Raw genomic sequence first — 57,671 nt, 5'->3', positions numbered from 1 at the left:
GTGGCGGACGTTACAACCCCTGCCAATATGTTCCATTTGTTGCGAAGACAAATGAAGGCTGGGTTTAGAAAGCCCTTGGTGGTTTTTACTCCCAAAAGTTTGTTGAGACATCCTAAGGTTTTATCCACCAAGGAAGAGATGGCCAAGGGAAGTTTCCAGCCTTTGATTGATGATGAACAAGCATCTGCGTCCAAGGTGAAAACCCTGGTTTTCTGTACAGGGAAATTCTACTATGATTTGCTGGACAAAAAGGAAGAGTTGCAGCGAGAGGATGTGGCCTTGGTCCGACTGGAACAATTATTCCCGCTTCCTTCCAGGGAGATGCGAAGCATTATCAAAAAATATAAAAATGCCAATGATATCGTCTGGGCTCAGGAAGAACCGAGAAATATGGGGGCTTGGGGGCATTTGTTGATGCATTTTGAGGAAGCCAAAACCTTTAGGGTGGCTTCGCGAAGATTCTATGGAGCTCCGGCAGCAGGTAGCGCAGTACGGTCCCAAAGAAGACATGCGCAAGTTATAGAATATGTCTTTGACAAAAGCAAGGACAACATGGTAAGAAGATAAATTACAAAAGCGTAAAACTAGAATAACATGGTTTTAGAAATGAAAGTTCCCTCGCCAGGGGAATCCATAACCGAGGTAGAAATAGCAGAGTGGTTGGTGCAAGATGGGGATTATGTGGAAAAGGATCAGGCCATTGCCGAGGTCGATTCAGATAAAGCTACTTTGGAACTTCCGGCGGAAGAAAGTGGAATCATAACCTTAAAAGCTGAAGAAGGAGATGCCGTTGCGGTAGGTGAAGTGGTATGTTTGATTGATACAAGTGCCGCCAAACCTGAAGGAGATGCAGCTCCTGCGTCGGAAGCTAAATCAGAACAGAAAGAAGAGCCTGCCAAAGTGGAAGCTCCAAAAGCAGTTGAAGCGAAAAAGGAAACGTATGCTTCAGGAACCCCTTCTCCCGCAGCTAAGAAAATTTTGGATGAGAAAGGCATTGAGGCAGCCTCAGTTTCTGGAACAGGAAGAGATGGACGAATCACCAAGGATGATGCGGTAAAGGCAGTTCCATCCATGGGAACTCCAACAGGTGGAAACAGAGGAGAATCCCGTTCCAAGCTGTCAATGCTTCGAAGAAAAGTGGCCGAACGTTTGGTTGCTGCCAAGAATGAAACGGCCATGTTGACTACCTTCAATGAAGTGGACATGTCTCCCATTTTTGCGCTACGAAAAGAATACAAAGAAACTTTTAAAGAAAAACACGGAGTTAGCCTTGGGTTCATGTCTTTCTTCACAAAAGCCGTAGTCCGTGCTTTGGAAATGTATCCGGCCGTAAACTCCATGATTGACGGAAAAGAAATGTTGTCCTTTGATTTTTGTGATATCAGCATAGCGGTATCAGGCCCTAAAGGACTTATGGTGCCCGTAATTAGAAATGCGGAGAACCTTACTTTCCGAGGCGTAGAATCTGAGGTAAAACGATTGGCAATCCGAGCAAGGGAAGGGGAAATTACCGTTGACGAAATGACCGGCGGCACCTTTACCATTACCAATGGTGGAGTATTTGGTTCCATGTTGTCAACACCAATCATCAATCCTCCCCAAAGTGCGATTTTGGGGATGCACAATATTGTGGAGCGCCCCATTGCCAAGGATGGACAGGTAGTCATAGCGCCTATTATGTATGTGGCGTTGTCCTATGATCATAGAATCATTGATGGAAAGGAATCCGTTGGATTCTTGGTTGCCGTGAAGGAAGCATTGGAAAGTCCTGAAGAATTGCTGATGGACGGCAATGTGAAAAAAGCTCTTGAGTTATAGGATAGGTTAGGTTCGATTTTGTTTCGGACGTACTTTTTTGGATAGGTAACTTTCTAGGGTCTATCACAAGCTATAAATGTGAAAATGCTTGAATTTGAAAATGGGAAAATTCCACTAATTCTCCCATCTTTTCTCCATTTTTTATGTTTAACCAATAACCAATAACCAATAACCAATAAAGGTGAAGGTTTTCAGTTAATTGTTCACGGCGTTTTTAAAAACAAGCACCTTTTATCGTAGTCGATAACAGCCTTTCCTTTTTTAAGGAGATCCGCTCCAATAATACCATCAACAGGTAGGGAATTATGTGAGGTCAAGGCTTGGTTGACATGAACCAAATCAAACAACACAATTTTCTGTTTTTTCTTGGACCAAGATCCGATCTGAATTTTATTTTTTGCGGAGACCAAGGTTTCCATTTCGGTCGCGCCTGCCCCAGCTGCCTTAATATCCGATACCTCAGAAACCATCTTGAAATAGTCTATTTTATCCATGCCCACACAGGTATTGGAAGCTCCCGTGTCCAGAATAAATCGACCTGAAACCCCATTGATCATAGCTGAAATTTCAAAATGATTGGTGGCGGTCAGCACCAAGGGTATCCGCACGTAATTTTTGGATTTCAAGAATTTTTTGAGCGCTTTCATCTACGATTTTTATTAAAGATAAACCTATTTTTGCTTTATGGTTATAACCGATACACATACCCATTTGTATAGCGAAGCCTTTGATGAAGATCGTGCCCAAATCATACAATCTGCGATGAATTTGGGCGTGGAACGATTCTTCATTCCCGCAATTGATTCCACCTATACCCAATCCATGTTGGATTTGGAATCTGACTTTCCCAACAACGTTTTTTTGATGATGGGATTGCATCCTACCCATGTGAAAGAAAACTTCAGGGAAGAACTGCAACATGTGGAGGAGATGCTTGCCAAACGCAAGTTCTATGCGGTGGGTGAAATCGGTATCGATTTGTACTGGGATAAATCCTTTTTGAAGCAACAACAGGAAGCTTTCGTATATCAGATCCGGTTGGCCAAGAAATACCAACTTCCCATTGTGATTCATTCCAGGGAATCCTTTGATGAGATATTTGAAGTATTGGAACAGGAAAAAAGTGAAGACCTGTACGGCATATTCCATTGCTTTACCGGAACATTGGAGCAGGCGCATCGTGCTATATCGTTCAATATGAAATTGGGAATTGGAGGGGTGGCAACTTTCAAAAATGGAAAAATAGATCAGTTCTTACATGAAGTGGACTTGGAGCATATTGTTCTTGAAACGGACTCCCCTTATTTGGCGCCGGTGCCCTTTAGAGGAAAACGAAATGAGAGTTCCTATATAATTAAGGTATTGGAAAAGTTATCTGAGATCTACGGTATGAGCCAAGAAGAGATTGCCAGCATAACGACAGAGAATTCAAAACAGGTTTTTGGAATTTAATCAGAAGAAATGAAGACAAACATTTTGTTGATCTATACTGGAGGTACTATTGGAATGGTCAAGGATTATGAGACTGGGGCTCTAAAAGCGTTCAATTTTGAAGAGCTGGTCAACAATATTCCTGAACTGAACCAGCTGGATTGCGAAATTCAAGGGCTTTCATTGGAGGATCCCATTGATTCTTCGAACATGAATCCAACATACTGGGCAACCATCGCTACCATGATTGAGGAAAATTATAAGGCCTATGATGGTTTTGTGGTATTGCATGGGAGTGATACCATGAGCTATTCGGCTTCGGCCCTAAGTTTTATGTTGGAGAATTTGGCTAAACCTGTCATCTTTACGGGGTCTCAGTTGCCTATAGGTGACTTACGCACGGATGCCAAGGAAAACTTGATTACCTCCATTCAGATTGCTGCTCTACAGAGCAAAGGTAAACCTGTAATACAAGAGGTGGGGCTGTACTTTGAGTATAAGTTGTACCGGGCCAATAGGACAACCAAGATCAATGCAGAGCATTTTGAGGCATTTGCTTCGCTTAACCATCCGCCTTTGGTAGAATCTGGGGTGCACCTTAATGTGCATCATTCCTATCTATTGAAACGACCTTCAAAATCGAAACCCTTACAAGTGCACAAGAATTTGGATGACAATGTCATGGTGCTTAAACTTTTCCCGGGATTGAACCATGAAGTTCTAAAATCAGCTTTGCAAGTAACGGGATTAAAAGTCTTGATTCTGGAAACCTATGGTGCTGGAAATGCTCCAATGGATGATTGGTTTTTGTCTGAAATTGGGAATGCAGTAGATAAAGGGTTGCATATAATTAATGTAACCCAGTGTTCTGGAGGAAGTGTTGCCATGGGGCTTTATGAGTCTAGTGAAAGGCTCAAGCAAATGCAATTGATTAACGGAAAGGATATTACGACGGAAGCAGCCATTACCAAGGCAATGTACCTGCTGGGGACCAAAGTTTCGCGTAGGCTTTTTAAAACGATTTTCGAAACTTCTTTACGGGGCGAAATGCTCTAAAATTAACGGCTTAAATTTCATTTAATAATTATTTTTTCGTTTATTGCTCGGCCTATACTGAGATTAATTAGAGAGGTGGCCGAGTGGTCGAAGGCGCACGCCTGGAAAGTGTGTATACACCAAAAGTGTATCGAGGGTTCGAATCCCTTCCTCTCTGCTAGGTATAAAAATTTTTTGGTATTAAAATTTTTATATCTTTAACATTATTAACTAACTAAATTTAAGTTTTAGAAAAATGAAAAAATTATCCTTTACTCTGGCTGCTGCCGGAATGTTTGTTATGGGAACTACATCTGCTTCTGCAGCTATGTTTCAAGATGAAGCCGCGGCCGAAGCCAGCAAAGGTTTCACCCAGGTTTTGAAAGAACAATTTATCCAAGGGGGTCCTGCTTTCATGGGAATCGTACTTTTATGTTTAATCTTGGGATTGGCGGTTGCCATTGAGAGAATAATTTATTTGAATTTGGCCAGCACCAATTCTGCCAAACTTAAGCAACAAGTGGAAGATGCTTTGGCTTCCGGTGGTGTAGAAGCCGCTAAGGAAGTGTGCAGAAACACCAAAGGGCCTGTTGCCTCCATTTTCTACCAAGGTTTGGATAGAGCCGGTGAAGGTTTGGAATCCGCTGAAAAAGCTGTTGTGGCTTATGGTGGGGTTCAAATGGGGCAATTGGAGAAAAACGTTTCTTGGCTATCATTGTTTATCGCTATTGCACCCATGCTTGGGTTCATGGGTACGGTAATTGGTATGATTGCGGCCTTCCAGAAAATTGCAGCTGTGGGTAACTTGAGTGCCTCTTTGATCGCTGGTGATATTCAGGTGGCGTTATTGACAACCGTATTCGGTTTGATCACGGCGATTATCCTTCAAATTTTCTACAACTATATCATTGCAAAAATCGATAGTATCGTAAATGACATGGAAGACTCCTCCATATCTTTAATAGATATGTTGGCAGCACATAAAAAGTAATTACGAAATTTAAAACTATCGAGAATCATGAATAAAATAATTAAAATAGTATTGATTGTCATCGGGTTGGTTGCGGCCGTACTCTGGTTCTCTTTACCATCTGCTGATGACCCGGATGCCATTAATAGTGGATCAATGAACTTCATGTTCGTTATCATGTACATATTATTGGCAATAGCTGTTGTTGCCTCCTTGTTTTTTGGATTGAAAAAATTACTCTCTACACCGGGAAGCCTTAAGAAGACCTTGTTTGCGCTTGGAGGTTTGGCCATTGTGGTCGCGATTTCGTACGGGCTTTCTTCTTCGGAAGAAGCTAAAGCGGTAGCGGATTCATTTGCTAACAATCCAAACATTGTCGCAACGGAAGGAACGGTAAAAAACATAGGCATGGGATTGAATGTTTTCTTTATCCTAACTGCCGTAGCCGTAGCTCTAATGGTTTTTCCAGGGTTGAAAAAAATGTTTGTTAAGTAAAAACTCAAAGTTATGCCTAGAAGAAAAGGAGCACCAGAAGTGAATGCCGGTTCTATGGCAGACATCGCTTTCCTATTGCTTATCTTTTTCCTGGTTACCACGACCATTGAAACAGATGCAGGATTGGATCGTATGTTGCCACCAATGGAACCGCCAGAGGAGGATGTGGTAATCAAGCAAAAGAACATTTTTACGGTTAACATCAATAAAAATGGTCAATTGTTGGTTGAGGATGAGTTGATGGACTTAAAAGGTTTGAGAAAAGCCGCTATGGACTTTCTTGAAAATGGAGCGGATGGTACCTGCAATTATTGCAAGGGACGAAAAGATCCAGCTTCCTCGGATAACCCATCCAAAGCGATTATCTCTCTGAAGAATGATAGGGAAACCAAATACAGTACCTATATCACCGTTCAGAATGAGTTGGTAGGAGCTTACAACGACCTTAGAAATAGAGAAGCCCAAAGAATCTTTGGAAGATCGTTTGTTGAAATGGAAGGGGAGTATCTCGATCCAAAAAACAAAGATTTATTTACAGCATCACAATTGGAAAAATTGAAGGATGATGTAAAGAGGATTCAAGATATGTTTCCACAGAAACTATCGGAAGCTGAAACAACAAGTAACTAAAGTAATTAACGTATGGCAAAGTTTGCAAAAAAGAAAGATGGCGATTTGCCTGCGGTTTCAACCGCATCGTTGCCAGACATCGTATTTATGCTACTGTTCTTTTTTATGACAGTAACTACGATGAAAGATAGTTCTTTGTTGGTGGAAAATACGCTTCCAAATGCAACTGAAATCAAGAAGTTGGAGAAAAAAGACCGAGTTGTCTATATTTATGTAGGAAAGCCTACGCAAGAATATCAAAAGGTTTTTGGTACTGAACCAAAAATCCAATTGAATGATAAGTTTGCGAATGTAGATGAGGTAGGATCTTATATTTTGGCAGAGCGTGCCAAAAAACCACAAGAATTACAAAATGTATTGACTACCGCATTAAAGGTGGATAAGAATGCCAATATGGGCCTTATTGCCGATATTAAGCAGCAATTGAGAGAAGTAAATGCCCTTAAGGTCAACTATACGACTTATGAAGGTAATGCTTTCAACAATCTGCAGTAGACAATAACTTAGATTTAGTGGAAAACGCTCCAAGTTTTAGATTTGGAGCGTTTTTTTATGCACTTTTATGAAATCTTCCCGATAGTTTTGGTCTCCAGTGTTTTGGAATAATTGTTGTGATGGTTTGGATAGCCCGACTGGGTTATTTAATCAATATGTCCAACTAAATATTTTCATTATGGCTAGAAACAACGAAATTCCGGAAGTGAATGCCGGATCCATGGCAGATATTGCCTTTCTGTTACTTATCTTTTTCTTGGTCACGGCAACCATCCAAACCGATATGGGATTGGATAGAAAATTACCTTCAAAGGAACCTACGCCACCAATTACGTTCAATGAGCGAAACGTGTTCAGGATCGTTCTCAACAAGAATGATGAACTCATGGTGGAAAGCGAAATAATGCAGCTCAAAGACCTTCGAAATGCAGCTATAGCATTTCTGGATAATGGTGGGGAGAGCCAAGGAGATAATGACGATTGCAGCTATTGCCTAGGAGCCCGAAATCCTAATTCATCAGACCATCCCAAGGAAGCTATTATTTCTTTGAATAGTGATAGGGAGGCTACCTATGGCACTTATGTCACTGTGCAAAATGAATTGACAGCGGCATACAACGAATTAAGAAATAGGGAGTCCCAACGTTTGTTCAATATGGATTTTGTGGAAATGGAGCAACGTTATTTTGATGCTGAGACGCCATCGGAAATCAAAAAGGTGCTGAAGGAGAATATTATGGCAATTAGAGACTTGTTTCCCATGCAGTTGTCTGAGGCACAAACCAATCAAATTAAATAAGAAAGATCATGGGAAATTTTAAAAAAAGCAAAAAAGGAATGCCGGCAATTTCAACCGCGTCCTTACCGGATATTGTATTTATGCTCCTATTCTTTTTTATGACGGTGACTACCATCAAGGATTATCCTATGCTGGTGGATAACGAACTTCCAATGGCGGATCAAGTCAAAAAATTGGAAAAGAAGGATAGGGTCATCGAGATATATGTAGGGAAACCCGCCGAGGATTTGGTAAAGGTTTTGGGGGCAGAACCCAAAATCCAATTGGACAAAAGACTGGCCAATGTGAATGAGGTTGCCCCTTATGTGCTTTCAGAGCTCGCCAAGAAACCAGAAGCCATTAGAAATTTGGTGACGGTTTCATTAAAAGTGGATAAAAAAGTGGGCATGGGCATCGTTTCCGATATCAAGGAAGAATTGCGAAAAGTGAATTTGTTAAAGGTAAATTATACCACTTACGAGGGTAACAGTCTTTCCGGACAATAAGCCTGATATTTTTGGCTAAAAAACAATCCAAATGTGTATTTTGGATTGTTTTTAGAGCGTTTACCTATGAGGAACTGGACTTCTTTAATGACATTGCTTTTGGGCTGGTTTACCATCTTCGGAATATCGGCCCAAACTCCGCAGTCAGTGGATGACCGATACTTGGAAGACCAGTTCTATGTTGGTTTGGGATTTAATTTTTTGTTGGATAGGCCAACGGATGTGGTTCAAAGAAGTCTTTCCTACAATCTACAGACGGGATTTATAAAGGATATTCCACTATCACGCAGAAGAAATGTTGGATTGGGGCTTGGATTGGGTTATGCCGTCAATTCTTACTATACCAATATTAAAGCCACTCAAGTTGGGGATGCCATCACTTATGAAGTGGTGAGTACGGACGACATTGTTCGAAGCAAATTGGAAACCCATACCGTTGAAGTTCCCTTGGAAATTAGATGGCGTACATCAACTCCAGAAGAATATAAGTTTTGGAGAATTTATGCCGGAGGTAAGTTGGGTTATGTCTTTTCCGGAAGATCAAGGTTGGTGATGGATGAAACTGGAGCTGAGGGATTTTCGAATAGTGATATCCAGAAATTGCAATACGGATTGACCTTGAGTTTTGGCTACAACACCTGGAATATTCATGCCTATTATGCCCTAAATCCCTTGCTGGAAGATGGAACCCAAATTGAAGACGGGGTACCTATAGATATGCGCGTGTTGCGCATCGGGTTGATTTTTTACATTTTATAGCCAGTACTTTAATATGAGCAGTTGGGAGCCTACCCCGACCACAAATCCTATTAACAATTCAGCTTTACTGTGGGCTTTAAGATATAATCTGGAAGTTGCCACAAGTCCGGTCAATAGGGTAAACAAACTTATACCAAGGGTGATGTTTTGTTCAAAATGGATACTAAGTCCAATCATGAACATTAGCAAGCTTCCCATACCCAGTAAATGCATGCTGGTCTTGAATTTGAGAAAAAGCAATATCAAGGCAGCTCCTGTTGCGGTCAATAAACCAGTGAAAAAGAAGAAAAGCTCATTCACGTAGTTGTTGGGGATTACCTTGTACAAAATCATTAGCAGTAGTATGCAGCTGATATATAAGGGATATTTGCGTTCTTGGAGGGTGGGTAGGAAAATGGATTTGATGACTCCAAGGTTTTTCAGGATAAGAAAGAAAATTATCGGGATAATTACCGTAAGAATGAAAATGGGAAGAATATTACCGCTTTGCACCTCTAAGGTACTGTACGGGGTTAACCTGAAGAAGAGCAATGTTCCTCCAATGGGGATAAACAAGGGGTGAAAAATGTAGGAGATAATGTTGAGGAAATGATGCATTAGATTTGCTTTCTTAACCTCGCCACAGGTATTCCTAGCTGCTCTCGGTATTTGGCGACAGTTCTCCTTGCTATGGGATACCCTCTTTCCTTTAATATTTTAGCTAATTTATCGTCAGTTAAAGGTTTTTTCTTTTCTTCCTCCCCAATGACAGTTTCCAATATTTTTTTGATTTCCTTGGTTGAGACATCTTCTCCCTGCTCATTTTTCATGGACTCTGAGAAATACTCCTTAATCAGTTTGGTACCATAAGGAGTGTCCACATATTTACTGTTTGCAACCCTTGATACCGTGGAAACATCCATGCCAATTTGATCCGCAATATCTTTGAGAATCATGGGGCGTAACTTGCGCTCATCCCCAGTTAAGAAATAATCCCGTTGGTAATTCATAATGGAGCTCATGGTCACATACAGGGTTTGCTGCCGTTGTTTGATCGCGTCAATAAACCATTTAGCCGCATCCAATTTTTGCTTGATAAAAAGAACCGTGTCTTTCTGGGCCTTGGACTTTTCCTTGGAATTTTTGTAACCTTCCAACATATTGCTATAATCACGGCTTACGTGCAATTCCGGAGCGTTTCTTCCATTCAGGGTCAGCTCCAATTCCCCTTCAACAATTTTGATGGAGAAATCAGGAACAATATGTTCAATGATACGAGTACTCCCAGCATAAGAGCCGCCAGGTTTTGGATTCAATTTCTCAATTTCCGAAATGGCTTCTTTGAGCTCTTCCTCACTGATATGATGTTTTTGCAGTAGTTTGGAATAGTGCTTCTTTGTAAATTGATCAAAAGATTTTTCCAAAATGGTTATGGCCAATTCCACTGCCGGGGTTTTTTCCTTTCTTTTGAGCTGGATAATCAAGCACTCTCCCAATGATCTTGCTCCGACACCAGGGGGGTCCAATTCCTGAACTGTTCTCAGAACTGCTTCAATGTCCGTTTCCTCCACGTAAATATTCTGGGTAAAGGCCAAATCGTCCATAATGTCTGAGAGGGGTCTACGGATATAGCCACTTTCATCCACACTTCCCACTAAAAACTCGGCAATGGCCCATTCCTGGTCATCCAGATAAATGGTGTTGAGCTGGTTGATCAAATATTGGTTAAACGAAATACCGGAGGCATAAGGGATGCTCTTTTCGTCATCATCTGCACTGTAGTTGCTGGTCTGCGTCCGATAGTCAGGAATCTCATCATCACTAAGGTAGTCGTCTATATTAATTTCCTCAGCAGATATGGTTTCGCTGTCAGTTGAATCGTCATAGGCGTCCTCATATGCGTCATCCAAGCCTTCCTTTTCCTCTTTTCCACTCTCCAAGGCAGGGTTTTCCTCCAATTCTTGCTTTAACCGTTGTTCAAAGGCCTGAGTAGGCAATTGAATCAACTTCATAAGCTGAATCTGCTGCGGGGACAGTTTCTGGGAAAGCTTGAATTGAAGATGTTGTTTTAGCATAAAAAACTACCGTATTGCTTTCTTATAAAATTACGCAATCCTATTAAAATTCCGCATTTTGTGGGAACCTAGGGTAGGGGATGACATCGCGGATATTTCCCATTCCCGTGGCAAATTGGACCATCCTTTCAAATCCAAGGCCAAATCCACTGTGAACGGCGGTTCCAAAACGTCTAAGATCTAGATACCACCACAACTCCTTCTCATCAATATCAAGAGCTTTGATTTTTTGTTGGAGTACTTCCAAGCGTTCCTCTCTTTGCGAACCTCCCACAATTTCTCCAATCCCGGGAAACAAAACATCCATGGCCCGAACGGTTTTACCATCCTCGTTCAATCGCATATAGAACGCTTTGATATTGGCCGGATAATCAAACAGGATTACGGGACACTTAAAGTGCTTTTCCACCAAGAAACGCTCATGTTCGCTTTGAAGGTCTGCGCCCCATTCGTTAATAGGGAACTGGAATTTCTTTTTCTTGTTGGGTTTGCTGTTTCTTAAAATGTCTATAGCTTCCGTGTAGCTTACACGCTTAAAGTTGTTGTCCACAATAAACTTAAGCTTTTCGATAAGCGCCATCTCTGATCTTTCGTTTTGGGGCTTGGATTTTTCTTCATCCAAAAGACGCTTTTCCAAAAATTCCAGGTCATCCTTGCAGTTCTCCAATACATATGTAAGAATGGATTGAATAAAATCCTCTGCCAAATCCATGTTGGCGTCCAGGTCATAGAAAGCCATTTCCGGTTCTATCATCCAGAACTCCGCCAAGTGTCTGGAAGTATTGGAATTTTCTGCCCTAAACGTGGGGCCGAAGGTGTACACTTTGCCCAATCCCATGGCATAAGTTTCTGCTTCCAATTGCCCAGAAACGGTCAAGTTGGTCTCCTTTCCAAAGAAGTCTTGGGAATAATCAACTGCTCCGTCTTCTGTTAAAGGGGTATTTTGTGGTTCCAGAGTAGTTACCCTAAACATTTCTCCAGCTCCCTCAGCATCGGAACCTGTAATTATTGGGGGGTGCATATAATAGAAACCATTCTGCTGAAAATACTGGTGAACGGCAAAAGCCAAGGCCGATCGTACCCGCATTACTGCAGAAAACGTATTGGTACGTACCCGTAAATGCGCTTTTTCCCGTAGAAATTCCAAAGAGTGTTTTTTGGGTTGAATTGGATAGGTTTCCGGATCAGCGGTACCATGGACAAAAACATCTGCTGCCTGTATCTCCACACTCTGGCCTCTTCCCTGGCTTTCAACAAGGGGCCCGGATATCTTTAAGGCAGCACCAGTGGATATCTGCTTAAGCAAATTCTCATCAAAATTTTCAAAATCGATGACACATTGAAGGTTGTGAATCGTAGACCCATCATTTAGTGCCACAAAACGGTTGCTTCTAAAGGTTTTTACCCATCCGTTCACCTCTACACTTTCTCCAATCGGTTGCTTTGCAAGCAGTTCTTTTACAGAATAAGACTTCATTATAATCTATGGTAAATTAAGCGGTAAAGATAGCTTTTTGGTCAAAAAGGATAACACGTAAACTGCAATTAAAACAGTCCTTGTGGCTATTTGTCCTTGATATTGACTTCTTCCTGCGGAAGGATATCTATCTGCGGTTTTTTGAGTACTTGCTTGTTGGCAATGCTTCGTTCCAATGATAGCAGTAAGGACGGAAGCAGAATCAAGTTCGCGAGCATGGCGAAGAGTAAAGTAGCGGATACTAGTCCCCCCAGAGCCTTAGTGCCTCCAAAACTTGAAATGATGAATACGGAAAATCCAAAGAACAGAACAATGGAGGTGTAGAACATACTTACCCCGGTCTCCCGAAGTGCGGCATATACAGATCTTTTGATATGCCATTTGTGTGTGGCCAGTTCCTGTCGGTATTTGGCCAAAAAGTGAATGGTATCATCCACTGAGATTCCAAATGCGATGCTGAACACCAAAATGGTAGATGGTTTGATGGGCACACCCAGATATCCCATTACCCCAGCAGTAATGACTAGCGGAAGCAGGTTGGGAACCAATGAAATGACTATCATTCGGAACGAACGGAACAAATAGGCCATGAACAATGAAATAAGTCCAATAGCCAGAGCCAGTGACAAAAGTAGATTTTTGACTAGGTATCTCGTGCCCTTAAGAAACAATAAGGCCTTACCGGTCATGTATACATTAAATCGTTCCGAGGGAAAGAATTTGGTGATGGATTCCTGTACATCTTTCTCAATTTCCTCCATACGGTCAATCTTCACATCCCGCATATAGGTGGTCAACCGGGCTGTTTGCCCAGTGCTATCCACAAAACTTTCAAGAAGGTCACCGTCGCTTGATGACTTTCTAACCATATCCATGATAAAGGTGTTTTCCTGCGATGTGGGGAGCTGATAATATTTAGGTATACCGTTGTAAAACGCCTGCTTGGAGTATTTTACCAGATTGACCACGGAAACTGGCTTGGACAGTTCCGGTATTTCCTCAATAACGGTTCCCAATTGATTCATTCGCCTAAGAGTGGCTGGTTTGGTAACCCCATTTTTTCGCTTGGTGTCCACCACAATTTCCATGGGCATAATACCATCAAACTCTTCCTCAAAAAAGCGGATATCTTTAAAGTAGTGCGTGTTTTTGGGGAGGTCTTCTATTCTACTACCGGTAATTTCTATTTGGTAAATCCCGATAATACTCAATACCAGAACAATCACCGAGGTAATATAAACGCCAATTCTATGATTTCTTACGATATGTTCCATCCAATTGACGAAAATATCAATCCACTTTTTGTTCAAGTGTTTTAAGTGCTTGGTCTTGGGAAGCGGCATAAAACTGTACAGAATGGGGATGATCAATAGGGAAAGAATAAAAATCCCAACAATGTTAATGGAAGCTACAATACCGAATTCCTTTAGTAGATCGCTGTCAAGAATTATAAAAGTGGCAAATCCGGAAGCCGTTGTGATATTGGTCATCAAAGTGGCATTCCCAATTTTGGAGATGACCCTCTGCAGCGAAAGGGCCTGGTTCCCGTGTTTTTTGACTTCTTGCTGGTATTTATTGATCAGGAAGATGCAATTGGGGATTCCTATTACAATGATCAAGGGTGGAATAAGCGCTGTGAGTATGGTTATTTCATATTGGAAAAGACCCAAGATTCCGAAGGCCCACATCACCCCTATAATTACAACAAACATGGAGATAAAGGTTGCCCTAAAACTCCTAAAGAAGAAAAAGAAAATAATGGATGTTACGAAAAGGGCGGCCACTATAAAGATGCCAATTTCATCAACAATGGATTTGGTATTCCAAGTTCTGATGTATGGCATTCCGGAAACACGAACGTCCAAGTTGGTTTCTTCTTCAAAAATCTTGACCAAATCTCCCAAATCATTGAGGATAAATTCATTCCGAACGGCGGTGTTCATAATGTCCTTATCCAGGTAAATTATGGTTTGGATGGTTTCACTTTCAGCGTTATAGATCAGATTGTCATAGAAAGGAAGTTCCTTAAAAAGATGGGTTCTTATGGCATTAATCTCCTCCTCGGTCTGGGGTGTTTCCTCAATAAGTGGCTCCATGACAAACACCTGCTGTTCATTATCTTTTCTTAGAACTTTGAGATTGTCTGTGGAAATAACGTAGTCAATTTCTGGGAAAGCATCCAATTGCTTGCTCAGTTTGTTCCACCTATTGAAGTTACTGGGGGTAAATAAAGCGGAATCCCTAATGGCCAGTACTATGGCATTACCTTCCTCACCAAAAATGCTCTTGAAGGCATTGTACTGTACCGTAGCTGGGTGGTCATCTGGCAGAATGTTGGCTTCCGTATTGGAGAACTGCATGTTCTTCCACTGCATGGCCAAGAAGACCGTAAAGGCGGCAACCCCAAGAAGAATCAAGATTCTATTGCGCAGAATTAGACGTGCGACCGTGGGCCAAAATCCTCTTGTAAGCTTTGCTACCATACGATTTTTATTGGGCGCAAAGGTAGAAAATGATTGGTTGTGTTCCTAAAGATCGCCAAGGGTTGTTTAAAGCGCCTAAACCTTCATGATTTCTGTCTCTTTCACAGAAAGGATATCGTCCACTTTTTTGCTGAAGGTGTCGGTTAACTCTTGGACATCAACTTCCGCATTGCTCAACAAATCTTCTGAGATTTCCAGCTTCTTGAGCTCCTTGTTCGCATCTTGCCTAGCATTTCTAATGCCCACCTTGGCATCCTCGGCCTCGGATTTAGCTTGCTTTACCAGTTGTATTCTACGTTCTTCCGTTAAAGGAGGTACGTTGATAATGACCATTTCACCATTGTTCATGGGATTAAAGCCAAGATTGGCATTCATAATGGCGGTTTCTATTTCTGGAAGAAGTGACTTTTCCCAAGGTTGTACGGATATGGTCCGTGCATCTGGAGTATTGATGTTTGATACCTGGGAAAGCGGTGTGGGCGACCCGTAATATTCCACCATTACGGTTGAAAGCATTACAGGACTGGCTTTACCCGCACGAATCTTAACCAAGGCCTTTTCCAAATGGGATATGCTCCCTTCCATACTTTCTTTGGTGGTGTCAAGAATAAAAGTTACTTCTTCGTTCATAATCTTAAATATTTACTTCTGGCATCAAACCTTGTACCAAATTTAGAGATTGACAACGGTTCCAATGTTCTCCCCAGAGACTATTCGCATAAGGTTGCCCCTTGTGTTCATATCAAAAACCACAATGGGTAGCTCATTTTCTTGGCTTAGGGTGAAAGCGGTGGTGTCCATGACTTTCAACCCTTTGGAAAGGACTTCGTTAAAGGAAATGGAATCAAATTTGGTCGCTGTTTTGTCCTTCTCCGGATCTGAAGTGTAAATACCATCCACCCGGGTGCCTTTGAGAATAACATCGGCTTTGATTTCAATGGCACGTAATACAGCGGCTGAATCTGTGGTGAAATACGGATTTCCGGTTCCACCTCCAAAAATGACCACCCTGCCTTTTTCTAGATGGCGTATGGCCCTTCTCCTAATAAATGGCTCGGCAACTTCGTTGATTTTGATTGCGGATTGCAATCGGGTCTCCACTCCCTGAAGTTCCAAGGCACTTTGTAAGGCCAGACCATTGATGACAGTTGCCAACATTCCCATATGATCTCCCTGCACACGATCCATGCCTTGGCTGGCTCCGGAAAGTCCCCTAAAAATATTGCCTCCGCCAATGACAATGGCAACCTCAATTCCTTTTTCGATCACGGCCTTTATGTCTTCCGCATATTCAGCAAGCCGTTTTGCATCTATTCCATATTGTTGTTCGCCCATTAGGGCTTCTCCACTAAGTTTTAGTAAAACTCTTTTGTATTGCATTGAGGATATCTTGAAGTCCGGACAAAAATAATCAAAAATATTTATGGGAATTAGTGGAACTAGCGATGGTTTTCCGTCAAATTGAACAAAAAAAATCATAGATTCTGTAACCATCCAAAAAATGGGCAGTATATCATTCAACAAGCCAAAAAAACACCATCAAATTGCAAAACCTAACCGACGACATGCTCATGCTCAAAGTAAAATCCGGGGATTTGGATAAGTTGGGTTTGTTGTATGAGCGACATAAAAAACGGCTCTTTGGGTTCTTTTACAACTTGGGCAACAATCCATCAGTTAGTGAGGATTTGGTTCAGAATGTTTTCGTACGCATGCTCAAATATAGAAGTTCGTACGCCGGAAATGGGTCGTTTGCGGCCTGGATGTTCAGAATGGCCAGGAATGTCAATTATGACTACCACAAAAAAGCTGCACGAAACAAAATAGCAGCGGGAACAGATCCCGAGGATGTTCATGTTGTAACGGATGGGTTTTCGGATAAAGCAGATATGGAGGATAAGGCCTATCAAATAAAAAGGGCTATGGCGCAATTACCGGATGAAAAACGGGAGTTGTTGGTGCTAAGTAAATACAGGGAAATGAAGTTCAAGGAAATTGGAGAAACCATTGGATGTTCCGAAGGTGCTGCCAAGGTAAGAGTACACAGGGCCTTGAAGGAGTTAAGAAATATTTTTTTACAACTAGAAACGGTTTAAGGACATGGATAAGGAGCAATTGAAAATACAAATGATGGATTATCTATCGGGAAGTATGCATGAAGATGAGATGAACGAGTTTGAAAAAGTGTTACAAGATAATCCAGCATTACAGATGGAAATGCAAGCACTTATGGATACTTGGGATAGGATGGGAAATCTAAAAACACCCGAACCTTCTGAAGCCATGGATGCCACTTTTTTTGACATGCTTTCCAATGAAATGGACAAGCAGCACCAGAAATCTGCAAGCAAAAAGTTTCCCCTTTGGCTTTGGCCATTCCCCAAGGCACAATGGGTTTTTGGACTATTGCTCCTGAGTCTGGGAATAGCTGTGGGGTATTTTTTGAATTCGAATAGCGAGGAGATACCTGTGGACAATGTGGTGGTCAATGAGGAAACTGAAAGTGTTAGACAGAAATTGGTCTTGACCTTGCTAGAACAACCTTCTGCCAATCAACGATTGCAAGGCGTAAGCGAAGCCAACAAATTTGAAGATGCCGATGAAATTGTAATCAGGGCATTGCTTCAAACCCTTAACCAGGATTCCAACGTGAATGTGCGCTTGGCGGCCATAGAATCTTTGACCAATTATGTAGACCAACCGGTGGTGCGTCAGGGGTTGGTGCAGTCTATTCCAAATCAGGAATCGCCAATTCTTCAGATTACATTGGCCAACTTAATGGTTGCCCTGCAAGAGAAAGCATCCATTGAACCTTTTAGGCAATTGCTCCAGGAAAGAAAGTTGGATACCACAGTACAGAAGAAAATCAAAAATTCAATAGAATCAATAATCTAGTTTATTTATCAATCGCCCTTGAGGCAAAATCAAATCACGAACAGTCAAATTAAAAAATGATGAAACAATTAATTTTTATGGCAAGTCTTAGCATGTTAATGACCTTGCCCGGGTTACATGCCCAAAAGAAGGAGTTTAGGGAAATGATCAAGAAGGAAATAGCCTTTTCCAACCAATCCGATCATACACTGATTGTAAAGAATGTCTTTGGAGACATTACTGTTGAAGGTTATGACGGCACCCAAGTTGTTGTGGAGGTGGAGAAAATCATTTCAGCAAAGAACCAAGCGGATTTGGACTTGGGAAAGCAAGAGTTGAATCTAGGGATCATTGAGAAGGTCAATCAAATAGTTCTGTATCCAGATGCTCCCTATGCGGATTTTGATGGGGAAAACTTAAGATTCAATTGGTGCAACAACCACGATGAACCTGCTTATGGGCATATCTTGAATTTTAAAATAAAAGTGCCCAACAAAATTCACGTCAATGTAAGTACCGTCAATGATGGAGAGGTGACCGTTAAGAACACACGGGGAGATGTTGTACGCGCAGAGAATATCAACGGAGGCATTACCCTTACCGACATTACAGGAACCACAAAAGTACATTGTATCAATGGGGATGTCAACATATCCTATGCCGCTAACCCTAAGAACGCCTCAACCTATTATTCCTTAAATGGGGATATAACCATTTCGTATCAAAAGGCATTGTCCGCTTCCATTTCATTTAAAAGTATGAATGGGGAGCTATATACCGATTTTGATGTGAACAGGCAGTTTATGAAAACGGATAAGACCATGGAAAAGGGGAATAAGCCCAAATATAGGTTTGAAGCTAAACCTGTGGTACAAATAGGTTCTGGGTTGGTAGACCACGATTTCGAAACTTTAAATGGAAATGTATTCATCAAAAAAATGTAAGTCATGAAAAATATAAAAGCATTAGTACTACTGGCCGTTGCCGTTTTTATTGTTGAGGGTACCGCACAAGAAAATAGTATTGATTTGTTCACGGTGCCATTGAGTAATCCGCAAAGTGCCGGAAAACTGGTTATTGACCAAATATCGGGTTCCATTTCCGTTGAAGCTTATGACGGTAAAGAAGTGGTGATCAAGGCTTCTTTTGGAGGGGAGCATGATCATGACGATGGGCACAGGGAAAAGAAGGGTCTGAAAAGAATTAAAAGTTCATCATTGAACATTGGAGCCGAAGAAAAAGATAATGTGGTGCATGTGATCAATGAGCAATGGAACAAGGCGACCCACCTTCAGGTAAAGGTGCCCAAGGACTTTTCGGTTAAACTCTCCACAGTCAATGATGGTGATATTAGCGTGAAAGGAATCAGTGGTGAAATGGAAATAACCAATGTTAACGGAGAAATCACCTTGGAAGGTGTCAGTGGTTCTGCTACTGCAGATACGGTAAACGGGGATGTAAAGGTGGATTTTCAGAGCATTACCCAAGATGCCAACATGGCTTTTAGTAGCCTAAATGGAGATTTGGACATTACCTTTCCCAACAGTCTTAAGGCTGATGTGAAGGCTAAGACGGACATGGGGGATATTTATACGGATTTTGATTTGAAGGTTGCTGCCAACCAACCTGAGGTCAACCAGAATTCTTCCTCTGGAACCTATAAAGTGAAGATTGAACAATGGGTCAGGGGCACCATAAATGGAGGAGGTCCGGAAATGCTGTTCAAAACCTTTAATGGAGATATATTGATAAAATCGAAATAAAATAGCCCTTTGCACAAACAAAAAACGCTCCCAATTGGGAGCGTTTTTCTTTTATGGTTTAGGGTTTTATCCTAAAGCTACTCTTTCGAATCCGGTTACCTCCAAATTGGCATCCACGGATTTAACATATTGTGAAACACTTTGTTTGCTATCCTTGATAAAGGCTTGGTTAACCAAGGTGTTGTCTTTAAAGAAACGCTTTAGTTTTCCTTTGGCAATATTTTCCAACATGGCTTCTGGCTTTCCTTCTTGACGCAATTGATCTTTGGCAATCTCTATTTCCTTATCGATAACAGATTGATCTACACCTTCCTCGTTGAGGGCAACAGGGTTCATTGCTGCAGCCTGCATGGCAACATCCTTTGCAGCTTCTGCGGCACCATCAACAGATGCGGACAAACCAACCAATGTTGCAATTTTGTTACCAGCGTGGATGTAAGATCCAACGAATGGGGCATCCAATTTCTCAAAGCTCCCAATCTCGATTTTCTCACCAATCACACCAGTTTGCTCTGTCAATTTTTCAGCAACGGTCATTCCGTTAAACGGAGCGGCTAGGAAAGCATCTTTGTTGTCAAACCCAAGAGCCAAATCAGCTAGATCGTTGGCAAGGGTAACAAAGGTTTCGTTCTTGGCCACAAAATCGGTCTCACAGTTCAAGGAAATAATCACTCCAGTAGAGCTATCTGCATTTACTTTTGCGATAGCAGCTCCTTCAGAGGAATCCCTGTCCGCTCTTTTGGCAGCTACTTTTTGTCCTTTTTTACGAAGGATTTCAATTGCCTTATCAAAATCACCATCAGCTTCAACCAAAGCATTTTTGCAATCCATCATCCCAGCTCCGGTGGTCTTTCTTAGTTTATTTACTTCTGCGGCGGTAATCTTTGCCATAATTTGAATTTTTAGTCTTTCCCGCAAAAGCGGAAATCTTTTTTAAAATTTATGTAAAACAAACACAATGCTGCGTGTTTTGTTTTAGCCTAATGTTATCAATTGATTATTCTACGCCTCCTTTAGCGTTATCTTGCCATTCCTTTAGCTCATCCCACTTGCCATCAGCAGCCATTTGAGCTTGCTTTGGCCAAGAAGTTGGATCCAAATGTGCCATTCTTGAGCTGGCTTCCGTTAGGATTTCCTTGATTTTCTCAGGATCCGCTTTCGCCAATTTTGCATAGGTGTCAATGCCACTATTCACAAGAGCTTCTGCAGCTTTGGGTCCAGCACCTTCTATTTTGGTCAAGTCATCAGCCTTGGCAGCTTTGGCCTTTGCCGGTTTTGGCTCCTCTTTGGCTTCTTCTTTTTCAACTTTCTCTACCTTAGGCTCTTCTTTTTTGGCCTCAACAGCAGGCTTTTCCTCTTTTACCGGCTCAGCTGCTTTCTCTACTTTCTCTGCTTTTGCTGGCGCTTCTTCTTTAGCTGGTGCTTCCTTGGCGGCAGGGGCTTCTTTTTCCTCTTTGTCGTTTTTGCGTTCTGCCAATCCTTCGGCAACTGCATCCGTTACCTGTCCCATGATTACTTCTATAGACTTTCCAGCATCATCATTGGCAGGAATTACATAGTCAATGGGTCTTGGGTCGGAGTTGGTATCTACAATTGCAAAGATTGGAATGTTTAACTTTTGGGCCTCTTTAACTGCGATATGTTCTCTCATGGTATCCACGATGAAAATTGCACCGGGCAGTCGGGTCATATCAGCAATGGAACCCAAGTTTTTCTCCAATTTTGCTCTAAGACGGTCTACTTGCAATCTTTCTTTTTTGGAAAGTGTGTTAAAAGTTCCGTCTTTTTTCATGCGGTCAATGGCCGCCATTTTCTTAACCGCCTTACGAATGGTTACGAAATTGGTCAACATACCACCTGGCCATCTTTCAGTGATGTAGGGCATGTTGATTTTGGATACTTTGTCCGCGACAATATCCTTTGCTTGTTTTTTTGTGGCTACAAAAAGAATTTTTCTACCGGAGGCAGCAATTTTCTTGAGGGCCTCGTTAGCCTCATCAAGCTTAGCTACTGTTTTGTAGAGATTGATTACGTGAATCCCGTTACGCTCCATATAGATGTAAGGAGACATGTTTGGGTTCCACTTTCGGGTTAGGTGTCCAAAGTGCACACCTGCTTCCAATAAGTCTTTAACTTCGACGTTACTTGCCATTTTTCTGTACTTAGTTTACGTTCCGTTGTAGTAGCAATGGATTGGTGGTTGCATACTGCGCGCCCAACCCATTTAGATGCTAAACTAAATTCCAAAAAGTTCGTTTTTTCCTTTTTGGAACAACGACAACTTGGTTAAAAATATAACCCTGAAATGCATCAGGGTTTTCAATGAACTTATAATATGTGGTGCAAATGCACCGAAAATCCTAACGTTTGGAGAACTGGAATTTCTTACGGGCTTTCTTCTGACCGAATTTCTTCCTTTCCACCATTCTTGGGTCCCTGGTCAACAAACCTTCGGGCTTAAGAACGGTTCTGTTCTCTTCATTTATTTCGCACAAAGCTCTGGACAATGCCAAACGAACAGCTTCCGCCTGTCCAGTGATTCCTCCACCGTAAACATTTACCTTAACATCGTAAGTATCTTCAGTTTCGGTCAAGGCAAAAGGTTGTTTTACTTTGTATTGCAATGGAGCAGTGGTAAAGTAATCCTTTAATTCCTTTTTGTTTATGGTGATGTTTCCTTTTCCTTCGGAAACATATACTCTTGCTACAGCAGTTTTTCTTCTACCGATCTTATGAACCACTTCCATTATTTGTAGTCGTTTAAGTTTATTGCTTTTGGCTTTTGTGCCTCTTGACCATGCTCCGCACCGGCGTATACTTTAAGGTTCCTGAACAGATCAGCTCCCAATCTGTTTTTGGGCAACATTCCCTTAACGGACTTTTCAATAAGTCTTTCCGGATGCTTTTCCAATATTTCTTGTGCAGTAGTGGAACGCTGTCCTCCGGGGTATCCAGTGTATCTTTGATACTCTTTGTCTGCCCATTTGTTTCCGCTCAAGTTAATTTTTTCAGCATTGATCACAACGATGTTATCGCCACAATCTACATGGGGGGTAAAGTTTGGCTTGTGTTTTCCTCTTAGCAACTTGGCTACTACAGATGACAATCTACCTAATGTCTCTCCCTCAGCATCAACCAATAACCATTGTTTGTCAACGGTAGATTTATTGGCAGAAATAGTCTTATAACTTAATGTGTCCACTTCTAGAATATTAGTGATTTAAAAACCTATCCCGAATTACGGGCTGCAAATGTACAATTATTAGATTGAATTACAAATGGTTGATTGGGAATATTTTTGACTTTTTGTTTCAATACTAAAATGGTTGCTTTGGAAGGGACAAAACTAAGCTACTTTTTGTTAAAATCATCCAAATATTCAAGGTCACTGTAACTGTTCCAAAATTTGCTGGTCTTTAAGGTAGCAAATCAATCAAAAAACATTCAAAGTGTCCAGACTAATCATCCTAGTGCCTTTGCTTTTCTTTGGCTCTCATCTAAAAGCACAGGACTCAACAGCCGTAGTTCCCAAGAAGATTTATGTTACAACTTCCATAGGAAAAGAACAGCCACCTGCTATTGATGGTCGTTTGGATGACCCGGTTTGGAATCTCGTGGAATGGGCTGGAGATTATATTGAATTGCAGCCCGATGAGAATACCGCACCAACCCACCAAACCAGGTTTAAAATTGTGTATGATAACAAGAACCTATATATAGGAGTGCGCTGCTACGATTCTGAACCGGATAAAATTGTAAAGCGGATGTCCCGCCGTGATGGTTTTGAAGGCGATTTTATAGAGTTCAATATTGATAGTTATCACGATAAGCGTACGGCTTTTTCATTTACAACAAGTGTATCTGGAGTTAAGGGAGACGAGTTTGTTTCTAACAACGGCAACAACTGGGATGAAAGTTGGAACCCCATTTGGTATACTAAAACCAATATTGATGACGAAGGCTGGACAGCTGAGTTCAAAATTCCATTAAGTCAACTAAAATTCGGTTCTTCCGAAAATCAAGTTTGGGGCTTGCAATCCACCCGAAGGATATTTAGGGCGGAAGAACGTTCCGTTTGGCAGCGAAAACCCATAGACCAGCCAGGTTGGGTCAGTGAGTTTGGGGAACTACATGGATTAAAGAACATGGAGCCCCAAAAGCAATTGGAGATTCAACCCTACACGGTTACCAGTGGTGAGACCTATGAGGCAGAAGATGGAAATCCCTTTAGGGATGGTAACGAAAGTGAATTCACCGTAGGTCTGGATGCCAAGATTGGCGTGACCAATGACCTGACCATGGATCTAACTGTAAATCCTGACTTTGGTCAAGTGGAAGCCGACCCATCAGCTATTGCCTTGGACGGTTTTCAAATCTTTTTTAGGGAGCAAAGACCTTTTTTCGTTGAGAACAAAAACATATTTGATTTCAGGTTGTCAGAATCAGAAGCAGGCAACACCTTTGGATTTGATAATCTATTTTACTCCAGAAGAATAGGCAGGAGTCCTCAAGGATCCATTGATATTGCGGATAATGAATTTATAGATCAACCGGATAAGACGCCCATTATTGGAGCCGCAAAATTTAGCGGTAAAACCAAGGATGGCTGGGCCATTGGGGTCCTGGAAAGTGTGACAGCAAAGAGATATGCTGCCATCAGAAATGAAAGTGGGGAAGGGCGTAGGGAAATGGTTGAACCATTGACGAATTATTTTGTGGGCCGACTCCAAAAGGATTTTAATGACAGAAATTCGTACATCGGCGGGATTTTCACTGCAACAAATCGGGACAATCTTACACAGGATCTGGATTTTCTTCATAAATCCGCATTTACGGGAGGATTGGATTTTAAACATCAGTGGGCCAATAGGGATTGGTATGTGGAGGGCAATGTGATATTTAGTCATGTTAAAGGAAGTGAGGAGGCCATACAAAACACCCAAGAATCCATTACGCATTTATTTCAACGAGTAGACGCGGATCATGTGGCGTTGGACTCGGAAAGGACTTCATTATCAGGTACTGGAGGAAATGTTCAAATTGGAAAAGTTGGAAACGGGCACTGGAAGTTTGAATCCGGAGGTACGTGGCGATCTCCTGAACTGGAAATAAACGATCTTGGATTTCAACGTCAATCCGACGATATCAGACACTATACCTGGATTGGATATCAAACCCTTAAACCTGATAGCACTTTTAGAAGGGTGGGCATCAATTACAACCACTGGACGGCCTGGGATTTTGGTGGGAACCATAATTACCTACAGTTCAATACCAACAGTTGGCAAAACTGGAAAAACAATTGGTTTACCAACATTGGATTCAATTATGCACCCATCGAATACGACAACTTTGCCTTACGCGGCGGCCCAAGACTAAGATCATCCCCGTGGATAAGTTTTTGGAACAGTATAAATACGGACAATAGAAAAAAGCTTCGCTTTAGTGCCTTCCATCGAGGAACAAAGACAGTGGACAACTCCTTAAAATTTTATTTGATAGAAGCGGGGTTTGTATATCAGCCTGTCAATGCGCTGCGTATTTCTGCCTTTCCCTCCTTGAGCATCAACCATAACAAACTCCAGTACATTGACAATTTTGATGAAGTTAATGGCTCGGCTCGATATCTGAACGGGGAGGTCAATCAGCGTACTTTGAGTATGTCCCTTCGTTTGAATTACAACATTAGCCCTAATTTAACGATTCAATATTGGGGACAACCGTTTATTTCCAGAGGTCGTTATTCCAACTTCAAACATATCTCCAATGCTAGTGCCAAGACTTTTGAAGACCGATTCACGGCTTACGTCCCGGAGCAATTAAGCTTTTCGGAGGATGTGTTCTCTGTGGATGATGATTTGGATGGGGATGTGGATTTTACCTTTGATGACCCTGATTTTTCTTTTGTGCAATTCCGCTCTAACCTGGTGGTTAGATGGGAGTATATCCCAGGTTCGGAGATTTTTCTGGTCTGGTCCCAAGATGTATCCCAATCCGGAGATCCCACTGCAGGACTGCTGCCAAGTTTGGGAGACAATATCTTCGGTCAGAAACCACAAAACATCTTTTTGTTAAAGGCAACCTATAGGTTTGTACTCTGATTCCATGGGGCTTTTCAGTACTATTTAATTGGATTTTGCGTTATCTGCAATGTAAACCCCACAAACTAAATACGATGAAAAGAACTTACCTTTTACTTTTCTTGGCATTGGCCTTGGTGTTTTCCTGCTCTACCGACAGTACGGATGATGCCGATTTGGATCCAAATATGGAGCAAGGTTCCGATGATGACTCTGATGATACAAATGATGAATCGGACACGGACGATACCAGCAATGATGATACCAGTGATGACAATGTTGAAAATGTAGTCTCCTATGATAATCTGGTCGGTGAATGGCTTTTGTCCGACTTGCGTTTTGATGAAACCCTGAATGATGATCAGTTGAACTTTGCCAAACAAATCTTGGAATACTTGACAGAAAACGAATGTGACCTTATCACTTTGACGTTTAACGATGACGGATCTTCTGTTTCTGAAAGCAAGGTAGATCACTTGTCCATTAATGCCGGATCTGGTGGATTGGAAATACCTTGTCCTGCTGAGATGGATGAAGAGGCAGCAACTTGGACGCTGGAAGACGACCAACTTACCCTATCGGATGAAGCCATGGAAGAAAGAACCATAACCATTGTCATGGAGGATGAAAATACCCTGATCATAGATGGTGCTGATGTCGATGAAAATAATTATGATGGTGCCGAGGCTGTCTTTATCAAACAAGTGGAAGAGGAATAGGAAACTTTTAAGTAGATATAAATGGCCCCTTGGTTTATCCTTGGGGCTTTATTTTTTGCAAAGCGTTAACTAACGCTTTATTGGCCTCATGATCACCAATGGTGATGCGCACCTTTCCGGGAGCACCAAACTGTGAAACGGGTCTAACCATGATACCTTGCTCCATCAAGATTTCGGTAAACTCGAATTCAGGTAATGGAGGGTCTATCAGAAAAAAATTGGCTTGGGAAGGCCAGTAAACAATGCCTAGTTGATCAAAAGCTTCGGAAAGAAATTCACGGCCTTCATGAACTGTTTCCACTGTTTTTTGGATGAAATTCTCGTCTTCCAAAGCGCCAATGCCAGCTTCAAGGGAAGTAAGTGGCAACAGAAAGGGTTTGTGAATTTGTCTAAGGTATTTCGCAATTTTTTCAGTGGAATACCCATAACCAATACGCTGTCCGGCTAATCCATAGGTCTTGGAAAAACTATTGATTCCGATAATGTTAAAACCTTGTTGAACATATGGTAAAGCGGTAATATAATCCGATGCGTTGGCAAAATGTCGGTAAACCTCATCAAAAACCACCAAAATGTTATTTGGAATTCGATGGAAAAAATCATCGAGGACCGACTTTGGAATATAGGTGCCCGTAGGGTTATTGGGACTGGTCAAAAAGATAATTTTTGTTTTTGGGCCAATGGCATTTAAAATACCTTCCAAGTCCAAGGTGTAATCGGGTTCCAATAGTGGGATATCCACTTGAACAGCGCCGTACCATCTGGAAAAAACAGAATAGGGCAGAAAACAGGGATTGGAAAAAATGACCTCATCACCCTCATTGACAAATGCCCTTAAGATCATATCAATAATCTCGGAACCGCTGTTGCCGCAGATGAACTGATCAGCCAATAGTTGGTGATCAAAATCCTTTGCCAAAGCTTCTCGCAGTCTAATATCTGTTTGATCGGGATAAATATGTACGTTTTGGGCGGCCTTGAGCAGGGCCTCCGTTGCTTTGGGAGATTGTCCCAACGGATTCTCGTTGGAAGAAAGCTTGTATATTTTTTTGCCCTTGGAAGGAGGGATGCCTTTTCCACCTTCATATGCTTTTTTGGGCTGTAGATACGGTTTGAATATAGACTCAATTCCTTTGCTCATGCTTCAAGTTTTTCAGCATACATAAGAACCGCCAATGCCTTTTCGGTTTGTTCTTCCATCAACATACGTTGTGATAACCAGTGCAGTTCTTTTTTAAATTTCTGTGGATTTCCGTTCAATTTCTTTTGCATCATACGGATTTCGTCACCTTTAGCCACCTTGTCAATCTCATCCGCAGTGGGCAACTGTTCCAAATTGCCCAGTCTTCCTAAATTGTTACCAGTTAAAACAGTACTGTTTCTGATTCCCGAAGGTAATCCATCAACCCCCATACCTTTGGTTCTAATGGGTTTGGGAATTTCAAAAAGTGAAGCGTTGCTGGCTCGGGTATACCAACTTCCGCCCATTCTTCCCACCAAGTCCAATTTTAAGGGATCCAGTTTATCCTCCTCATCCAAAAATTGATCCTGAATATGTATCAATTCAACCTTTGCCATGATGAGGTTGCCAGCTCCTTGGCCATCGCCCAATTCAATGATTCGATCTATGGTGCACTCAAACGAAACCGGAGATTCTCCCACTCTTGGAGGTTTTACTTTTTTGCTGGGCACCTGGGTCAGTCCGGATTTGACAAATTCATTGACGTCCTTATCATAGGCCGTGCTGGAGAGCGACATTTGCTCTACAATTGGAAAATCCACAATATTGATGACCACCTCCGGAACTTCCTGAACATTTTGAAGCGAATGTTTAGGCATATTGTTCCTGCCTCTGGCCGGAGAAAATATCATGATGGGAGGATTTGAACTAATAACATTGAAAAAGCTGAATGGGCTTAAATTCACATTTCCAGCGGAATCAATGGTACTTACAAACCCGATTGGCCTAGGGGCTACAGCGGTAAGCAAGTACGAATGCAATTCAGGTTGGGAAATGGAATTGGGATCAATGGTCTTTATGCTGGACATGGATTGGATTTATGTTATGCTAAGATAAATCTATTTTGCCGGAAGCACCTTAGTGGAAACCTCTCCAAAGCCAACACGAACCCCATCTTTCGTGGCATGCCCGCACATGATCACGGTGTCTCCGTCCTGGACGAACTTACGTTCAGTACCATCCTTCATTTGAAGGGGTTTGGTCCCCATCCAGGCCAGTTCCAGCATAGATCCATAGGAATTTTCATCTTTCCCTGAGATAGTTCCCGAACCGTACAAGTCCCCAACATTGATATTACAGCCATTCACCGTATGGTGTGCCAATTGCTGTGCCATGTTCCAATACATGTATTTGTAATTGGAATTGCAAATAATCTGTTCTTCCGCTCCATCAGGTTGCAAGGCAACTTCCAGGTTGATGTCGTAGTTTTTGTTGCCGTCAAACTCCAGATAGGATTGCACCTTGGGCTCTTGGGCGGGTCCGGCAACCCGGAAGGGTTCCAAAGCCTCCATGGTTACGATCCAAGGCGAAATGGAGGAGGCAAAGTTCTTGGCCAAAAATGGCCCTAAGGGAACATACTCCCACTTTTGAATATCCCTGGCCGACCAATCATTGAAAAGTACCATGCCAAAAATGTAGTCCTCGGCTTCCGCTGTGGAAACAGTCTCACCCAGGGCTGTGTTTTTGCCTGTGATAAACGCCATTTCCAGCTCAAAATCCAAGCGGGCTGATGCTTGGAACACTGGAGTTGAAGCATCCTTAGGCAAAACTTGACCTTTAGGTCTGTGGATAGGTTCGCCACTTAAAATAATGGAAGAGGCTCTTCCGTGGTACCCCACAGGAATGTGCTTCCAATTAGGCAAAAGTGCATTTTCTGGATCACGGAACATCATGCCCACATTGGTAGCGTGTTCAATGCTGGAATAGAAATCCGTGTAATCTCCTATCGAGACAGGCATATGCATTTGCGCTTCGGACTGGAGGACAAAAAGCTCCGGTTTTCCGGCCAAAATTGAACCTTCATCTTTTAACCAATGTTGAATGTCAATCCTAACTTTTTTGGTAATGGATTTTCCCAAAGCGATAAAGTCGTTAAGTGTGTCCTTCTCCAGAACTGCGGTATTAAACTCGAAGACATCCAATTCTGCGACTGCAGCCAGGTCTAAAATATGTTCTCCGACTGCTATTCCTGCCCTCGGGCTTCTATCTTCAGTGGAAAAAATCCCGAATGGGAGGTTGTGTATTGAAAAATCTGAATTTTCAGGTATGTTGATAATCATTTGTTTATCTATAAAAGATGTCGGTTCGAGCGCAGTCTAGAACTTCTTAAGACCTCTCGACTGCGCTTGAGGTGACATTATCCGGTGATTTATTCCACCCAAGATTTATAATAGCTTCCATCGTCAATCTTGAGTGCATTCTCAGTAATTTGTAGTGGTTTAAAAGTATCTATCATTACGGCAAGTTCTTCCGTGCCTTTTTTGCCAATGCTTGCTTCGTAGGTGCCAGGATGTGGACCATGCGGAATTCCTGCGGGGTGCAAGGAAATATATCCTGGGCCAATCCCTGTTCGACTCATAAAATCCCCATCCACATAGTACAGCACTTCATCGGAGTCTATGTTGGAATGATTATATGGTGCTGGAATGGCTTTTGGGTGATAGTCGTACAACCTTGGACAGAACGAGCAGATGACAAAGGCACCAGTTTCAAAAGTTTGGTGCACAGGAGGCGGTTGGTGCACGCGCCCCGTAATAGGTTCAAAATTGTGAATAGAGAACCCGTAAGGAAAATTGTATCCATCCCAACCCACTACATCAAAAGGGTGAGTAGCATAAACCAAACTGTGTAGCATGCCCTGTTTTTTTACCTTGATGACAAATTCGCCTTTTTCATCATAGGTTTCTAGGTCTTGGGGTAGTTTATAATCCCGTTCGCAGAAAGGGGAATGCTCCAATAATTGACCAAACCAGTTACGATACCTTTTTGGGGTGTAAATAGGGTGGAAGGACTCGGCATATAAAATGCGGTTGTCTTCGGAATCAAATTCTATTTGATAGATCATCCCTCTGGGAATGATGAGGTAATCTCCATATTCGAAATGAATATTGCCCAAAAATGTTCTTAATGTCCCCGTTCCTTTATGGATGAACAACATTTCGTCGGCATCCGAGTTTTTATAGAAATACTCGTTTAGGGATTTTTTTGGAGCTGCCAGTCCAATATGTACGTCACTGTTGACCAAAAGCGGTTCTCGGGCATCCAAAAAATCATCTTTTGGCTTTACATCGAACCCAATTAATTTACGGGAAGCAATGTTGTGGCTCACGGCTATTTTTGGATTAACATCAATAGAATCACCAATTGCGGACACCTGTGTGGGCCTATGCTCATGATAGATTAGAGAAGACATCCCATCAAAACCAATGGTGCCAAACAATTGCTCGTAATACAGACTTCCGTCCGGCTTGGTGAATTGGGTATGCCTTTTCTGTGGAATTCTTCCAAGTTTATGATAAATCGGCATGGATTTTAGTTTTGAGTTGCGAGTTAAGAGTTATGAGTTTCAAGTAGACAATAATGTACCTTAACTCATAACCCAACACTCTTAACTTAATTAATGCAAAGTACCTCTTACTTCTTGTTCGCGTTCAATAGCTTCGAACAGTGCCTTAAAGTTACCTTTTCCAAACGATTGTGCACCTTTTCTTTGGATGATTTCAAAGAACATGGTCGGTCTTGGTTCGACAGGACGGGTAAAAATCTGTAGTAAATAGCCTTCATCATCACGATCTACCAGGATGCCAAGTTCTTTAAGTGGAGCAATGTCCTCATCAATTGTTCCTACCCGATCCATAACGGCATCGTAGTAAGTGTCAGGGACACGAAGAAATTCAACCCCACGACTTCTCAATTGTCGCACTGTGGTAATAATATCATCTGTGGCCACCGCAATGTGCTGCACACCCTCACCCTCATAAAAATCAAGGTACTCCTCAACCTGGGATTTCTTTTTGCCCTCGGCGGGCTCATTGATTGGGAACTTGATGCGTCCATTTCCGTTACTCATTACCTTACTCATCAAGGCGGTGTATTCTGTGGAAATATCATTGTCATCAAAAGAGAGAATGTTCACGAAGCCCATTACTTTTTCATAGAACTCTACCCAGTAATCCATTTTGTTCCATCCTACGTTGCCTACCATATGATCAACATATTTTAAGCCGGTAGATTCTGGATTATAGTCTGGGGTTTCCCATTTCTTGAATCCTGGCATAAAAGTGCCTTCGTAATCCTTGCGTTCTACAAAAATATGAACGGTCTCTCCGTAGGTGTAGATTCCGGATCGTACAATCTTACCGGTTTCATCTTCCATCACTTCCGGTTCCATATATGACTTGGCCCCTCTTTCCATGGCCGCATTGTAAGCATAAGTGGCATCATCTACCCAAAGGGCAACTACCTTGATACCATCACCATGTTGGTCAATATGTCTGCCAATGTCTGTCCCACTTTTAAGGGGAGAAGTAAGCACCAAGCGAATCTTGTCTTGGATTACTACATAGCTTTCGCGATCAGTAAGTCCGGTTTCCAGACCAGCATAAGCATAAGATTGAAAACCAAAAGCGGTCTTATAGAAATGGGCCGCTTGTTTGGAGTTGCCCACATAGAGCTCAATGTAATCGGTGCCATTGATTGGCATAAAATCCTGAGCGGAGTCATGAATTTTAGGGATTGCAGTAGTTTCCATAGGTGTTATATTTTGATGTAAGATAAAAATTGTTGTTAATGCAACAAAAATATGAAATTTGAGCGGATATTTAGAGAATGGAACCATAATTTTTGTTAAAATTGAGGAGGGTTTTACCCGATGGGTGAAAATGGATACATTAGTAAGGTGATTTTCAAAAGGTGATGGACGAAAACATGCGTAGTGAATGCTGAATCAAATTGATGAAATATCGGGTATTGGGCTTCATTTGGACTTGGTTCTAAGAAGAATTCAGGAAGCCTATCTAAAGAAGTTTGAAGAACTTGGAGTGGATTTGACCATTGAGCAATGGGTGATTTTGCACCGTATATCCGAATTGGGCAAGACCGCTTCCCAAAGGGATATTGTGCGTTCCAACTTTAGAAATCGTGCGACGACCTCTAGGGTTATTGGAAAACTGGAGAAAAAAGGGTGGATAAGTAAAACTCGTTTTGATGGGGATCAAAAACGCTTCAAATTGGAGCTTACCCGAAAAGGGAAGAGGATTATCAAATTGGTTTTGCCCCATGCAGTGAACCTTCGTAAACTCGCAATCAAGGATTTGGACAATCAGGACTTTGAAATATTCCTAAAGGTTCTGGTCCAGATAGGTTACAACTACTACTCCAATGAGGTGTAGCTATTACAGATGATCATATTTAATTGAATTCAATCGGGCATGGACAGTTTTCTGTCCTTATTGATTTCACCTTCAATATTATAGTAGGCAACTATATTATAGATAAGACTGTCCCTGGTATAATGCCACTCCGTGACCTCCAACCTAAAAGCTTCTTTTATGGCCGTGTATCGGATGCATGCTTTGTTTAAATCCGAAATCAAGTCATGAATTTCAAACGTATGCCCCAAGAATTTGTCCTTGTTTACTTTTACCAAATCCAGATAGGCTGTTTTTCCCTCAATGGTCCCATAGGGACTAGTGTGTATAAATTCATCGGAGATAGGTAAATCCTCGAACTCACCGGTTTCCCAAAGTCGAAACCACTCTTTTGCCAATGCTTCGGATTCCATAATTGTGTGGATTTTATGAATTAAATGCCTTTCTGCGCAATTCGCGACAGGAGGAAGTTACTTATCTCCCAGCTCTGCGAACTTAAAGCGATCATTGATCGCTGGCTCATGCTCCTGCTCCATGATTCGGGTTATTTTTTCAACAACCTCTGGATATTGGTCCGCCAGATCGTTTGCTTCCTTAAGGTCGTTCTCCAAATCATAGAGCTCTATTTTAAGATTGCCTTCAAAAATGTTTTTCCGGACGCCTTTCCATTTGCCCATTCTAACAGCTTGCTGCCCTTTATAACTAGGGAATTCCCAATAAAGAAAATCATGTTCTTTTTGTTCGGAACCCAACAGCGTTGGTTTAAAACTAACGCCATCCACAATTTGGGGAAGTGCAACATCCACTATGTCGCAAAGTGTGGGCAGTACATCATAGAAAACGGAAATATGATCGGACACACTTCCCGCTTTAATCTGTCCAGGCCAACTGGCTACAAAAGGAACCCGGATACCACCTTCGTAAACGTGCCCCTTGGTTCTGCCGGCGCCATTGGTAAAAGGTTTTGAGCTCTCGAAATATTCAAAATCCGCACCCCCTGTGTAGGTAGGGCCGTTGTCGCTGCAAAACATAATTAAAGTGTTTTCATAAAGCCCCAACTCCTTGAGTTTGGCAACCAGTTCTCCCAGCTGCTGGTCCAACAAAGTAATCATAGCAGCATAACTTGCCCGGGGATAAGGGTTCGGGAAGTAACCTTTGTCCCCAACATATGGATCTTCAGTACCAATTTGTTCTCTGTACGGAGCAGCGTATTTTTTTGGAATCTGTAGGGGCAGATGAGGAAGGGGGGAGGCGTAATAAAGAAAGAAATTACTGTCTTGATTCTGCTCTATAAACGAAAGTGCTTTTTTATGAATCAATTCAGGGGCATAATCGGTTTGATAGTACATATCATAACTCGACTCATCCTTGGGATCTACCGAAGCATCCAGCTTGGCATGGGGAGCAATGAGTTCATTTTTCAGATAAACTTTTGTCTCGTTCTCCCATAGATGGCTGGGATAAAGATTGTGTGCCTGTCTTTGGCAATTGTACCCGTAAAAGGAATCAAATCCCTGTTTGGTAGGAACTCCTTCGGTTTCCGGAGCCCCAAGACCCCATTTGCCAAACACTCCAGTGACATAATTGGCTTCTTTAAGTTTTTTTGCCAAGGTAATCGTGTTTTCAGGAATTGGCCGTTGTCCTTCCAGCTTGGTATTGGTAAAGGCTTTCTTGTAGTCCCAAACCTCTCCACGTTCCCGCCATTCATCATTTCCTCGGATGTAGGCATGTCCCGCATGTTTACCGGTCATCAAAATGTAACGGGCTGGGGCACAAACGGGTGCTCCAGAATAATGCTGGGTAAATAACATACCTTCTTTGGCCAAGGCATCAATGTGCGGGGTTTTGATTTTTTCCTGTCCATAAACGCCAACCTCACCATAACCCAGGTCATCAGCCAGAAAATAGATAATGTTGGGTTTTTTAGCCGGTTCTTGGGCATTAAGTTTTGAAATCAAGCATAGGGTTGCCAGAACAAGTAATGCAATCTGTGGAATTCTTGACATATTAAAATAGTGAGATTAATGTGCCTCCAGCCAATTATCCCCAAGACCCATTTCTACGTCAAGCGGAACCGCCAGTTCATAGGCATTTTCCATTTCGGTTTTGATTAACTTTTTGACTTCTTCCAACTCGGGTTTATAGGCATCGAAAACCAATTCATCGTGAACCTGCAACAGCATCTTGGTTTTAAACCCACCTTCGGTGAGTTTTTTGTGGATGTTGATCATGGCAATTTTGATGATGTCTGCAGCGCTCCCCTGAATGGGTGCGTTAACCGCGTTTCGTTCCGCTGCACCCCGCACTACTTGGTTACCCGCGTTAATATCCTTCAAATATCTTCTTCGGCCCAATACGGTTTGAACATAGCCGTTGTCGCGGGCAAAGTCTACTTGGTCTCCCATATAATTCCGAAGTTTCGGATAGGTTTTGTAATAGGTCTCAATAAGCTCTTTCGCCTCGGTTCGGCTAAGATCCGTTTGATTACTTAGTCCAAATGCTGAAACCCCATAAATGATTCCGAAGTTGACAGTTTTGGCATTGCCCCGTTGTTCCCGGGTTACCTCTTCAATAGGGACATTGAAAACTCTGGATGCCGTGGAGGCGTGGATATCCTCTCCATTTTTAAACGCTTCTATCATGGTGTCCTCCTCACTTAAAGCCGCAATGATGCGGAGCTCTATCTGGGAGTAATCCGCGGCAAGCAAGGTGTAGTTTTCATCTCTTGGGATAAACGCTTTACGAACCTGTCTTCCCCGTTCCGTTCGGATGGGAATATTCTGCAGATTGGGATTATTACTGCTCAATCGTCCGGTAGCGGCCACGGTTTGCATATAATCGGTATGGACTCTGCCGCTATGTTGCTGAACTTCATTGGGCAACGCATCCACATAGGTACTTTTAAGTTTGGTTAGACCTCTAAAGTCCAAAACGTTTTGGATGATTTCATGATCTTTCGCCAAATAGGAAAGCACATCTTCCGCTGTGGAATATTGACCCGTTTTGGTTTTCTTGGGCTTGTCCACCAATTTCATTTGCTCAAATAGGATTTCACCTAACTGTTTGGGTGAAGCAATGTTGAATTGTACCCCGGCAGCATCATAGATTTTTTGTTCTAGGGATTTGATGTCCTTGTCGAGTACTTCGGATAAATCATTTAGAAAATCTTTGTCCAAATTGATGCCTTCGGTTTCCATGTCGGCTAGAACCCTTAGCAATGGAACTTCAATATTTTCGAAAAGCTCGTCGGTTTTTGCTTCTGCCAATTCGGGTCTGAAATGCTCAGCTAGCTGAAGGGTGATATCGGCATCTTCGGAGGCATACTCCTTTTGCTTATCCAAAGGAACTTGACGCATGCTCAATTGATTTTTTCCTTTTTTACCAATAAGCTCGGTGATGGAAACTGGGGTATAGTTGAGGTAGGTCTCGGCCAAAACATCCATATTGTGACGCATATCTGGATTGATAAGGTAATGGGCCAGCATGGTATCAAAGAGTTTTCCTTTGACCTCAATCCCATAATTTTTCATCACTTTGATGTCGTATTTTAGGTTTTGCCCTACCTTTTCTATGGCCTCGGATTCGAAAAATGGTCGCAGTGTTTCCAATATTTCCATAGCATTTTCCCGCTCCTCAGGAATTGGTACATAAAAGCCTTTTTTGGCCTCCCAGCTAAACGCGATTCCCACAAGTTCTGCTTCCAACGGATTAATGGAGGTGGTTTCCGTATCAAAACAAACCGAAGTTTGTTGCATCAGTTTCTCCATAAAAATTTGAAGGCCAAGACCGGGAACTATGCTTTGGTACAAATGGGGAACATCTGATACCGTATTTCTACTATTGGCATCTTTGATGGTGGCCGGGGCCGCACTGGGGTCTGCACCAAACAAACTGAATTGGCCACTACCGGCGGCTTGTGGTTTGGGGGCAGCAGGCTTTCCTTGGGTAGGTGCAGTTGAGGCCGGGGCTTCAGCTTCACCAGAAAATATCTTAATGAATTGCTCCTTTAGTCTTCTGAACTCCAACTCATCAAAAATCTGCTGTACTTTGTTTCCATCCGGTTCAGACATTTCATAATCGTCCGCATTGAAAGTAACATCGCAATCCGTTTTGATCTCGGCCAGCTTCCGTGATAACCGACCCAACTCGGCATTGGCTTCCACTTTCTCCTTCATTTTTCCCTTGAGCTGGTCCGTATTGGCCAAAAGCCCTTCCAAAGAATCGTATTCGGCCAGGAATTTTTTGGCAGTTTTATCACCTACTCCAGGAAGTCCTGGAATATTGTCACTAGCATCGCCCATCATTCCCAGATAATCAATTACCTGTTCAGGACGCACTACACCGAAGCGTTTTTGAACTTCTGGTATACCCCAAATTTCAATTCCATTGCCCATTCGTGCTGGGCGATACATGAAAATGTTCTCGGAAACCAGTTGCCCAAAATCCTTGTCCGGGGTAACCATAAAAACTTTATAGTCCTCTTTTTCCGCCTGTTTGGCCAGAGTGCCGATAATATCATCAGCTTCATAACCTTCCAAGACCACCACGGGAATATTCATGGCCCTTAAAATATCCTGGATATAGGGAACCGCTATTCGAATGGCATCCGGTGTTTCGTCCCGGTTGGCTTTGTACTCCTCAAAAAGTTCGGTTCGTTCTACACTTCCGCCCTTGTCAAAACATACGGCAAGGTGGTCCGGTTTTTCCCGTTTGATCACATCAAAGAGGGAATTCACAAACCCCATGATGGCAGAAGTATCCATGCCCTTGGAGTTTATTCTAGGATTTTTCAGCAAGGCGTAATAACCCCTAAAAATGAGAGCGTAGGCATCCAGAAGGAAGAGTCTTTTCTGATCGGACATAGTGTTGGGTTAGATAAATGAAATTAAAAATGCGAAGCTTGTTTTGCTATTGTGGTCGCACAGTTTTTAAAGGTAGAAAAAGAAGTTGGAATCAAGAAAAAAGAGCCAAGAAGTCTTGTGTCTTGTGTCTTGTATCCAGGAGCGAAGCGGTCCAGTATCTCTTGTCTAACCTTGATAGAAGCTTTCTACCGTTTTGTTCTCATGCCCTTTATCTGAATACTCCCGATAGGTGAATCCCGGATGTACACAGTAACCCCCTGTCTCCCCCTTTTTGTTCACTGCGATAAAGCCAATCTGGAAATCTTTACGGCCTTCATTTTTTTTCATGATGCGCTTAACCCCTTCTTCGCAAGCTTCTTGGGGTGATTTTCCCTGACGCATGAGCTCCACGATCAAAAAACTGCCCACTGTCCGTACCACTTCCTCTCCAACTCCCGTGGCTGCAGCTCCTCCAACTTCGTTATCCACAAATAAACCGGCACCTATTATAGGTGAATCCCCTACGCGACCGGCCATTTTATAACCCATACCACTTGTGGTACAGGCCCCGGCAATGTCCCCGTTTTCATCAATGGCCAACATCCCAATGGTATCGTGATTTTCAATATTGATAATGGTCTCATATTTGGACGTTTTTTTCCATTCCTCCCATTCTTTTTTGGATTGCTCAGTAAGCAAATTGGTTTTCTCAAAACCCTGTTCGTAAGCAAAGAGTTCAGCGCCTAATCCTGCCAACATTACATGGGGAGTTTCTTCCATCACCTTTCTGGCCACGGAAATAGGGTGGGCTATATTTTCCATGCATAACACTGCGCCACAATTGGCATCTTTGTCCATAATGCAAGCATCCAAGGTAACCCTGCCTTCACGATCAGGTCTGCCCCCTACACCCACAGTTTGATTGCTGGTATCTGCCTCTTCCACCATTACCCCGGCCTCCACGGCATCAAGCGAACTGCCCGAACTACTTAGTACCTCCCAAGCCTTGGCTGAAGCGTTTTGAAAGTTCCAAGTGCAAATAACAATGGGTTTTACAGCTTTGGTTTCGGATAAAGTGGGTGCCTTTGCGGTTTCGGTTTTACAAGAAGCCAAAACGGGAGCGGACAATAGTCCCGCCGTGGTCAAGCCAGATTTTTTAAGAAACTTTCTTCTTTGCATGGATAGTTAAGGTTTGGATGGTTTGTTCCGGCTGCTTTTCTCGTTCCGAATTTTGCAGCATCGGAAGTCAATATTTTTGTTGTTATTTTGAGTTCATAAATATAGGAATATGCTGGTAGAAGTTTGTGCCAATTCACTGGAATCTGCGCTGAACGCGCAAGAAGCTGGAGCGGATAGAATAGAACTTTGTTCCGAGTTGGGGGTTGGTGGAATCACGCCTTCCGCTGGATTGATTGCATTGGTGAAAGAGGCTTTGAAAATCCCGGTGCATGTACTTGTTAGACCGCGTGGAGGACATTTTACCTTTAACGATGGGGAATTCAGGACTATGATGCAGGATATACAGGTTTGCAAGGATTTAGGTGTAGAAGGTATTGTTTCTGGGGTTTTGCTTCCAGATTTTGAGATGGATGTTGATCGTACCCAAGAATTGATCAAAGCCTCAAGACCTATGCGATTCACGTTTCACCGTGCCTTTGATTGGGTACCTAACCCCCGCAAATCCTTCGAGCAATTGGAAGCAATGGGAGTGGATTATGTACTGACTTCAGGTCAAGAAACTTCCTCAGAAGTAGGGTTGGAACTTTTAAAGGAGCTGAATTCCGTTTCCAAAGGAGTGAAAGTTATAGCAGGCGGCGGGATCAAATTGGAGAATGCGGAGCAATTTAAGTCTGATGGGTTATCTGCCATTCATTTGTCTGGAACCTCTTTCGGAAACCCTATTGCTTTGGAAGGTAAAATTTCTATGAATTCCAATACCCATCTTCGAGAAGATCAAGTGGCCGTAACAAATTTGGAAACCGTTCGTCAGATTGTACAACGCGTTAAATAAACGCAAAAAGCCCAATGTTCCCTAAGGAAAGAAATATCTTTATAAAAAAGTTTGCATGCCAAGGTTTCTAATCATTTTATCCATTGTTTATATAGTGCTGGCCATTTACGGTTTTCAAGGCTTTAAGACCCTTTTTAAAAGTACTTGGATTCAAATTTTATATGGTGTGCTTTTTTTGGCGGCCTTGCTCAATTTTATTATAAGAGTACTCAATTACACTCCTGGCGATGGAGTGCGTGGTCAGATCGCCACGGCAGGTGGAATTTTCTTTTCTTTTTTAATGCTGGGTCTTATTTTGGGAATCTTTCTCTTGTTAGAGGATGTGGTGCGACTTTTTGTTTTTGGATACAACAAGATTGCGGGATTAACGGAGCCACAGACCAAGTTTTTTCCATCTCGAAGAAAGTTTATAAGTGGTATAGCCCTCGGAATTGCAGCTTTGCCATTTGGAGCTTTGCTCTATGGAATGTATAGGGGCAAATACAATTATAAGGTGCTTACCTATGAAATGGAATTTGAAGATTTGCCGGATGCCTTTGATGGCTATCAGATTACACAAATCTCCGATGTGCACAGTGGCAGTTTTGATAACCGAAACAAAGTGGCCTACGGCATTGATTTGATCAATAAGCAACAAAGTGATGTGATTCTCTTTACAGGGGACATGGTCAACGATAAGGCGGTGGAAATGGAACCTTGGGCAGAACTTTTTTCCTCCTTGAAAGCAAAGGACGGTAAGTATTCCATATTGGGGAACCATGATTATGGGGATTACACGGAATGGCCTTCGGATGAGGCCAAAACCCAAAACCTTCAGGATTTAAAGGACATGCAAAAGGAAATGGGCTTTGACCTGCTGTTGGATACACATCGCTATTTGGAAAAAGATGGCCAACGTATTGCCCTATTGGGTGTTGAGAACTGGGGTAGAGGCGGATTTAAGAAAGCGGGTGATTTGGAAAGAGCTAAAGCCGGTGTCTCCAAAGATGACTTTAAAATTTTAATGAGCCATGATCCCTCGCACTGGGAAGATGTGGTGATTCATGACGATTACCATTTTCATTTGACCCTTAGTGGACATACGCACGGAATGCAGTTTGGGGTTGAGATTCCGGGTTGGGTAAAATGGAGTCCGGTAAAATGGCGCTACAAGTATTGGGCTGGGGTATATGAGGAACTCAACCAATTTATTAACGTCAATAGGGGGTTTGGATTTATTGGTTATCCGGGACGTGTAGGTATCTGGCCAGAGATTACTGTGATTACCCTAAAAAAGAAAGGTTTAACGTGAAATTAACGTTGTCTTTTGTAGGATATATAAGGGCTTCTTCAAGATTTTAACAAATTTTCTTACTTTTGGTTGGTAAACCCAGATAATACATGTCAAAATTCGGCGAACTTATCGATTTAAAAGTACCAGTGTTGTTGGACTTTTATGCGGAATGGAACGAACAATCCACTTCCATGCACCCGGTGCTGCGGGATGTTGCTGCGGCTTTGGGTGATAAGGGAAAAGTGATCAAGATAGATGTTGATAAAAACAAGGAGCTGTCACAGGCACTTCGAATCAAAGGTTTACCTACCCTTATGATCTACAAAAAGGGGGAAATGGTATGGCGACAAAGCGGAGAGCAGGATGCCAATACCCTTATAGGAATCTTAAATGAATATATATAAAACGCGGATAAACCTCGTTTTTTATTCCAAGATTTCTGCAGTGTCCGGAACTTCTTCAATCGTGTCCAACGGGATGGAATCCCCCATATCCGGATCAGGAGCCTGTTCTTCAAACATTTCCTCGTCATCCCCTACAAACTGGGAAAACTTGTCAATATATTCATTGAATATCACTGTTTCCGATTCGGCTTTCTCCCGGTCTTGGTTTTCAATCAGGATGTCAATGTTTCTACGGTAAGCTTGCATGTCGGCTAAAATGTCGTCAATCCTATCGTATTGCTCATCTAACGGTACGGCAGAATAGTACTCCAAGCGCTCTTGATATACTTTTTTTAGTTTTTCAAATAGTGCATGGGCCTTTTCGGTTTCACCTACCTTGTAGTACCCATCTACATAGGGTTCCACAAAAGCGTAAAATCCAAACTCTTCCACTGGCATATTGGTAATAGCAATGTCAATGATGTCCTTGGCTTTATCAACTTTGCCCTCTTCCAATAATTTCTCCATCAAACGCGCCAGGTTACTTCTAAAGGACAGTCCTTGGGAACGGGTTTGGGGATCGTGATAGATTTCAGTGTCCCCGGCATTTCCCCAATCCCATTTTGTAACAATTTCGTACATAAGATCTGAGTCAATTCTACCCATTTCAAAAGAGCTTTCATTTTTTGTCTTGATAGGCACTAGTTTATAGACCAATCCATCCAACTGAAGATAGTCTTTCATCCAGATGTATTCCGCTCTATCAAAACTTCCCCCGGAAAAGTAAATGGGTCGTTTCCAATCATTGTTGGCAATCAAATCCAGCATTAGGATCCGATTTTTGGGCAAAGCCCCTTGTGGTAGGTCAATATCAATATAGTCCAAAATCTGGTCCGCATCCTCTGGTTTCACCAAGCCGCTGTTCAATACATTTTGCTTGTTGACTGGAATACGAATTTTGTTGGTAGGATAATAAATGATGTTAAGAGTACCCTCTGGAACATCGCTGATATCCACACCTTGTTTTTCCAGTAAATACCGATATTTGTTCTGGGGTTTGTCGCTATCAATCCAGTTCACAAAATCTTTAATCTCCCATCTGCTATCAGTAATGCCTTGGTAATATACCGCGTCCCTGGAACCATATCGGTATTTATCATGGGTGAGCTGTGACGGAATGGGCTCACTTTCATAAGCCTTTCGTTTCATCTGGTCTATGTACCAATCTGTAGCAAACAAGCTGGTGTTTACGATACGAACATCGGTTCTATGGCCCTCAATTTCCTGGGCATACCACAATGGGAAGGTATCATTGTCCCCAATGGTAAACAGAATAGCACCTGCATCTTCCTGGCAAGAATCCAAATAAGCTTTGGCCGTGGAATTGGCTGTATAGCGATTGGATCGGTCATGGTCGTCCCAATTTTGGAATGCCATCAAGAAAGGGACGGACAGCAAACATATTGTTGTTAGCGCCGGCGCGGCTATTTTGGCAGAAATGAGCTTTCTAAACTCATCAAACAGACCATAGACGCCCATACCCACCCACATACTGAAGACGTAGAATGATCCTACCAAGGAATAATCCCGTTCCCTGGGCTGGAAAATATAAGGGTTGGTATAGAATTGAATGGCTATTCCGGTAAACATGAAAAAGACAAATAGCACCCAAAACTGTTTCGGGTTTTTGGAAATCTGGAAGACCAGTCCGATAATCCCCAAAAGCAGAGGCAAGAAGAAGTAAGTATTTCGAGCTTTGTTGTTTTTCCAGTCGCTAGGTAAATTATCCTGACTTCCCAATCTTAGGCTATCGATAAAACCAATGCCACTCAACCAATTCCCATTTTCGTCATACCGACCTTGGACATCGTTTTGTCTACCGGCAAAATTCCACATAAAATAGCGCATGTACATGTAGCCAAACTGGAATTCAATCATGTATTGAATGTTTTGCCCTAAAGTGGGAGGCTCCACTTCTATATATTCCCCAAACTCACGAAGAAACCTGACATATTGCTCGGCATCCAGTTCCCCTCGGTCATAGGCAGCCTTGAACTGCGAAACGGCTTCCCTTAGGTCGTTTCGAGAAATGTATTCGGATTTAATCCTAAAATCAAGAACTCCAAAATACCGCATATAATTTTCAGCATGCTGATCGCTCCAAAGTCTTGGCAGAAGTCCCACATGCTTTTCATTGGGCCCTTGCATGGCTCCCTTGTAATTATTGACAATCACATATTTGCCCAAGGTTTTATCCTTCTCGTATTTTGGGCGGTCGTCCTTATCCTCACCAGCGGGTGCAAAGGTGTCTGAGTAATAAGCTCCGTAAAATGGACTCTCAACCCCGGGATACTGCTCCCGGTTATAATAGGCCAATAGAGAACGCGCATCGGAAGGGTCATTTTCGTTGACCACGGTCTTGGCATTGGCTCGAATTGGCAACATTAACCAAGATGAAAAACCAAGGATAAGGAACATCAAACACAGTACAATGAGGTTTCCCGTGCGAAAATCATTTTTCCGAGTATAGCGCAGCGCGAAATAAAAGGCGGCCACAAAAAGCAAGCCCATAATTATGGTTCCAGAGTTGAATGGCAATCCAATACTATTAATGAAAAATACTTCGCTCCATCCAAAGAGTTTTAGTACGTATGTGAGGGAAAATTTGTAGACCAACATCAACACGGCAATCACCGATAGGTTGGCCAACAGAAAATTCTTGATGTTGGTTTCTTTATATCTCTTGAAATAGAACAATAAACCTATAGATGGAATGGCCAAAAAGCCCATGAATTGGATTCCGAAGGTTAGGCCGATCACGAAGCAAATGAGCAATAACCAACGATGCCCTCTTGGTTCGTCAAGGTTGTCTACCCATTTAAGTCCCAACCATATCAGCAGAGCCATAATGAGACTGGCCATGGCATATACTTCGGTTTCCACTGCGTTGAACCAAAAACTATCTGAAAATGTAAAGGTCAAGGCACCAACAAGTCCACTTCCAAAAACTGCAATTGCCTTACTGTTGCTAAGAGCCTTCTTTTTGACTATCAGTTTACGGGTTAGGTTAGTGATAGTCCAAAACGTGAACAGCACGGCAAACGCACTGGACACTATGGATACGGCATTCACCATAAGGGCAATCTTTGAAGGGTCGTTGAAGGCGAATATGGCAAAAAAAGCACCTATCATTTGTAATAAAGGTGCCCCCGGTGGATGCCCTACTTGAAGTTTGGCCGAGGTGGTAATGTATTCGCCAGCATCCCAAAAACTACCTGTTGGTTCTATGGTAAGGGCGTAAACGATAAAGGCAATGGTAAAGGAAACCCATCCTAGGATGGTATCCCATTTTTTGAAGTTCGCTGCAAACATAAAGATGGTCTTAACCAGTTGGGGCGAATTTAGTAAATATAGTAGAGACGTCTGGCGAATTTTGGAAAAGCTTTAACATGGATGGCTCTGGAAAAATCGTTCGGATTCTTGTGAAATTATTTGTGCAAACAAAAGTTTGTTATAAATTTGCACGCTCAAATACTGGAACATGTATTTGAAAATTTGCATTTTGATGCAAGTTTGGTAGTGGCCCATGGTGTAATTGGCAACACAGCTGGTTTTGGTCCAGTCGTTCTAGGTTCGAGTCCTAGTGGGCCAACGGAATTAAAAACAAACCCGATATCTTCAGGATGTTGGGTTTTCTATTTTATGCACAAGTGGGACGAGAAGTTTATCCTGAGCGCCACGCCTTCCAAAGTCTTGTACGGCGGACTGGTGGACGAAAGGAGTCCTAGTGGGCCAACGGAAAACTAAAGAAAATCCCGATTTCTAAGGAAATTGGGATTTTTTGTTTGACCTATTTTAGGTACATTCATCCCTTAAACCAACCTAGGGAAATGAAGAACCGACCAAACCTCCTTTTGTATCTTTTTTTACTGGTTATAGTATTAAGTTGTACCGAAAAAACGGAGCCGAAAAAACCAGAACAAAAACCAAACATTATTTTCGTTTTGGCCGACGATTTAGGCTATGGGGATATCAGCGCTTTTAATGAAAACAGTAAAATCAAAACCCCGCATTTGGACATGCTGGCCCAAGAAGGGATGCGATTTACAGATGCGCATACCTCCTCAGCCGTTTGCACTCCAACCCGATATGGGATTCTAACAGGAAGATACAATTGGCGAAGTGAACTAAAACAAGGGGTGCTTATAGGAGCCTCCAAAGCGTTGATTCCAAATACAAGAACAACCGTGGCCTCTGTCTTAAAACAAAGTGGCTACAACACCGCCTTTATTGGCAAATGGCATTTGGGATGGGATTGGGCGTTAAAAGACCCAGAACAGGAACCCACCACAGGTTGGCAAGACACTACCTTTATTAATATCGATTACACAAAGCCCGTTAAAAACACCCCTAATGATCTTGGATTTGACTACGCTTACGGACATAGTGGCTCTTTGGATATGGCGCCCTACGTTTATGTTGAAAATGGAATGGCCACGCAGGTGCCAGATTCCACAACGGTAAATACTGGAAAATACTCTTGGTGGCGAAAAGGGCCTACCTCCAAAGATTTTATCCATGAGGATGTGACCCCGAACTTTTTCCGAAGAGGAATCAAATATGTAAAAAAACAAGCCAAAAAGGAAAAACCCTTCTTCCTGTATTTGGCATTGCCCTCACCGCATACTCCTATCCTTCCTACGGAAGAATGGCAAGGGAAAAGTGGACTTAATCCGTACGGGGATTTTATGATGATGGTGGATGATTACATGGGGCAATTGAATGCGGCGATCAAGGAAGCGGGTGTTGAGGAAAACACCTTAATAGTATTCACTAGTGACAATGGTTGCTCTCCAGCTGCTGATATTGATGAAATGGTTGAAAAAGGACATTACCCAAGTTATGTCTACCGAGGGCACAAAGCCGACATTTTTGAAGGGGGTCACCGAGTACCCTATATAGTAAAGTGGCCGGCCAAAGTTCAAAAAGGAACCAAAATGGATCAAACCATTTGCACTACCGACTTTATGGCTACATCTGCAGCTATTGCAGGATACCAACTAAAGGAGGACGAAGGCGAGGACAGTTATAACCTGTTGCCGCTTTTGACCCAGGAAGCAATCGAGGGGGATTTTAGGGAAGCTACTGTGCATCATTCCATTAATGGAAGCTTTGCCATTCGAAAAGGAGATTGGAAATTGATTATGTGTCCAGGTTCTGGCGGATGGAGTTTTCCAAAACCGAACGATAAAGAAGCTGTCGAGGACTTGCCCAAGATTCAGCTGTACGATCTTAAAAACGATCCGACCGAAGCCATTAATCTACAAGCTTCAAATCCTGAAAAAGTGGAGGAATTAAAAACCTTATTGACCAAATACATTCAGGAGGGTAGGAGTACTCCCGGTTTGGCACAGCAAAATGATGGGGAGGACAAGAATTGGGAACAATTATGGTGGATGGATGAGGCCAACTAATGGAATTGCCCAGTAGGCTGTTGCCCACAATTTTGCAGACTCTTAAATTATTGTATCTTTGCACCACTGAACGGATATAATTGTATTCATGAGGGGACTTCGAGTCCCCTCTTTTATTACTTGATTTTATGTTGAGGGAAAAAGTGGAACAGCTACTGGGCAAGGCTTTGGAAGAACGACCTTCCTTGTTTTTGATAGATTTCACGATAGGAAGTGACAATACAATCCGTGTGGTACTGGATGGTGATCAGGGTGTCAATCTTCAGGATTGTATGGACGTTAGCAGGGCCATAGAGCACAACCTGGATCGGGAAGAAGAGGATTTTTCTTTGGAGGTAACCTCCGCAGGAGCCACTTCCCCACTTCAATTACCGCGTCAGTTCAGAAAAAATGTGGGAAGAAAATTAAAGGTCAGGACCAGCGACAACGAATGGGAAGGTACGCTAACCCAGGCCAATGATGATACTATTACCTTGGAGTGGAAGGCGCGTGAGCCCAAACCGGTGGGTAAGGGAAAAGTTACGGTTCAGAAGAAAGAGGTAATTGCCTTTTCTGAAATCCATCAAGCAAAAGTTATTTTAAAATTTTAATTGTAATTCAAAAATGGAAAACCTAGCGCTCATCGAATCCTTTTCGGAATTTAAGGACGATAAGTTTATAGATAGGGTAACCCTTATGGCAATTTTGGAAGATGTTTTCCGAAATGCCCTGAAGAAGAAATTTGGTTCTGACGAGAACTTCGATATCATTATCAACCCTGATAAAGGGGATTTGGAGATCTGGAGAAACCGTATAGTCGTGGAAGACGGAGAGGTGGAAGAACCCAATGAGGAAATATCGCTAACAGAAGCGAGAAAAATTGAGCCTGATTTTGAGGTTGGCGAGGATGTGTCTGAAGAGGTGAAGCTAATGGATTTGGGAAGAAGAGCCATCTTGGCCTTGCGCCAAAACCTGATTTCCAAGATTCATGAGCACGATAATACCACTATCTACAAACAGTTTAAAGACTTAGAAGGCGAAATTTACACCGCAGAGGTACACCATATTCGTCATAAGGCCATCATCTTGTTGGATGATGAGGGCAATGAGATCATTCTTCCAAAGGAAAAACAAATTCCTTCGGATTTCTTCCGAAAAGGGGATAATGTTAGAGGGGTGATAGAAAGCGTGGAGCTTAAAGGGAATAAACCGGCAATAATCATGTCCAGAACTTCCCCGGTATTCTTGGAGCAATTGTTCTTCCAAGAGATACCAGAAGTGTTTGACGGCTTGATTACCATTAAAAAAGCAGTACGTATCCCTGGAGAAAAAGCTAAGGTTGCTGTGGACTCCTATGATGATAGAATTGACCCTGTTGGGGCATGTGTGGGGATGAAAGGTTCAAGAATCCATGGTATTGTTCGTGAATTGGGCAATGAAAATATTGATGTAATCAATTGGACCAACAATTCCCAGTTGATGGTGACCAGGGCGTTAAGCCCAGCTAGGGTTTCGTCTGTTAAACTAAACGACGAAAAGAAAACGGCTCAGGTTTACTTAAAGCCCGAGGAAGTTTCCAAAGCCATCGGTAGAGGGGGACATAACATTCGTTTGGCTGGTCAATTGACTGGTTATGAGATTGATGTGTTCCGTGAAGGAGTGGAAGAAGATGTAGAGTTGACCGAGTTCTCAGATGAAATTGAAAGCTGGGTGATCGAAGAGTTCAAGAAGATTGGATTGGATACGGCCCGAAGCGTTTTGGAGCAGGAGGTTGCAGATTTGATCAAACGTACGGATTTGGAAGAGGAAACGGTTGTTGAAGTGGTGCGAATTCTTAAGGAGGAATTTGAAGATTAAACTATATATTAGCAGCAAATTTAAGGGCTAGGAAAAACAATTTATGGCAGGAAACCCAACAATAAGGCTTAATAAAGTTCTCAGAGAGTTGAACATTTCACTGGATAGGGCTGTAGAATATCTTGCGTCCGCAGGACACGATGTCGAGGCACGCCCTACTACCAAGATTACAGATGAGGTGTATCAAGTACTGTTGGATGAGTTCCAAACGGATAAGAGCAAAAAAGTTGCTTCCAAAGAGGTAGGTGAGGAGAAGCGGAAAGAAAAAGAAGCGCTCAGAATCCAGATGGAGCAGGAGCAGGAGGAAAGAAGAATTGCCAGGGAGAAAAGAAATGCCGATCAGGTCATTAAGGCCAAAGCGGAATTGTCTGGACCCAAAACTGTTGGCAAAATTGATTTGGACAATAAGCCCGAAGCTCCCAAAGTACAGGAAGAGGAGAAACCTGCTGCTAAAGAGCAGCCCAAAGTTGAGGTTGAGGAAAAACCAGCTGAGCCAAAGAAAAAAGAAGTTGCTAAGCCGGTAGAAGCTAAAGAGTCCGCTGAACCTGAAGAGGAACAGCCTAAGGAACCGGAAGCCATCCAAACACAATATAAAAAGCTCTCTGGGCCCAAAATTACAGGCGATAAAATTGATTTGTCCCAATTCAACAAGCCCAAGAAAAAGAAAGAAGAAGTAAAGGCCAAGGCCGGAGCTTCAACAGATTCCAGCGCCGATAGAAAGAAGAGGCGTAAACGGATCGTAAGCAAGAATAGCCCACAATCTGGGAACGGACGTCCAAATCAAAGAGGCGGTAGCGGTCCGGGTAGAAGAGGACAACGCTCATCGGTTCCTAAGGTTGAGCCAACGGAAGAAGAAGTACAAAAACAGGTACGGGAGACCCTTGAAAAACTTCAAGGTAAGTCCAGCAAAGGAAAAGGTGCCAAATATAGAAGGGAGAAAAGAGATCAGCATCGTCAGCAGACAGAGAAGGATCTAGAACAACAAGAACTGGAAAGCAAGATTCTTAAAGTAACAGAATTTGTTACCGTGAACGAGGTTGCTACCATGATGAATGTTTCCACCACCCAAATTATATCTGCTTGTATGTCCTTGGGTATTATGGTGACCATGAACCAGCGTTTGGACGCTGAAACACTTTCCATTGTAGCAGAGGAATTCGGATTTGAAGTGGAGTTTGTTACGGCCGAAATTGAAGAGTCTATTGAAGAGGAAGTTGATGCTCCGGAAGACTTGCATCCAAGAGCACCGATCGTTACGGTAATGGGTCACGTGGACCACGGTAAAACATCTTTGCTGGATTACATCAGGCAGGAAAATGTAATTGCAGGCGAAAGTGGTGGAATTACCCAGCACATAGGTGCTTATGGTGTAACCTTGGATGGAGGACAAAAAATAACCTTCTTGGATACTCCAGGTCACGAAGCCTTTACGGCCATGCGTGCAAGGGGTGCCCAAGTAACGGATATTGCCATTGTGGTTGTAGCTGCCGATGATGATATCATGCCGCAAACCAAAGAAGCAATAAGTCATGCCCAGGCGGCCAATGTCCCTATTGTATTTGCGATCAACAAAATAGATAGGCCAACAGCCAATCCTGATAAAATTAAGGAAGGACTTGCAGCCATGAACCTGTTGGTGGAAGATTGGGGTGGAAAAATCCAGTCTCATGATATTTCAGCGAAAACAGGACAAGGAATAAATGAATTGTTGGAGAAGGTGCTGTTGGAAGCGGAGTTGCTTGAATTAAAAGCAAACCCAGAGAAACTTGCTTCTGGAACAGTGGTTGAAGCATTTTTGGATAAAGGTCGTGGTTACGTGTCCACCATTTTGGTGCAGGCCGGAACCTTGGAGATTGGAGATTATGTTTTGGCAGGAACCTGCAGTGGTAAAGTAAAGGCCATGCAGGATGAGCGTGGAAAGAATATCGAAAAAGCAGGCCCGGCAACGCCCATTTCCATTTTGGGATTGGACGGAGCGCCGCAAGCTGGAGATAAGTTCAATGTATTACAGGATGAACGTGAAGCCAAGCAAATTGCTACCAAGCGTTCCCAGTTGCAACGTGAACAATCCGTAAGGACGCAACGACATATTACCTTGGATGAAATTGGAAGGCGAATTGCTCTTGGCGATTTCCAAGAATTGAACATTATCCTCAAAGGGGATGTGGATGGTTCTGTGGAGGCCTTGACGGATTCCTTCCAGAAACTATCTACGGATGAGATTCAGGTAAACATTATCCATAAAGGTGTGGGTGCCATCACAGAATCCGATGTGTTGTTGGCCAGTGCTTCAGACGCCATCATTATCGGATTTAACGTTAGACCAATGGGCAACGCCCGCGCTGTTGCAGATAAGGAGGAAATCGATATCAGAATGTACTCCATTATCTATGACGCCATCAATGATTTGAAGGATGCGATGGAAGGAATGTTGTCTCCGGAAATGAAGGAGGAGATTACCGGAAATGCTGAAATCAGGGAAACCTTCAAGATTTCCAAGATTGGAACCATTGCTGGTTGTATGGTGACCACAGGTAAGGTCTTTAGGAATTCCCAGATTCGTTTGATCAGGGATGGTGTGGTCATCTTTACGGGTGAACTGACATCACTAAAACGATTCAAGGATGACGTTAAGGAGGTGTCCAAAGGATACGATTGTGGTCTTCAAATCAAAAACTACAACGATATTAAGGAAGGAGACATTGTAGAAGCTTTCCAAGAGGTTGCAGTAAAAAAGAAACTGTAGTTTCGAAAATAATCACACTCCCGCTTCGGCGGGATTTTTTTTGTGCTTGGTGCTTGGTGCTTGGTGCTTGGTGCTTGGTGCTTGGTGCTTGGTGCTTGGTGCTTGGTGCTTGGTGCTTGGTGCTTGGTGCTTGGTGCTTGGTGCTTGGTGCTTGGTGCTTGGTGCTTGGTGTGTTGAAGGAATTAAAAATTGAAAATGAAAAATTGATTACGGTAAGTTGGGATTTGGAGCTTGGTACTGGTAATTTAGAACGTGGAACCTTTAAGTCTTGAGTCTTTAGTCTTTAGTCTTGGTTCCTGAGTTTTGAACTTGAATTTTGAGCTTGAACTTATCTAATCTACCCAGCAAGTTAGAATTTGGTGCTTGTAAATTGGAATTTTCAGTCTTGAATCTTGGCTCTTGAATCCAATATGTTGAGCTTGAGTTTGAACTTGATTCTTGCACTTAAATTTACCTAGAACTACTTTCAGGTTTTAAGAGCATCGCATCCGGATACTTTTTCCGAACTTCCAGATATTTGCGCTCGGCTTCCAATTTTGTCTTAAACTTTCCCAGCCGAACTCGATAGGTCGGGGATTCAAACTCAATTTTGGAATACCACCCGGGAAAATCAATATCTATTTTTGATTTCAGGTTTTGTGCCTTTTGATAGCTTCCAAAGCCCACTTGGATTTGGTAATAATCAGCTTTGGAATTTACTTGGGCGTAAAGCTTCATCAATTCGTCAATCCTTGGATCCTGATCGATCACAACCTGTCCTTCTTGGGCAGATAGGTTATAAGTCAAACCAATCAAAATCAGTGCTAAAGCATAAGTTTTCATGTTATTTTCAAGCTTATCGGATTCGTCCTTGTACAAATGTAATTTTTTAGGGATTATTACATCTACTTTCAACTTATTTAGAATAGTTATAAATTAGATATTATAGATCCCTTAACATTTTGAAAAATGACCTTATTCCGTACTTTTGTCTGCGATTTTAGGCCACCCAAATGCTATTGTTCTCAGTATCAATTGGAATAATCGTGCCAAAGATTTCGATAGAAATTCTGTTAGTATGAAAAAGGTTTTATACCGCCATCTATTTTCAAAAGTTTTAGGTTTCTCTCTCCTACTTTTTTCCGTTTCATTTTATGCGCAAGAGGAAGCTTCCGCTGATGCCGCAGCCGGAGGTGATCCTGTGAAAGGAAAGCAGCTGTTCAATCAGAATTGTGCAGCCTGCCACGCCTTGGATCGTAAAATGACTGGGCCTGCCCTGGCCAATGTGGAAAGTAGGCTGTCCGAAGACGAAGGTCTGGACAAGGAGTGGCTTTACACATGGATTAAGAACAGTCCGGGAATGATTAAGGCCGGAGATGCATATGCGAACAAGATTTATGCAGAATATAACCAAGCAGCGATGACTGCTTTCCCTACGCTGTCTGATCAAGATATTGATGATATTCTTGCCTATACGGCGGCACCACCTCCTGCACCTGTTGTGACTGCGGCTACGGCCACGACCGACGGAACTGGAGCTTCTGAAGGGGGAATTTCCAATGAAATGATCCTAGGTGCGTTGGCACTTGTTTTTGGTTTGCTGGTCATCATGTTGATTTTGGTGAACAACACCTTGAGAAGAATCGCCGAGGCCAATGGGGTTGATCTTGAAAAAGACAAAGCTGAAAAAGGACTTCCTATCTGGAAGGCTTTTGTGAAGAACCAATTCTTGGTTTTGGTGAGTGCCATTTTCTTGTTGTTGGCAAGTGGGTATTTCGCTTACGGGTGGATGATGCAGGTTGGTGTGGATCAAGGATATGCCCCGGTTCAACCCATTCACTATTCCCATAAAATTCACGCTGGTGACAATAAAATTGAATGTAAGTATTGTCACTCATCAGCTAGGGTTTCCAAAACTTCGGGAATACCTTCCTTAAATGTATGTATGAACTGCCATAAATCCATTTATGAGTACAAGGGCAATCCGGAGGGGCCTAGTGCGGAGGATTTGGCAAACGGCTATACCAACGAGTTCTACACCAGCGAGATTAAGAAATTGTACAAAGCAGTTGGATGGGACGAGGAAGAACAGAGATATACAGGGGAAAGTCAGCCTGTACAGTGGGTGAGAGTGCACAATCTTCCTGACTTTGCATATTTCAATCACTCCCAACACGTTTCAGTTGCAGGAATTGAATGTCAAACCTGTCATGGTCCGGTTGAAGAAATGGAAGTGGTAGAACAGTTTGCTCCGTTGACCATGGGATGGTGTATTAACTGTCACAGGGAAACCAACGTGAAAATGGAGGGCAATGAGTACTATGCGGCTATACATGCCGAGCTTTCCAAGAAGTATGGAGTTCAAGAATTGACAGCCGCAATGATGGGTGGTTTGGAATGTGGTAAGTGTCACTATTAAGAATTAAAAGAAGATAATCTCAGATATATCGTATGGCATCAAACAAAAAATATTGGAAGAGCGAAGCGGAGCTAAATCCGAACGATTCCATTGTTGAGACGCTAAGACAAAACGAATTCATGGAACAAATCCCTGTGGATGAGTTTTTGGGCGACAAGGAAAATTTGTCGGCCACAACCACCAACAGAAGGGACTTCTTAAAATATGTGGGTTTCAGTACGGCGGCTGCAACTGTTGCGGCCTGTGAGGGACCTGTGCATAAATCCATTCCTTATGTGGTGCAACCGGACAATATTGTTCCCGGGGTTGCAAACTACTATGCAACAACCATTGCAGATGGATTTGATTTTGCCAGTATTTTGGTCAAAACCCGAGAAGGGCGACCAATAAAGATTGAGAACAATACGGATGCCAAGGTTAATGGAAGTGCCAATGCCAGAGTGCAAGCTTCTGTTTTGTCCTTATATGATAGTAAAAGGGTTCAAGGGCCATCGCAAGGAGGAAATCCCATTGACTGGAAAATATTGGATGCCAATGTAAAGGCTAAATTGGGTAACCTTAAAGGTTCTAACAGGCAAATTGTTTTGTTGACCCAAACCTACGCAAGTCCATCCACTGATAAATTAATAGCTGAGTTCAAAGCTGAATATGGAGACAACGTAAACCACGTGGTTTATGATGCCATTTCCGAGGATGCTGCCCTCAATGCCTTTGAAGCCGCCTATAGTGAGCGCGCTTTGGCAGATTACAATTTTGAAAAGGCAGACCTGATTGTTTCTTTTGGTGCTGACTTTTTGGGAGACTGGCAAGGTGGAGGATATGACAGTGGATATGCTAAAGGTCGTGTGCCAAATCATGGTAAAATGTCCAAGCATGTGCAGTTGGAGGCCAATATGTCCTTGACGGGTGCCAATGCGGACAAGCGTTACCCAATGACACCAACCCAACAGAAAATAGCTTTAGCCAAACTGTATAGCAAGCTAAATGGTAGCAACTTGGGTGGAGGTACTTCGGATGTGGATGCTGCTGTGGAAAGTGTTGCTGCGCAGATCAGAAAAGCTGGAAGCAAGGCCGTTGTGGTAACAGGATTGAATGATATTCATGCGCAAACAGTAGTATTGGCAATCAATAAGTTGTTGGCTAGTGAGGCCTTTGATGCTGAAAGCCCAAAATATGTACGTCAAGGTGATTCGGCCAAAGTGAACAAGTTAGTTACAGATATGAATGCCGGTCGGGTTGGAATATTGATCATGGACGGGGTTAACCCAGCCTATTCCTTGCCAAATGCTTCAGAATTCATTGAAGGTCTTGGAAAAGTGGATGTTTCGGTAAGTTTTTCATTCAATAATGATGAAACTGCACAGTCTTCACAATTTGTGGCAGCTGCTTCCCATTATTTGGAATCTTGGGGTGATGCCGAGTTCAAAAAAGGACAATACAGCTTGACCCAGCCCGCCATTCGTGAACTTTTCGATACACGTCAGATACAAACTGCTTTGTTGAACTGGTTGGGCAAGGATCAAAGCTACTACGAATACATAAAAGAAAATTGGAATACTTCGCTATTACAAGGCGGGGATTGGAATCAGGCACTACAAGATGGTGTTTTTGTTCCTACAGCGGCTGAAGAAGAGACAGCTGCTGAAAGTGTTGCGGAAAGTACAGAAGGCGACGAAGCGGAAAGCATTGCCCCAATATCTGCGGCAGTAAATTCTTTGGTAAACAGTACCAGTTCTGGAACGGAACTAGTGTTATACTCCAAAGTAGGAATGGGGGACGGCAAACAGGCCAACAACCCATGGTTGCAAGAATTCCCTGATCCTATTTCCCGAGTTTCTTGGGACAATTATGTAACGGTATCCAAAGCAGATGCTGAAAATCTGGAGTTGGAAAACTACAATGTGGCTGATGGTGGATTGAACGGTAGTTATATAAACCTTACTGTAGATGGTACAGTATTAAATAAGGTTCCTGTGATCATTCAACCAGGACAGGCGCCAGGTACTGTGGGACTTTCCTTTGGGTACGGTCGTGAAGCTGGAATGAAAGCGGAAATGGCCACTGGTGTCAATGCTTTTGCGCTGTACAAAAATTTCTCGGATGTTCAGTCCGTGAGTTTGGAAAAAGCTTCTGGTGATCACGAATTTGCTTGTGTTCAGTTACATAAGACGTTGATGGGTAGGGGAGATATCATTAAGGAAACATCCTTGGAAATTTTCAATACCAAAGACCATCACGAGTGGAACCCAATGCCACACGTTAGCTTGAACCACCAAGAAATTCCGGTTACTTCTCCGGATGCTGATTTGTGGGAAGAGTTTGATCGTTCCATTGGGCATCATTTTAATCTTTCCATTGACCTAAACGCGTGTACTGGATGTGGTGCTTGTGTTATTGCATGTCATGCAGAGAACAATGTTCCTGTAGTGGGGAAAGAGGAAATTAGAAAGTCGAGGGATATGCACTGGTTGCGTATCGATAGATATTATTCTTCAGAAGAGACCTTTGAGCAGGATAATGAAAAGAAAGATGGCTTGGAAGGCTTGTTTGGAGACCAAGGTACTTTAGGTGGTTTGGGTCAGATGGAGGATGCTTCTGCAAATCCGCAGGTTGCTTTCCAGCCGGTAATGTGCCAACACTGTAATCATGCACCTTGTGAGACCGTTTGTCCCGTGGCTGCTACATCACACGGTAGACAAGGGCAAAACCAAATGGCATATAACCGTTGTGTAGGTACAAGATATTGTGCCAACAACTGTCCTTATAAAGTACGTAGATTCAACTGGTTCCTTTACTACGACAATGATGAGTTTGATTTCAACATGAACAACGACCTTGGGAAAATGGTCATTAACCCAGATGTTAATGTGCGTTCAAGAGGAGTTATGGAAAAATGTTCTATGTGTATCCAAATGACCCAAAAAACCATTTTGGATGCCAAAAGGGACGGTCGTGAGGTTAAGGACGGAGAATTCCAGACGGCCTGTTCAGCTGCTTGTAGCAGTGGAGCTATGGTGTTTGGTGATATTAACGATGAGCACAGCAAGATTGCCGAATTGAAGGAAGATGACAGAATGTACCACTTGTTGGAACATGTAGGGACTAAACCCAACGTGTTCTATCATGTTAAGGTAAGAAATACCAACGAGGCTTAATCAATTAATAAAGAAGTAACTAGAAGATAAATTATGGCGTCGCATTACGAAGCACCTATTCGAAAGCCCTTAGTACTTGGAGATAAAGGATACCATGATGTTACCGTGGATATCGCCGCTCCGGTAGAGGGAAAGGCCAATAAACAATGGTGGATTGTATTTTCCATTGCCTTGGTTGCATTCCTTTGGGGTATAGGATGTATTATTTACACCATTTCCACAGGTATTGGGGTTTGGGGTCTGAACAAGACCGTAAACTGGGCCTGGGATATTACAAACTTCGTTTGGTGGGTAGGTATTGGTCACGCAGGAACCCTGATTTCTGCAGTATTGCTGCTGTTTAGACAGAAATGGAGAATGGCAATCAACCGTTCTGCAGAAGCAATGACCATTTTCTCTGTTATCCAGGCCGGATTGTTTCCAATTATTCACATGGGACGTCCATGGTTGGCCTATTGGGTATTGCCTATTCCAAACCAATTTGGTTCGCTGTGGGTAAACTTTAACTCCCCCTTGCTTTGGGATGTATTTGCGATCTCTACTTATTTGTCCGTTTCCTTGGTGTTCTGGTGGACAGGTCTATTGCCTGACTTTGCCATGATCAGGGATAGAGCTATTAAGCCATTCCAAAAGAAAATATACAGCCTGTTAAGTTTCGGTTGGACGGGTAGAGCAAAAGATTGGCAGCGATTTGAGGAAGTTTCTTTGGTATTGGCTGGTTTGGCTACACCATTGGTACTTTCGGTACACACCATTGTATCTTTTGACTTTGCTACTTCGGTAATTCCTGGATGGCA

At 42.6% G+C, this 57,671-nt stretch carries 50 protein-coding genes and 2 tRNA genes (2 of these 52 cut by a window edge); 30 read left to right on the top strand and 22 right to left on the bottom strand.

Annotated elements, in window-relative coordinates:
* Positions 1-567 carry the 3' end of a 2-oxoglutarate dehydrogenase E1 component gene (locus FGG15_RS09435; protein ID WP_138835624.1) on the top strand. It extends 2,229 nt beyond the left edge of the window, so 567 of the gene's 2,796 nt are visible here — the last part of the coding sequence; its start codon lies beyond the left edge, outside the window; the stop codon is at positions 565-567.
* Between the two features lie 27 nt (positions 568-594).
* A complete protein-coding gene (gene odhB / locus FGG15_RS09430) occupies positions 595-1,818 on the top strand; it encodes a 2-oxoglutarate dehydrogenase complex dihydrolipoyllysine-residue succinyltransferase (protein WP_138835622.1) in 1,224 nt (407 codons plus the stop codon).
* 203 nt (positions 1,819-2,021) lie between these two features.
* Here odhB and FGG15_RS09425 read toward each other — a convergent pair whose 3' ends face one another.
* Entirely contained in the window at positions 2,022-2,465 is a 444-nt protein-coding gene (locus FGG15_RS09425; RefSeq protein WP_138835620.1) for a retropepsin-like aspartic protease, read from the bottom strand.
* Positions 2,466-2,502: 37 nt separating this feature from the next.
* Here FGG15_RS09425 and FGG15_RS09420 point away from each other — a divergent pair, with 37 nt between their 5' ends.
* The 10 genes from FGG15_RS09420 (at position 2,503) to FGG15_RS09375 (ending at position 8,917) form a co-directional block, all read left to right on the top strand.
* A complete protein-coding gene (locus FGG15_RS09420) occupies positions 2,503-3,270 on the top strand; it encodes a TatD family hydrolase (RefSeq protein WP_138835619.1) in 768 nt (255 codons plus the stop codon).
* Positions 3,271-3,279: 9 nt separating this feature from the next.
* On the top strand, positions 3,280-4,305 hold the full coding sequence (locus tag FGG15_RS09415; RefSeq protein ID WP_138835617.1) for an asparaginase: 1,026 nt from the start codon (positions 3,280-3,282) through the stop codon (positions 4,303-4,305).
* Between the two features lie 69 nt (positions 4,306-4,374).
* A tRNA-Ser gene (locus tag FGG15_RS09410) sits at positions 4,375-4,462 on the top strand.
* A 78-nt stretch (positions 4,463-4,540) separates the two neighbouring features.
* The gene (locus tag FGG15_RS09405) at positions 4,541-5,275 is read left to right on the top strand and encodes a MotA/TolQ/ExbB proton channel family protein (protein WP_138835615.1); all 735 of its coding nucleotides are present in this window, start codon (positions 4,541-4,543) and stop codon (positions 5,273-5,275) included.
* A gap of 27 nt (positions 5,276-5,302) precedes the next feature.
* Positions 5,303-5,749 (top strand): hypothetical protein, encoded by a 447-nt coding sequence (locus FGG15_RS09400; protein WP_138835613.1) that lies wholly within the window; start codon positions 5,303-5,305, stop codon positions 5,747-5,749.
* A gap of 12 nt (positions 5,750-5,761) precedes the next feature.
* Positions 5,762-6,379 (top strand): ExbD/TolR family protein, encoded by a 618-nt coding sequence (locus FGG15_RS09395; RefSeq protein WP_138835612.1) that lies wholly within the window; start codon positions 5,762-5,764, stop codon positions 6,377-6,379.
* 12 nt (positions 6,380-6,391) lie between these two features.
* Complete coding sequence (locus FGG15_RS09390) at positions 6,392-6,874, top strand: ExbD/TolR family protein (protein ID WP_138835610.1); 483 nt, start codon at positions 6,392-6,394, stop codon at positions 6,872-6,874.
* A 178-nt stretch (positions 6,875-7,052) separates the two neighbouring features.
* A complete protein-coding gene (locus tag FGG15_RS09385) occupies positions 7,053-7,673 on the top strand; it encodes an ExbD/TolR family protein (RefSeq protein WP_138835608.1) in 621 nt (206 codons plus the stop codon).
* Between the two features lie 8 nt (positions 7,674-7,681).
* The gene (locus tag FGG15_RS09380) at positions 7,682-8,158 is read left to right on the top strand and encodes an ExbD/TolR family protein (protein ID WP_138835606.1); all 477 of its coding nucleotides are present in this window, start codon (positions 7,682-7,684) and stop codon (positions 8,156-8,158) included.
* A gap of 66 nt (positions 8,159-8,224) precedes the next feature.
* Entirely contained in the window at positions 8,225-8,917 is a 693-nt protein-coding gene (locus FGG15_RS09375; RefSeq protein WP_138835604.1) for a porin family protein, read from the top strand.
* Here the strand turns inward: FGG15_RS09375 and FGG15_RS09370 are convergent.
* From FGG15_RS09370 to pyrH, 6 genes are all read right to left on the bottom strand, one after another.
* Entirely contained in the window at positions 8,912-9,514 is a 603-nt protein-coding gene (locus tag FGG15_RS09370) for a hypothetical protein (RefSeq protein ID WP_138835603.1), read from the bottom strand. The genes FGG15_RS09375 and FGG15_RS09370 overlap by 6 nt on opposite strands.
* On the bottom strand, positions 9,514-10,971 hold the full coding sequence (gene rpoN, locus FGG15_RS09365) for an RNA polymerase factor sigma-54 (protein ID WP_138835601.1): 1,458 nt from the start codon (positions 10,969-10,971) through the stop codon (positions 9,514-9,516). The genes FGG15_RS09370 and rpoN overlap by 1 nt, the downstream gene beginning before the upstream one ends.
* A gap of 43 nt (positions 10,972-11,014) precedes the next feature.
* Positions 11,015-12,448, bottom strand: coding sequence for an asparagine--tRNA ligase (gene asnS / locus FGG15_RS09360; RefSeq protein WP_138835599.1), 1,434 nt, complete (start codon positions 12,446-12,448; stop codon positions 11,015-11,017).
* An 86-nt stretch (positions 12,449-12,534) separates the two neighbouring features.
* Entirely contained in the window at positions 12,535-14,931 is a 2,397-nt protein-coding gene (locus FGG15_RS09355) for an efflux RND transporter permease subunit (RefSeq protein WP_138835597.1), read from the bottom strand.
* 75 nt (positions 14,932-15,006) lie between these two features.
* Positions 15,007-15,561 carry a ribosome recycling factor gene (frr, locus tag FGG15_RS09350; RefSeq protein ID WP_138835596.1) on the bottom strand — a complete coding sequence of 185 codons (555 nt, stop codon included), beginning with the start codon at positions 15,559-15,561 and terminating at the stop codon, positions 15,007-15,009.
* Positions 15,562-15,603: 42 nt separating this feature from the next.
* On the bottom strand, positions 15,604-16,311 hold the full coding sequence (gene pyrH, locus FGG15_RS09345) for a UMP kinase (RefSeq protein ID WP_138835594.1): 708 nt from the start codon (positions 16,309-16,311) through the stop codon (positions 15,604-15,606).
* Between the two features lie 164 nt (positions 16,312-16,475).
* On the opposite strand from pyrH, the gene FGG15_RS09340 reads away from it, so the two are divergent.
* The 4 genes from FGG15_RS09340 to FGG15_RS09325 are packed head-to-tail and all read left to right on the top strand — an operon-like array spanning position 16,476 to position 19,568.
* On the top strand, positions 16,476-17,027 hold the full coding sequence (locus FGG15_RS09340) for an RNA polymerase sigma factor (protein ID WP_138835592.1): 552 nt from the start codon (positions 16,476-16,478) through the stop codon (positions 17,025-17,027).
* 4 nt (positions 17,028-17,031) lie between these two features.
* Complete coding sequence (locus FGG15_RS09335; RefSeq protein WP_138835590.1) at positions 17,032-17,826, top strand: HEAT repeat domain-containing protein; 795 nt, start codon at positions 17,032-17,034, stop codon at positions 17,824-17,826.
* 56 nt (positions 17,827-17,882) lie between these two features.
* Positions 17,883-18,749, top strand: coding sequence for a DUF4097 family beta strand repeat-containing protein (locus tag FGG15_RS09330; RefSeq protein ID WP_138835588.1), 867 nt, complete (start codon positions 17,883-17,885; stop codon positions 18,747-18,749).
* 3 nt (positions 18,750-18,752) lie between these two features.
* Complete coding sequence (locus tag FGG15_RS09325; RefSeq protein WP_138835586.1) at positions 18,753-19,568, top strand: DUF4097 family beta strand repeat-containing protein; 816 nt, start codon at positions 18,753-18,755, stop codon at positions 19,566-19,568.
* A 66-nt stretch (positions 19,569-19,634) separates the two neighbouring features.
* Here the strand turns inward: FGG15_RS09325 and tsf are convergent, their stop codons facing one another.
* The 4 genes from tsf to rplM all read right to left on the bottom strand — a co-directional run bounded on the left by tsf (position 19,635) and on the right by rplM (position 22,770).
* Positions 19,635-20,459: a translation elongation factor Ts gene (tsf, locus tag FGG15_RS09320; protein ID WP_138835585.1), complete on the bottom strand. Its 825-nt coding sequence runs from the start codon at positions 20,457-20,459 to the stop codon at positions 19,635-19,637.
* Between the two features lie 106 nt (positions 20,460-20,565).
* The gene (gene rpsB, locus FGG15_RS09315; protein ID WP_138835583.1) at positions 20,566-21,720 is read right to left on the bottom strand and encodes a 30S ribosomal protein S2; all 1,155 of its coding nucleotides are present in this window, start codon (positions 21,718-21,720) and stop codon (positions 20,566-20,568) included.
* A 208-nt stretch (positions 21,721-21,928) separates the two neighbouring features.
* Positions 21,929-22,315 (bottom strand): 30S ribosomal protein S9, encoded by a 387-nt coding sequence (rpsI, locus tag FGG15_RS09310; protein WP_138835582.1) that lies wholly within the window; start codon positions 22,313-22,315, stop codon positions 21,929-21,931.
* Complete coding sequence (gene rplM / locus FGG15_RS09305) at positions 22,315-22,770, bottom strand: 50S ribosomal protein L13 (protein WP_138835580.1); 456 nt, start codon at positions 22,768-22,770, stop codon at positions 22,315-22,317. Before rplM ends, rpsI begins: the two co-directional genes overlap by 1 nt.
* Positions 22,771-23,017: 247 nt before the next feature.
* Between rplM and FGG15_RS09300 the strand changes: the two genes are divergently transcribed.
* Positions 23,018-25,669 (top strand): DUF5916 domain-containing protein, encoded by a 2,652-nt coding sequence (locus FGG15_RS09300; RefSeq protein WP_138835578.1) that lies wholly within the window; start codon positions 23,018-23,020, stop codon positions 25,667-25,669.
* A 74-nt stretch (positions 25,670-25,743) separates the two neighbouring features.
* Positions 25,744-26,367 carry a hypothetical protein gene (locus FGG15_RS09295; protein ID WP_138835577.1) on the top strand — a complete coding sequence of 208 codons (624 nt, stop codon included), beginning with the start codon at positions 25,744-25,746 and terminating at the stop codon, positions 26,365-26,367.
* A gap of 34 nt (positions 26,368-26,401) precedes the next feature.
* Here the strand turns inward: FGG15_RS09295 and hisC are convergent, their stop codons facing one another.
* The 5 genes from hisC to hppD all read right to left on the bottom strand — a co-directional run bounded on the left by hisC (position 26,402) and on the right by hppD (position 32,138).
* Positions 26,402-27,508, bottom strand: coding sequence for a histidinol-phosphate transaminase (gene hisC, locus FGG15_RS09290; RefSeq protein ID WP_138835575.1), 1,107 nt, complete (start codon positions 27,506-27,508; stop codon positions 26,402-26,404).
* On the bottom strand, positions 27,505-28,416 hold the full coding sequence (locus FGG15_RS09285) for a flavin reductase family protein (protein ID WP_138835573.1): 912 nt from the start codon (positions 28,414-28,416) through the stop codon (positions 27,505-27,507). Before FGG15_RS09285 ends, hisC begins: the two co-directional genes overlap by 4 nt.
* Before the next feature lie 30 nt (positions 28,417-28,446).
* On the bottom strand, positions 28,447-29,667 hold the full coding sequence (fahA, locus tag FGG15_RS09280; protein WP_138835571.1) for a fumarylacetoacetase: 1,221 nt from the start codon (positions 29,665-29,667) through the stop codon (positions 28,447-28,449).
* A gap of 89 nt (positions 29,668-29,756) precedes the next feature.
* Positions 29,757-30,914: a homogentisate 1,2-dioxygenase gene (locus FGG15_RS09275; protein WP_138835569.1), complete on the bottom strand. Its 1,158-nt coding sequence runs from the start codon at positions 30,912-30,914 to the stop codon at positions 29,757-29,759.
* A 90-nt stretch (positions 30,915-31,004) separates the two neighbouring features.
* On the bottom strand, positions 31,005-32,138 hold the full coding sequence (hppD, locus tag FGG15_RS09270) for a 4-hydroxyphenylpyruvate dioxygenase (protein WP_138835567.1): 1,134 nt from the start codon (positions 32,136-32,138) through the stop codon (positions 31,005-31,007).
* Between the two features lie 187 nt (positions 32,139-32,325).
* Between hppD and FGG15_RS09265 the strand changes: the two genes are divergently transcribed.
* Complete coding sequence (locus FGG15_RS09265; RefSeq protein ID WP_138835565.1) at positions 32,326-32,778, top strand: MarR family winged helix-turn-helix transcriptional regulator; 453 nt, start codon at positions 32,326-32,328, stop codon at positions 32,776-32,778.
* A 29-nt stretch (positions 32,779-32,807) separates the two neighbouring features.
* Here FGG15_RS09265 and FGG15_RS09260 read toward each other — a convergent pair whose 3' ends face one another.
* The 4 genes from FGG15_RS09260 to FGG15_RS09245 form a co-directional block, all read right to left on the bottom strand.
* Positions 32,808-33,170, bottom strand: coding sequence for a nuclear transport factor 2 family protein (locus tag FGG15_RS09260; protein ID WP_138835564.1), 363 nt, complete (start codon positions 33,168-33,170; stop codon positions 32,808-32,810).
* 57 nt (positions 33,171-33,227) lie between these two features.
* Positions 33,228-34,763, bottom strand: a complete 1,536-nt coding sequence (locus FGG15_RS09255) for an arylsulfatase (RefSeq protein ID WP_138835562.1) — start codon at positions 34,761-34,763, stop codon at positions 33,228-33,230.
* Between the two features lie 15 nt (positions 34,764-34,778).
* A complete protein-coding gene (gene polA / locus FGG15_RS09250) occupies positions 34,779-37,619 on the bottom strand; it encodes a DNA polymerase I (RefSeq protein ID WP_138835560.1) in 2,841 nt (946 codons plus the stop codon).
* Between the two features lie 165 nt (positions 37,620-37,784).
* The gene (locus tag FGG15_RS09245) at positions 37,785-38,777 is read right to left on the bottom strand and encodes an isoaspartyl peptidase/L-asparaginase family protein (RefSeq protein WP_138835558.1); all 993 of its coding nucleotides are present in this window, start codon (positions 38,775-38,777) and stop codon (positions 37,785-37,787) included.
* Positions 38,778-38,886: 109 nt separating this feature from the next.
* Between FGG15_RS09245 and FGG15_RS09240 the strand changes: the two genes are divergently transcribed.
* The 3 genes from FGG15_RS09240 to FGG15_RS09230 all read left to right on the top strand — a co-directional run bounded on the left by FGG15_RS09240 (position 38,887) and on the right by FGG15_RS09230 (position 41,286).
* Complete coding sequence (locus FGG15_RS09240) at positions 38,887-39,609, top strand: copper homeostasis protein CutC (protein WP_138835557.1); 723 nt, start codon at positions 38,887-38,889, stop codon at positions 39,607-39,609.
* A 55-nt stretch (positions 39,610-39,664) separates the two neighbouring features.
* Complete coding sequence (locus FGG15_RS09235; RefSeq protein WP_138835555.1) at positions 39,665-40,900, top strand: metallophosphoesterase; 1,236 nt, start codon at positions 39,665-39,667, stop codon at positions 40,898-40,900.
* Positions 40,901-40,989: 89 nt separating this feature from the next.
* Positions 40,990-41,286 (top strand): thioredoxin family protein, encoded by a 297-nt coding sequence (locus tag FGG15_RS09230; RefSeq protein ID WP_036382448.1) that lies wholly within the window; start codon positions 40,990-40,992, stop codon positions 41,284-41,286.
* A 21-nt stretch (positions 41,287-41,307) separates the two neighbouring features.
* Here FGG15_RS09230 and FGG15_RS09225 read toward each other — a convergent pair whose 3' ends face one another.
* The gene (locus FGG15_RS09225; RefSeq protein ID WP_138835553.1) at positions 41,308-44,637 is read right to left on the bottom strand and encodes a glycosyltransferase family 117 protein; all 3,330 of its coding nucleotides are present in this window, start codon (positions 44,635-44,637) and stop codon (positions 41,308-41,310) included.
* 208 nt (positions 44,638-44,845) lie between these two features.
* Between FGG15_RS09225 and FGG15_RS09220 the strand changes: the two genes are divergently transcribed.
* From FGG15_RS09220 to infB, 5 genes are all read left to right on the top strand, one after another.
* A tRNA-Gln gene (locus FGG15_RS09220) sits at positions 44,846-44,917 on the top strand.
* Between the two features lie 238 nt (positions 44,918-45,155).
* Positions 45,156-46,739 carry a sulfatase family protein gene (locus FGG15_RS09215; protein ID WP_138835552.1) on the top strand — a complete coding sequence of 528 codons (1,584 nt, stop codon included), beginning with the start codon at positions 45,156-45,158 and terminating at the stop codon, positions 46,737-46,739.
* 128 nt (positions 46,740-46,867) lie between these two features.
* Positions 46,868-47,329, top strand: a complete 462-nt coding sequence (gene rimP / locus FGG15_RS09210; protein WP_138835550.1) for a ribosome assembly cofactor RimP — start codon at positions 46,868-46,870, stop codon at positions 47,327-47,329.
* Positions 47,330-47,342: 13 nt separating this feature from the next.
* Positions 47,343-48,575, top strand: coding sequence for a transcription termination factor NusA (nusA, locus tag FGG15_RS09205; RefSeq protein ID WP_138835548.1), 1,233 nt, complete (start codon positions 47,343-47,345; stop codon positions 48,573-48,575).
* A 43-nt stretch (positions 48,576-48,618) separates the two neighbouring features.
* On the top strand, positions 48,619-51,321 hold the full coding sequence (gene infB / locus FGG15_RS09200; protein WP_138835546.1) for a translation initiation factor IF-2: 2,703 nt from the start codon (positions 48,619-48,621) through the stop codon (positions 51,319-51,321).
* Positions 51,322-51,771: 450 nt separating this feature from the next.
* On the opposite strand, the gene FGG15_RS09195 is transcribed toward infB, so the two are convergent.
* A complete protein-coding gene (locus FGG15_RS09195; protein ID WP_138835544.1) occupies positions 51,772-52,143 on the bottom strand; it encodes an SPOR domain-containing protein in 372 nt (123 codons plus the stop codon).
* 235 nt (positions 52,144-52,378) lie between these two features.
* On the opposite strand from FGG15_RS09195, the gene FGG15_RS09190 reads away from it, so the two are divergent.
* The 3 genes in view from FGG15_RS09190 to nrfD are tightly spaced (at most 33 nt apart) and all read left to right on the top strand, a layout consistent with a single transcriptional unit that may run on beyond the window.
* The gene (locus tag FGG15_RS09190; RefSeq protein ID WP_138835542.1) at positions 52,379-53,719 is read left to right on the top strand and encodes a c-type cytochrome; all 1,341 of its coding nucleotides are present in this window, start codon (positions 52,379-52,381) and stop codon (positions 53,717-53,719) included.
* A gap of 32 nt (positions 53,720-53,751) precedes the next feature.
* Entirely contained in the window at positions 53,752-56,874 is a 3,123-nt protein-coding gene (locus FGG15_RS09185) for a TAT-variant-translocated molybdopterin oxidoreductase (protein WP_138835540.1), read from the top strand.
* 33 nt (positions 56,875-56,907) lie between these two features.
* On the top strand, positions 56,908-57,671 hold the 5' end (the start) of the coding sequence (gene nrfD / locus FGG15_RS09180; protein WP_138835538.1) for an NrfD/PsrC family molybdoenzyme membrane anchor subunit. The gene runs 961 nt beyond the window's last position; the window shows 764 of its 1,725 coding nt (coding positions 1-764); its start codon is at positions 56,908-56,910; its stop codon lies beyond the right edge, outside the window.

This window comes from Flagellimonas algicola (assembly GCF_005937185.1).
Lineage (GTDB): Bacteria > Bacteroidota > Bacteroidia > Flavobacteriales > Flavobacteriaceae > Flagellimonas > Flagellimonas algicola.
The sequence above is the reverse complement of the archived record's forward strand: the minus strand, read 5'-3'. Positions and strand labels throughout refer to the sequence as shown.

Excerpts from the sequence above, each read along its gene's own strand:
- odhB (WP_138835622.1), top strand. The coding sequence starts at position 595 with ATGGTTTTAGAAATGAAAGTTCCCTCGCCAGGGGAATCCATAACCGAG.
- FGG15_RS09425 (WP_138835620.1), bottom strand. The coding sequence starts at position 2,465 with ATGAAAGCGCTCAAAAAATTCTTGAAATCCAAAAATTACGTGCGGATA.
- FGG15_RS09420 (WP_138835619.1), top strand. The coding sequence starts at position 2,503 with ATGGTTATAACCGATACACATACCCATTTGTATAGCGAAGCCTTTGAT.
- FGG15_RS09415 (WP_138835617.1), top strand. The coding sequence starts at position 3,280 with ATGAAGACAAACATTTTGTTGATCTATACTGGAGGTACTATTGGAATG.
- FGG15_RS09405 (WP_138835615.1), top strand. The coding sequence starts at position 4,541 with ATGAAAAAATTATCCTTTACTCTGGCTGCTGCCGGAATGTTTGTTATG.
- FGG15_RS09400 (WP_138835613.1), top strand. The coding sequence starts at position 5,303 with ATGAATAAAATAATTAAAATAGTATTGATTGTCATCGGGTTGGTTGCG.
- FGG15_RS09395 (WP_138835612.1), top strand. The coding sequence starts at position 5,762 with ATGCCTAGAAGAAAAGGAGCACCAGAAGTGAATGCCGGTTCTATGGCA.
- FGG15_RS09390 (WP_138835610.1), top strand. The coding sequence starts at position 6,392 with ATGGCAAAGTTTGCAAAAAAGAAAGATGGCGATTTGCCTGCGGTTTCA.
- FGG15_RS09385 (WP_138835608.1), top strand. The coding sequence starts at position 7,053 with ATGGCTAGAAACAACGAAATTCCGGAAGTGAATGCCGGATCCATGGCA.
- FGG15_RS09380 (WP_138835606.1), top strand. The coding sequence starts at position 7,682 with ATGGGAAATTTTAAAAAAAGCAAAAAAGGAATGCCGGCAATTTCAACC.
- FGG15_RS09375 (WP_138835604.1), top strand. The coding sequence starts at position 8,225 with ATGAGGAACTGGACTTCTTTAATGACATTGCTTTTGGGCTGGTTTACC.
- FGG15_RS09370 (WP_138835603.1), bottom strand. The coding sequence starts at position 9,514 with ATGCATCATTTCCTCAACATTATCTCCTACATTTTTCACCCCTTGTTT.
- rpoN (WP_138835601.1), bottom strand. The coding sequence starts at position 10,971 with ATGCTAAAACAACATCTTCAATTCAAGCTTTCCCAGAAACTGTCCCCG.
- asnS (WP_138835599.1), bottom strand. The coding sequence starts at position 12,448 with ATGAAGTCTTATTCTGTAAAAGAACTGCTTGCAAAGCAACCGATTGGA.
- FGG15_RS09355 (WP_138835597.1), bottom strand. The coding sequence starts at position 14,931 with ATGGTAGCAAAGCTTACAAGAGGATTTTGGCCCACGGTCGCACGTCTA.
- frr (WP_138835596.1), bottom strand. The coding sequence starts at position 15,561 with ATGAACGAAGAAGTAACTTTTATTCTTGACACCACCAAAGAAAGTATG.
- pyrH (WP_138835594.1), bottom strand. The coding sequence starts at position 16,311 with ATGCAATACAAAAGAGTTTTACTAAAACTTAGTGGAGAAGCCCTAATG.
- FGG15_RS09335 (WP_138835590.1), top strand. The coding sequence starts at position 17,032 with ATGGATAAGGAGCAATTGAAAATACAAATGATGGATTATCTATCGGGA.
- FGG15_RS09330 (WP_138835588.1), top strand. The coding sequence starts at position 17,883 with ATGATGAAACAATTAATTTTTATGGCAAGTCTTAGCATGTTAATGACC.
- FGG15_RS09325 (WP_138835586.1), top strand. The coding sequence starts at position 18,753 with ATGAAAAATATAAAAGCATTAGTACTACTGGCCGTTGCCGTTTTTATT.
- tsf (WP_138835585.1), bottom strand. The coding sequence starts at position 20,459 with ATGGCAAAGATTACCGCCGCAGAAGTAAATAAACTAAGAAAGACCACC.
- rpsB (WP_138835583.1), bottom strand. The coding sequence starts at position 21,720 with ATGGCAAGTAACGTCGAAGTTAAAGACTTATTGGAAGCAGGTGTGCAC.
- rpsI (WP_138835582.1), bottom strand. The coding sequence starts at position 22,315 with ATGGAAGTGGTTCATAAGATCGGTAGAAGAAAAACTGCTGTAGCAAGA.
- FGG15_RS09295 (WP_138835577.1), top strand. The coding sequence starts at position 25,744 with ATGAAAAGAACTTACCTTTTACTTTTCTTGGCATTGGCCTTGGTGTTT.
- hisC (WP_138835575.1), bottom strand. The coding sequence starts at position 27,508 with ATGAGCAAAGGAATTGAGTCTATATTCAAACCGTATCTACAGCCCAAA.
- FGG15_RS09285 (WP_138835573.1), bottom strand. The coding sequence starts at position 28,416 with ATGTCCAGCATAAAGACCATTGATCCCAATTCCATTTCCCAACCTGAA.
- fahA (WP_138835571.1), bottom strand. The coding sequence starts at position 29,667 with ATGATTATCAACATACCTGAAAATTCAGATTTTTCAATACACAACCTC.
- FGG15_RS09275 (WP_138835569.1), bottom strand. The coding sequence starts at position 30,914 with ATGCCGATTTATCATAAACTTGGAAGAATTCCACAGAAAAGGCATACC.
- hppD (WP_138835567.1), bottom strand. The coding sequence starts at position 32,138 with ATGGAAACTACTGCAATCCCTAAAATTCATGACTCCGCTCAGGATTTT.
- FGG15_RS09265 (WP_138835565.1), top strand. The coding sequence starts at position 32,326 with ATGCTGAATCAAATTGATGAAATATCGGGTATTGGGCTTCATTTGGAC.
- FGG15_RS09260 (WP_138835564.1), bottom strand. The coding sequence starts at position 33,170 with ATGGAATCCGAAGCATTGGCAAAAGAGTGGTTTCGACTTTGGGAAACC.
- FGG15_RS09255 (WP_138835562.1), bottom strand. The coding sequence starts at position 34,763 with ATGTCAAGAATTCCACAGATTGCATTACTTGTTCTGGCAACCCTATGC.
- polA (WP_138835560.1), bottom strand. The coding sequence starts at position 37,619 with ATGTCCGATCAGAAAAGACTCTTCCTTCTGGATGCCTACGCTCTCATT.
- FGG15_RS09245 (WP_138835558.1), bottom strand. The coding sequence starts at position 38,777 with ATGCAAAGAAGAAAGTTTCTTAAAAAATCTGGCTTGACCACGGCGGGA.
- FGG15_RS09240 (WP_138835557.1), top strand. The coding sequence starts at position 38,887 with ATGCTGGTAGAAGTTTGTGCCAATTCACTGGAATCTGCGCTGAACGCG.
- FGG15_RS09235 (WP_138835555.1), top strand. The coding sequence starts at position 39,665 with ATGCCAAGGTTTCTAATCATTTTATCCATTGTTTATATAGTGCTGGCC.
- FGG15_RS09230 (WP_036382448.1), top strand. The coding sequence starts at position 40,990 with ATGTCAAAATTCGGCGAACTTATCGATTTAAAAGTACCAGTGTTGTTG.
- FGG15_RS09225 (WP_138835553.1), bottom strand. The coding sequence starts at position 44,637 with ATGTTTGCAGCGAACTTCAAAAAATGGGATACCATCCTAGGATGGGTT.
- FGG15_RS09215 (WP_138835552.1), top strand. The coding sequence starts at position 45,156 with ATGAAGAACCGACCAAACCTCCTTTTGTATCTTTTTTTACTGGTTATA.
- rimP (WP_138835550.1), top strand. The coding sequence starts at position 46,868 with ATGTTGAGGGAAAAAGTGGAACAGCTACTGGGCAAGGCTTTGGAAGAA.
- nusA (WP_138835548.1), top strand. The coding sequence starts at position 47,343 with ATGGAAAACCTAGCGCTCATCGAATCCTTTTCGGAATTTAAGGACGAT.
- infB (WP_138835546.1), top strand. The coding sequence starts at position 48,619 with ATGGCAGGAAACCCAACAATAAGGCTTAATAAAGTTCTCAGAGAGTTG.
- FGG15_RS09195 (WP_138835544.1), bottom strand. The coding sequence starts at position 52,143 with ATGAAAACTTATGCTTTAGCACTGATTTTGATTGGTTTGACTTATAAC.
- FGG15_RS09190 (WP_138835542.1), top strand. The coding sequence starts at position 52,379 with ATGAAAAAGGTTTTATACCGCCATCTATTTTCAAAAGTTTTAGGTTTC.
- FGG15_RS09185 (WP_138835540.1), top strand. The coding sequence starts at position 53,752 with ATGGCATCAAACAAAAAATATTGGAAGAGCGAAGCGGAGCTAAATCCG.